Source organism: Flavobacterium sp. PMTSA4 (assembly GCF_032098525.1).
Taxonomy (GTDB): Bacteria; Bacteroidota; Bacteroidia; order Flavobacteriales; family Flavobacteriaceae; genus Flavobacterium; species Flavobacterium capsici.
The window spans coordinates 1,499,459-1,557,129 of the sequence record NZ_CP134890.1 but is presented as its reverse complement, the minus strand read 5'-3'; the positions used below and the strand labels follow the sequence as shown (position 1 = coordinate 1,557,129).

The following is a 57,671-nucleotide window of genomic DNA, read 5'->3' as shown; positions in this document are numbered from 1 at the left end:
GCTGAAATTAATATTGTTTGAGAGTTGCATATAGTGCTTAAAAAAAGGAATAAACACATTGTAAAAATTACTTTTTTGTGTGAAGCTTCTATAACTTGATTGATATTTCTTATTTTCATTAAACTATTAAAAACTGTTAAATTTATGCTAATATTTTGCAAATCTAATATTTGTTTTTAATCAAATGTTAAAATTTTCAAGATTCATTTTTTTTTTCAACAATAGTTTAGAAAATTACTAATAAAACATGGGTTTTTTTAAAATAAAAAAATCTATATTTGTAAATAAAATTTAGCTTTTAACAAATAAAGTAAATAAATTCTTTCTTATTTTTTAAATATATATTGGTATGAAAAGATTTTTTAATATAAATATTGTTTTATTTTTAGTATTATTCTTGATTGGAATTAATAAAAGTAACGGACAAATATTTGTTAGTAACAATAGCTATGTTTTTAACAAGTCATCATTAGTCTACTCAAGAGGAAATTTAGAACTTAATGGAGCAAATAGTAATTTCTATTTAAGAAACGAAGGGCAATTTTTACAAGGAATAACTGGAGTTTCAACTAATGTTGGTTTAGGTAATTTATCAGTTTTTCAAGAAGGAACGTCTAATAATTATGGTTATAATTATTGGTGTTCACCAATTGGTAATGCATCAACATCTTCAGGAAATGAAAGCTTTGGAATTAGTATGTTGAAATTACCTGCCAATTCAACTGCTTTTATCAATCCAATTATTTCAGCTACAACTTATGATGGACTTTCTGGAACAGAATCTTTAACAATAGCTTCCTACTGGATTTATAAATTTTTAGCTTCTGATAATTATTCTCAATGGATTTCAGTTGGTTCTGCTTCAATAATACAACCAGGTGAAGGATTTACAATGAAAGGTACCACTGGATCTGATACAACCAACCCAGGTGAAATACAAGTTAATAATCCAGGAAATGCTCAGCGCTATGATTTTAGAGGTAAGCCAAATGATGGTAATATAAATATTTCTGTCGCTGCACCAACAATTGGAACACAATATCCTAATAGTACTTTAACAGGAAACCCTTATCCTTCTGCTATAAATTTGAATTATTTTTTGCTTGAAAATAGTGGTTATAATGTAAATTACACTACTGGTGCTGTGACAACAGGTGGTCCAGTTAATGTAATTAATGGGAATGCTTATTTTTGGGAACACATCAAACCTGCAACTTCTCATTTTTTATCATCTTATGTAGGTGGTTATGGTATCTATGTTCCAAATAATGTAAATGCAAATAGTCCTGGGACTTACACACCAGCGACTTGGAATACTTTCAATATCGATGGGTCATTGAATGTAACTGGTGGTAGTACAGGTTCTAATTACAAAAGAATGTTTTCTCCAATTGGACAAGGTTTTATGGTTCAAGGTACTGCCAATGGTACTGCTCAAATGAAAAATGTATATCGAACTTTTGTAAAAGAAGGTGTTGCGTCAAATTCTCAATTTGAAAGAAATTCAAGTACTAATGAAACAAATAATTGGGACGAAATTCCAAATGTTGCAGGAGTTGATTATACACAGTTTTCTAAAGATGAAGTTCCGCAAATAAAAATTCACACAATATTAAATAATCAATATACAAGAGAAGCTATATTGGCATTTAATCCGTTTACTACTGATGGTTATGATAATGCAATGGATGCAGCTACACCAGATGATAACTTGCCTAATGATGTTTATTTTTCTCTAGCTAACAGTGATAAACCTTTTGTGATTTCTACAATTCCATTTGATATTAATAAAAGAATTCCTTTCACGATTAAATCAAATCAACAATCAACATTTAAAATTGGAGTAGCAGATATTATTAACTTTACTGATGCTGATAATGTTTATTTATATGATGGTTTAACGGGTGTTTATCATGATATTAAAAACGGTTTTTATGAAGTAACGTTACCACAAGGTATACATGCTAATCGATATGAAGTTACTTTTTTGAACACAGATGCACTTGATGTTAATAATCCAATTAAAGAATCTTTATTTGTTTTTCAAGATAATACAAATAGTTTGTTGACTATTTCAAACCCTAATTTATTGGAAATTAAAAATATTCAATTGTTTGACATTTCTGGGAAACAAATTTTTGATAAACAAAAGTTGGAAGCTAATTCAAACTATGAATTTTCAACGGCTAGTTTAAGCGAAGGTGTTTATTTGGTGAAAATTAACACTATGGAAAATCAAGTTAAAACTCAAAAAATAATTGTTTCCAATAAATAATTTTTAGTTAATCAACAGATTAAAAACTTCTTTTTACTTTTGAAAAAATATTTTTTTGAAAAGTATTAATCAGCTAATTGATTTAAATGATTCTTCAATCTCTCTTTTTATAAAAAGGGAAGACTTACTGCATCCTTATATTTCAGGAAATAAATTCAGAAAGCTAAAATTCAATATTCTGGAAGCTAAAAGAAACAACAAAGACACATTATTGACTTTTGGTGGAGCTTTTTCCAATCATATTTTAGCAGTTGCAGCCGCTGGAAAAGAAAATAATTTCAAGACTATAGGCGTTATTCGTGGAGATGAATTGGCTTCAAAAATAAATCAAAATCCAACTTTGAAAAAGGCTCAAGAATTCGGAATGATTTTTGAGTTTGTTTCAAGAGAAATCTATCGCAATAAAGAAAATGATAGCTTCCATTTTGATTTAAAAAATAAATATGGAGATTTCTATTTAATCCCAGAAGGAGGAACAAATGAATTTGCAGTTAGAGGTTGCGAGGAAATTTTAACTAGTGATGATGATAGTTTTGATTTTATTTGTTGTTCAGTTGGAACTGGTGGGACCATTTCAGGAATTATAAATTGTTCAAAACCCTGTCAAAAAGTTTTAGGTTTTCCTGCTTTAAAAGGCGATTTTTTGCAAGAAGATATTCGTAAATTTGCAAATGGGAATAATTGGGAAATTATTTCAGATTATCATTTTGGAGGGTATGCAAAAGTGAATAATGAATTGGTTGACTTCATAAATGATTTTAATGAAAAGTATAAGGTTCCATTGGATCCAATATATACTGGGAAAATGGTGTATGGAGTTTTGGATTTGATTAAGAATGATTTTTTTCCAAAAAATTCAAAAATTCTATTAATTCATACTGGTGGATTGCAGGGAATAAAAGGAATGAATTTAATTTTAAAAAATAAAAAGTTAACCCAAATCAATTATGAAGTACAATAAAGCATTATTAATTTTTTTAGCAGTTTTTTTGGTTTCATGTTCGTCATCAAAGCCTATTGTTCGAACAACTAAGTCAAATCCTGTTTCAAAAAGACCAGTCGCTACAAATACTTCGAAAACTAAAACAGTAGCAACTAGAGTTAATTCAGCAAATTCTACAAACAATTCAAAAGAGCAAAATACAAGTAACGATAATACTTCTACAGTAGTTTTAGAAGCAACTACTAGTGTAAAAGTTACAACAAAATTGGTTTTGGAATATATTGAATCTTATAAGGAGATTGCTAAAGACAATATGGTGAAAAATGGAATTCCTGCAAGTATAACTTTAGGACAAGCTATTCTAGAATCAGGTGCAGGAACTGGACCATTAAGTGCTCAAGCAAACAATCATTTTGGAATAAAATGTCACAAAGAATGGAATGGTCCAAGTATTAGGTATACCGATGATGAAGAGAACGAATGTTTTAGAAAATATAATGATCCAAGTGAATCATTTAGAGACCATTCTTATTTTTTAACAAGTAGACCGCGTTATTCAGATTTATTCAAATTGAATAAAGATGATTATAAAAGTTGGGCAAAAGGTTTAAAGGCGGCAGGTTATGCAACTGACCCAAAGTATCCAGATAAATTAATTAGTTTGATAGAACGCTATGAATTGCAAAGATTTGATGCAGAAGTTTTAGGGAAAAATTATGTTTCAAATAATAATACACAAGTAGCTTTTCAAGATTCATCAAAATATACTGTTGTAAAAGGAGATACCTTATACTCAATTTCAAAAAGATTCAATATTACAATTGAAGATTTAAAAAAGAAAAATAAGTTAACAGATAATAACTTGTCTTTAGGACAAACATTACAGGTTAATTAAAAAATCCAAAATACAATTTCGATGCTATATCAAAGAAGTAGTCAGTTATTTGCTGAAGCTGAAAAAGTAATTCCTGGCGGTGTAAATTCTCCAGTGCGAGCTTTCAAAGGTGTTGGTGGAACACCAATATTTGCCAAAAGTGCCAAAGGTGCTTATGTTTATGATGAAGATGGAAACAGATATATTGATTATATCAATTCTTGGGGACCAATGATTTTAGGTCATGCTTTTCAACCTGTTGTTGATGCTGTAATTGAAAAAACAAAATTAGGCACATCATTTGGAATGCCTACCGAATTAGAAACAAAAATTGCAGATTTAGCGGTTTCTATGGTTCCGAATATAGATAAAATCAGGTTTGTTAGTTCTGGAACTGAGGCTTGTATGAGTGCAATACGCCTTGCGCGTGGGTTTACAAAAAAAGATAAAATCATAAAATTTGCTGGATGTTATCATGGACATTCAGATTCTTTTTTAATCCAAGCTGGAAGTGGAGCAAGCACTTTTGGAACGCCAAATTCTCCTGGAGTTACTCAAGGAACAGCAAAAGATACTTTATTAGCAAATTATAATAATATTGAAAATGTAAAATCACTTTTCGAATCTAATAAAAATGAAATTGCAGCTATAATAATTGAACCTGTAGCGGGAAATATGGGTTGTATACCTCCGAAGGAAGGCTTTTTAGAAGATTTAAGACAAGTATGCGATATTAACAATGCTTTGCTGATTTTCGATGAAGTTATGACCGGATTTAGGCTCGCAAAAGGCGGAGCACAAGAATTATTTAGCGTTGAAGCTGATATTGTTTGTTTTGGGAAAGTAATTGGCGGTGGTTTACCCGTTGGTGCATTTGCAGCTCGTAATGAAATCATGAATTATCTTTCGCCATTAGGACCAGTTTATCAAGCAGGAACTTTATCTGGTAATCCATTGGCAATGGCTGCTGGTTTTGCGATGTTACAAAGTTTAAATGATGATAAGAATGTTTTTAACAGGTTAGAAAATAAAACAGCCTATTTACATAAAGGAATACAAGATGTTTTATCAAAAAACAGTATTGATTTTACTATAAATAGAGTAGGATCAATGATTTCAGTCCATTTCGATAAAAATCCAGTTTACGATTTTAATACCGCAAAAAATGGTGATAATGATACCTTTAAGAAATTTTTTCACGGTTTGCTGAAAGAAGGAGTCTATATTGCTCCATCGGCTTATGAAACTTGGTTTATTACTGATGCATTAACTTATGAAGATTTAGACTTTACCATACAAGCAATTGATAAAGTTTCTAAACAATTATAAATAAAAAAGCCATTCATTTGAATGGCTTTTTTATTTATAATATTTGATTACTTAGTTGACTAATTTTTTTAACAACTCTTTATTTTTTTCAAGTTTAGCCATCATTTCATCTCCTAAAGTTGCTCTGATTTTTGCTTCGATAACTCTAGCTAACTCAACTTTTCTCTCTGGAGTTAATTCGTTCTGGAGAGTTTGATGTTTCATTAAAAAAAGTCTATAAAAATTATCAGTCATGGTGTCATCTAGGCTAAGGAATTTAGATATTTCAGATGCATCAGATTTTGCAGCATTCTCAGGTTTAATAATTTCTTTTGTTTCTGCTTTTAATGCTTTCATTTCTTGAGCATTAGATGTGAACGATAGTGCTAAAATTAAAGTTAAAGCAATAAATATTTTTTTCATTTTTTATGATTTAAGTTGATTTAATTATCCAAATCTACTTTTTTTTTAAATCAAGTCAAAATTTATTTTAAAAATAATGATTTATTAATTCATTTTTCCTCGTTTGCCTTTTCTTTTAGCCATACGTTCTTTAAGATTTTCTTTTTTTTGCTCTTTAATTTTCTCCCATTTGTTGAATTGTTCAGCAGTCAAAATTTTCTTCATTTCAACTGAAACTTCTTCTTGCTCTTTTTTCATTTCAGCTTTTCTTTTTTCAAAAAGAGCTTTTTTTTCTTCTTTGTCTTTTTCTTTAAGACCTTGCATTTCAGATTTTTTAGCTTCTCTTTTTTCAATTTGTTTTGCTACTAACACTTTCACTTCATTAACTTGTTTTTCATTGAGGGATAAATCATCAGTAAGTTTTTTTACTTGTAAGTCTACTTTTTCTTCAGTACTCAATTTTTGTCTTTCACCTTTTGAATGTTTTTTTTCTTGTGCAAAAGTTGTTATTCCAACAACTAATAAAACTGCAATAAATAGTTTTTTCATTTTTCTTAATTTTAATATTTGTTGATAAGACGTGAGGAGTTTAAAAAGGTTTAAAGCTTAACAAAACTTTATAAAAAAAGGAACTCAATTGAGTTCCTTTTTAGCATTATTATTTTAATATTAGTTAAGTACAACGTTTTTGTTTTCACCATCAACAATAACTTTCGTTAATCCATGTTTTGCTAAACCTTTCATTGCTGCGTCCCATTTTTTTCCACTTAAAGCTGATTTTTCTTTTAGAGTTGAAAGTGCTTGATTGTTTTCTGTTTTTAATAATGAAACAATAAGTTTTTCGTCTTCTGACAAATCCAATTGTTTTTTTTCTGGTTTCATTTGCGGAAAGAACAGCACTTCTTGTATAGATGCATTGTTAGTTAAAAACATCATCAATCTATCCATTCCAATACCAAGTCCAGATGTTGGTGGCATGCCAAATTCTAGAGCACGAAGGAAATCTTCATCAATAATTCCATTGGCTTCATCATCGCCTTTTTCGGCTAATTTCATTTGATTTTCAAAGCGTTCTCTTTGGTCAATTGGGTCATTTAATTCTGAATATGCGTTGGCAATTTCTTTTCCACAAACCATCAATTCAAAACGTTCTGTTAAATCGGGATTATCTCTATGCGATTTACACAATGGTGACATTTCTTTTGGATAATCGGTGATGAATGTTGGTTGTATAAAATTACCTTCGCATTTTGCTCCAAAAATTTCATCAATCAATTTTCCTTTACCCATGGTTTCATCGACTTCAATTCCCATGGATTTAGCAGCTTCAAATAGTTCAGCCTCTGTTTTTCCAGTAATATCAAAACCTGTAAATTGTTTTATAGCATCAGTCATCGTAACTCTTGCATAAGGTGCTTTAAAGTTTACAGTATGTTCTCCGAAAGTGGTTTCGGTTGTTTTGTTTACCTCATAGGCGCAATATTCTAAAAGATTTTCGGTAAACTCCATCATCCAATTGTAGTCTTTGTAAGCTACGTATATTTCCATTGCAGTAAATTCAGGATTGTGGGTTCTATCCATTCCTTCGTTACGGAAATTTTTTGAAAATTCGTAAACACCATCAAAACCGCCAACAATCAATCTTTTTAAATATAATTCGTTAGCAATTCGCATATATAAAGGAATGTCTAAACTATTATGATGTGTGATAAATGGTCTTGCTGCTGCACCACCAGGAATAGCTTGTAATACTGGAGTTTCAACTTCCATGTATCCAGCATTATTGAAAAAAGTTCGCATTGCATTAAACAATTTTGTTCTTTTAATGAAAACTTCCTTCACTTGAGGATTAACAACTAAGTCAACATATCGCATTCTATATCGTAATTCTGGGTCAACAAATGCATCAAAAACATGACCTTCTTCATCTGTTTTTGGTAATGGTAATGGTCGTAATGTTTTACTTAAAAAGGTGAATTTATCAACTCGGATACATTTTGCGCCTACTTTTGTCAAGAAGGTTTCTCCTTCGATGCCAATAAAATCGCCTAAATCTGTTAGTTTTCTAAAAACCTGATTATACATTGTTTTGTCATCCTCAGGACAAATAACGTCTCTATTGAAATACAATTGAATTCTTCCTTCGCTATCTTGTAATTCAGCAAAAGCTGCTTTACCTTGGTCACGAACACTCATTAAACGACCTGCAACTATTACTTTCTTTCCTTCAGAAAAATTTTCCTTAACCTGTTTCGAAGTATGATTCACAGGAAACAAATCTGCTGGATAAGGATTAATATTTAGCTCACGTAAAGCTTGAAGCTTTTCTCTTCTAATGATTTCTTGTTCTGAAAGTTGCATATTCTTGTTTTTAAGCGTGCAAAGATAGTTATTATTTAAAAAAGTGCCAATGTAATAAAGAGAAGAAAATTACATAATTACTAAAAAACATTCTTTTTAGTTTTACCCGAACTGTCCACACATTATAGACGCTTTATGTACGGAGTGTCTACTCTTTATATACTTTGTTGCTCATTCGTTAAAATATCGAGAAATAAAAATTTTTACAAAACTTATTTATAGTTTGTAACTTTGCACACTACTTTTATCACTATGAATAAAAATATCCGCTTATTTGATTTAGAAACTAAAGATTACAAAGAAACTTGGGATTATCAAGAAAAGCTTTTCAAAGAAATAGTCGATTTAAAATTAGAGAAAAGGAATAACCCAGATATTGAAACTCCTAATTATTTTATTTTTGTAGAGCATCCGCATGTTTATACTTTAGGGAAAAGTGGAGATATGTCTAATTTGCTCTTATCTGAAAAACAACTTTTGGAAAAAGGAGCTACTTTTTATAAAATAAATCGTGGAGGCGATATTACTTATCATGGACCAGGGCAAATTGTAGGTTATCCTATTTTGGATTTAGAAAATTTTTTCACCGATATTCATAAGTATTTAAGGTTTTTAGAAGAAGTTATAATTTTAACTTTAGCTGAGTATAATATAATAGGTACACGAAGTGAAGGTGAAACGGGAGTTTGGTTAGATGTAGGAACGCCATTTGCTAGAAAAATATGTGCAATGGGAGTTCGAGCTTCACGTTGGGTAACTATGCACGGATTTGCGTTGAATGTTAATGCTAACTTAGGATATTTTGATAATATAATTCCTTGCGGTATAAAAGGTAAAGCTGTTACTTCACTAAACAATGAATTAGATGTTGAAAAAGTTAATGAAGAAGAAGTTAAAGACAAAATCATCAAACACTTTCAAAATCTTTTTGAAGCCAAAATTTTAGAAAAAGAAATTATTCTCTAATTAAAATTCTAAAGTAAGTTGATCAGGCAATAATCGAAAGCTTTTACGATGATATTTTGTGACACCATATTTTCTAATTGCTTCTCTATGTTCAATTGTTGGATATCCTTTATTTTTTTTCCAGTTATACATTGGAAATTCTTCATGTATTTTGTCCATATATTCATCTCTGAATGTTTTTGCTAATATAGAAGATGCAGCAATACTAGTAAATTTACTATCTCCTTTTATAATGCTTTTATTTGGGATTGATTTTAAAAGTTCAATTTCTTTTTGTGTAAACGTTCTGCCGGCAATTGATTTTAAACCAAGTTTAGCGTTTATATTTCTATTTCCATCCACAATAATAAATTCGGGTGTAGGAAATAGTTTCAAAACACATTCTTGCATGGCTTTCATTGAAGCATTTAAAATATTAATTTCATCTATTTCTTCATTATAAATATGAGTAAATGCAAAAGATGTTGCTGACTCAATAATTAAAGGTTTTAATTTTTCTCTAGTTTTTTCAGATAGCTGTTTTGAATCATTAAGGAATTCTAAATGATAATTTTCTGGAAGTATAATAGCTGCAGCTGTAACAGGACCTGCTAAACAACCACGGCCAGCTTCGTCGGTTCCACATTCTAATTTTTTACCTGAAAAATTATTTGAAAGCATTTTTTTTTTTGATAAAAATAAAAAATTTAACGCAACCTTTTTTGCTAAATTGAATCTGTCTTTTAGTGTTATGATACATTCCACATTCTCATAATTCAAAATTTAACATAAAAAAGAATATTAATTGAATGCTAATATTTGTTTTTTTAAGAAATAATTAAGAAGTTTGCGGGATAACTAACTCAAATAAAATTAATATGAGAACGAAGTTCAAATGGATTTTTACGCTTTTGTTAGCGTTTTCTATGCAGTTTTCTTTTGCACAAGAGAAGACTGTTACAGGAGTTGTGACTGATAAACTTGGTCCATTACCTGGTGCAAATGTTGTGGTTAAAGGCGCAACAAATGGGGTGCAAACAGATTTTGATGGAAAGTATTCTATCAAGGCCAAAGTAGGAGATGTTCTAGAGGTGTCTTTTACTGGGTATGATACAAAATCAGTAACAATTAGTACAGCTAGTACTTATAATGTGGTTTTGTCTGAAGGGGTTGCTTTGCAAGAGGTTGTTGTTGTGGCGTATGGAACTCAAAAGAAAGAAGCTTTAACGGGTTCTGTTGCGGTCATTAAATCTGAAGAGGTTGCTAAAATTACAACTGGAAATGTTACTCAAGGACTCGTAGGAAAAGTAGCTGGTGTTCAAGTTGCAAATGGTAATGGTTTGCCTGGTGAAGGTGCAACGATAAGAATTAGAGGTATTGGTTCGGTATCTGTAGCTACTCCTCCTTTGTATGTAGTTGATGGTGTGCCTTTTTATGGTAATGTTAACTCTATTAATAGTCAAGATATTGAATCGATGACAATATTGAAAGATGCAGCAGCAGCGGCGCTTTATGGAAGTAGAGGTTCAAGTGGAGTTGTGATTATTACTACTAAAAAGGGGAAAAATAAGAAAAGTGCTGTAACTATAGATTCTCGTGCTGGTTATACATCTAGAGCGGTGAAAGATTATGATTTTATTTCTAGTCCTTCAAAATATTATGAAGCGTATTATCAGTCGTTGAAAAATACTTACATGTTTAATCTTGGTCAAGATGCCACTACTGCTTCTCAAAATGCTGCAAATAATTTGATTACAGGTGATCAAGGTTTACAATATAATAATTACAATACTCCTGACAATCAGTTGATAGATCCGGCTACAGGTAAATTTACTGGCGGAACATTAAAGTATGATGAGGATTGGTCTGATTATTTATTTGGAGATGGTTTTTTTACTCAAACTAATTTAGCTGTTTCAGGAGGTAATGAAAATACTTCACATTATTTCTCTTTAGGTTATGAGAAAAATGATGGTTACGTGGTTAACTCTGGTTTTGAAAAAATTACGTCAAGGTTGAAAGTTGACACTAAGATAAGTGATAAATTCAAAATAGGTGCTAATTTTGGTTATGCTCATACTACTCAAGATTATTTGGATGGATATGATGGAGGTACAACCTATAGTAGTCCATTTTATTGGATTAGAGCAGTAGCTCCGATTTATCCAGTAAGAGCTTATGATTTCGCTGGGAATCCAATAATTAATTCTTTAGGACAACATATTTTTGATGATGGTACAGGAGCAGATGGTTTATCTCCTATAAGACCTTTTGGGGCGTTACAAAATCCATATGCAACAGCTATAAATGACTATAAAAGAAGGGTTAGAGATAATCTATTTACAACAGCATATGTAGATTATACTATTTTGGATGGATTAGTATTTACCTATAATATTACAGGTGAGTTGACAAATGGATATAATTGGAGTTCTGACACGTCTTTATATGGAGATGCAGTTGGTGCAGGTGGTAGAGTTACCAACAGCTCTTCTAGACAATTTTCGTTTACTAATCAGCAACTTTTGAAATACAATAAAAGATTTGGTAATCATGGTTTGGATTTATTGCTAGGTCATGAAACATTGGATAGAAAAACTGACTACGTTTCAGCTTCTAGATCTAAATTTCTATTTGACTCTCCTTATGTAGATCAGGCTGCTCTTAATCAAGGTAATGGAGGAGGAGGATTTGGACTTTATGCTTTAGAAGGCTTTTTGTCTAGACTTGCTTATGATTATGATAATAAATATTTTGCTAGTTTTAGCGCAAGAAGAGACGGTTCTTCAAGATTTCATCCTGATGTAAGATGGGGAACTTTCTACGGTGCTTCAGTTGGATGGAGAATTTCGCAAGAGTCATTTTTAAAAGATGTATCTTGGATTAATGAATTAAAATTAAAAGCAGGATTTGGTCAGCAAGGTAATGATAATATAGGTTACGATCAGCCTTACTTGACTCCATTTACAATAAATTATACAACAGATGCAACTTTGCCTGTTGGATGGACAAATGGTGACTATTTAGCTAATCCGGATGTTAAGTGGGAAACATCAACAAATATGAATATAGGTTTAGATGCTAGCTTATTTAACAATAGATTTAACATTGAAGTAGAGTATTTTAAAAAGTCCATATCAGATATGTTATATAATAGACCAATACCTATTTCATTGACTGGTTTTACTACTAGACCTGAAAACAATGGTGACATGTATAATAAAGGTTTTGAAGTAACTATGAGTGGAGATATTGTTAAAACAAACAATTTAACTGTGTCATTGAATTTTAATGCAACTTCTTATAAGAATGAAATTACTAGATTACCTTTTAATGGTTTAGAAAATAATTTTCAACCAAATGGAAATTATATTTTAGAAGAAGGTGGTGGTGTATATGATTTTTATATGAGAGAATTTGCAGGAGTTAATCCGGTGAATGGAGCTGCTTTATTTTGGAAATATATTGATGATAATGACCATTCATTAGGAAGAGAATTAACAGAAAATTATGCTGAAGCAGATTTGATGAAAATTGGTAAATCTGCAATTCCTGATGTTTATGGAGGTTTTGGAGCTAACATTGCTTACAAAGGATTTGATTTCGGTATTGATTTTGCTTATCAATTTGGAGGTTATTCTACAGATGGCGTATGGTTAAGTGGATTGGGATTGTCTCCAGGTGGTGGTTTACATAGTGATTTTTCAAAGACTTGGACGCCTGATAATACAACTGCTTCTTTGCCTAGAGTGGATACTGATGATCCAAAACAATTTTATAGTGGTAGTTCTTTATCATTAATTAAATCTGATTATTTAAGTATACAAAATATTTCAATAGGTTATACTTTTGATAGCAAAGTAGCTAACAAACTTGGATTGAATAGGCTTAGATTTTATGGATTAGCAGATAATGTTCATTTATGGTCAAAACGTCAAGGATTTGATCCAAGACAAAGTGGAGTTACAGGTGCTTCAGGTAATAATTATTCGTTATTACGAACAGTTTCATTTGGTGTTAATTTAGAATTTTAAAAAAAAAAGTTATGATAAACAAAAAAATTTTAGTAATTGCCATTTTTTCTATGCTTTTTACAGCATGTTCGGATGATTTTTTATCAAAAGATTTTCAGAGTGATTTTTCTAATCAACAATTATCTGATTTGGCAAATTCGAATCCAGAGGCAGCATTAATTATTGCATCTGGTATTGAAGGTGGAAATCAATTTTTCCTTAATGATTTTAGTACAGCTGGTCATGGTAACTTCCATGATGAGTTTGGGCAAATGGGTTATAGTTTAGGTTTAGATTTGATGAGTAATGACATGGTTCAAACATTATCTCATTGGTTCGTTAACTATTATAATTATACAGCTAGAAATGAGGCTTCTAATCGTACAGATGCTGTATGGCAATTTTATTATAAAATAATTTATAATATGAATGAAGGATTAAGGTTAGTGCCTTCTTCTGTTGAAGATCCTTCACTTAGACACATAAGAGGTCGTTTGTTAACTATGCGTTCTTTTGCTTATTTTCAATTGATTAGAATATATTCAAATAATGATGGATTAGCTGTTCCTATGACAACTGAAGAGGGAGTTTTAGCAGCTAGACAACCAATAGATGTTGTAAAAGCACGCATTTTAGAAGATTTGGAAGAAGCATATACTCTTTTAGATGGATATTCAAGACCAAATAAAACCTTAGTCAATAAAAATGTGGTTGCAGGATTGTTGGCTAGATATAATTTAGAATACGGAAATTATACGCAAGCAGCTACTTATGCTATTGCAGCAAGAGAAGGTTATTCTCCAATGAGTTCATCTGATTTAATGGATGGTTTTAATAAGATTACTAATGCAGAGTGGATGTGGGGTGCTGATATAGATACAAATACTTCAACTTATTACGCGTCATTTTTCTCACATATCGGTAATTTGAATCCAGGTTATGCAGGATTATTACAATCATATAAATCTGTAGACAGAAGAATTTTTGATAATATTTCTTCAAATGACTATAGAAAAGCATGGTTTGTTGATGCTGGTAATGGTTTTGGGTTGCCAAAGTATGCGAATGTTAAATTTGTAGATGATACCGATTTTGAAGGTGATTATGTGTTTATGCGTGCTGCAGAAATGTATTTAATTGAGGCTGAAGCTAAAGCTTTAGCAGGTGATGATGCTGGTGCAAGACAAGCTTTGTTTAATTTAATTTCAACTAGAGTTAATGGTTATACTCTTTCTACTAACTCTGGTCAAGCTTTATTAGATGAAATTCGTTTTCATAGAAAATTAGAGTTATGGGGAGAAGGATTTGCTTTCTTTGATATGAAAAGATGGAATACAGGTTTGAATAGAACGTATACAGGTTCGAATCATGCTACTTTTGGTTTCTTTGATTATCCTGCTGGATCTGTTAAGTTTAGTTTCCAAATTCCTTTGAGTGAAGTAAATACTAACATAGATTTAGGTCCTCAAAATCCATTTTAATTTTAAAGCTATTTTATTATGAAAAAAATTAATGTTTTTTTACTTACAATTTTTTCGCTTGTTACATTGTTTTCATGTGAAGAGTATGATTCATCTGTTAAAACCCCCGATTTTTTAACTTTCGGAAAAAATGCTGAAAATATTGAGTTTGTAACTGAAAGTCCAGTTTCTTCAATAACAGTTTATGCAAGTAATGTTTCAAATTCAGATAGAACTGTGAATATAGTTGAACTTTCGGGAAATGACTCGGCTAATCAGCCATTTACTACTGCTTTGGATGGAGATTATGTTTTGGAATCAACTTCGGTAATAATTCCTGCTGGCGAAATGTCAGCAACAGTTAACATATCATTTGATCCAAACTTATCTCTTGCTGCAAATAGATATGTTACTTTTGAAGCGCAATCTGCTGATGAAGATTCATTTTTTAATGTTACTACAACTAGAATAAAAGTGAATTTTAAGCGTATGTGTTTTTCTAATACAATAATACATACTTTGGTTTTAGATCGTTATGGATCCGAAACAACTTGGAACATTAAAAATTCTTCAGGTGTAGTTGTACAATCAGGAGGACCATATTCAGATGCGCCTTCTAATGTTCTTCAACCACAAACACCAATGACATTTACATTGCCTGATGGGACTTATACCTATACAATTAATGATGCTTATGGTGATGGATTGTTTACATCTGCAACTGTTTCTGGAACTTATAATGTTTCCAAAGATTGTGGATCTGTTTTAGTTTCAGGAGGTGGTAATTTTGGTGTTATAAAGACTCATACATTTACTTTGCCATAGCTTTTTTAAGCTGTTAATGTATTATTATTAATTAAACCATCTCAAGATTAAATCTTGAGATGGTTTTTTTATTTTAAATTTTTATCTTTTTAGGACTTATTTTTTATTAAGCCTTAAGGTTTAATAAAATTTTTATAAGTTTGTGTAAAAATAAGTACTATGAAAAATAAATACATAATTATTGTGGTTTTTTACACAATTTTTGGATTTTCTCAAACTAAAAATGAAATAGAAATTATTTTAAAAGAATCCAATGTTCAGGAATTAAATAATATTGCTATAAAATCAAATGATGATTTTTTAAAAAAAGAAAAAATCATTGATGATTTTCTTATTAAGAATATCAATTATAAAAAGCAGTTTTATGATAATTTTAGATTATATGAATTGGTTGATGTTATTGATGGTAAACCAGTTTATATAACAACAGATAACTTCACAGAAGCTCAAGCTACAAAGACAAATGCTCTTCATTCTGGTGGAACTTTAGGACTAAATGTAGAAGGACAGAATATGACGCTTGGAGTATGGGATGGAGGATTTGTTTTGAAAGATCATATAGAGTTTTTGGATGATAGCTCATCACCTGTTTCAAGAGTTGTAATACCTCAAAACACAATTCCTAATCCTTCAACTAGTGACCATGCAACTCACGTAATGGGTACGGTTTTAGCAAAAGGAGTTGATAATAATGCAAAAGGCATGGCACCAAAAGCAAATGGATTGTCTTATAATTGGACTAATGATTTAACAACAGTTACTACAGAAATTGCAAATATTGGATTGTTGATATCTAATCATTCTTATGGAGTTCCTGTTCTTAATGATCAAGGTGAAGCTCAGTCTTCATGGTTAATGGGATGTTATGATAATGAAGCTAGGTCTTGGGATCAATTAGCTTTTTCAGCGCCTTATTATTTAATGGTTACATCAGCTGGTAATTCTGGAGCTGATTCATATAGTGGTGGATTAGCAAACGGATATGATAAATTAACTCAAGAAAAAAACGCAAAAAATAATTTGGTGGTGGCTAACAGCAATCCTTTTGTACTAGCAAATGGAACGGTTAATTTATTTCCTATTAATGGTTCTAGCAGTCAAGGACCTTCAGATGATGGAAGAATTAAACCTGATATTACTGGTGATGGGACAAATGTATATTCAACTGTTAATACAACTGTTAATTCTTATGCTACAATGTCTGGAACCTCAATGGCTTCGCCAAACGTTGCAGGTTCTCTTTTGCTATTACAACAATATTACAATCAATTGAATTCTTCTTTTATGAGAGCCTCGACTCTAAAAGGTTTAGTATGTCATACAGCAAGAGATGGAGGAACAGTTGGACCAGACCCAAAATTTGGTTGGGGTTTACTTGATACAAGTAAGGCAGCAGAGGTTATTAGAAAGAATAGTAATGTAACTCGTGAAGCTGTTATTAATGAGTTTGTTCTTAATCAAGGCGAAGTTTATACTTTTCAAGTTGGAGTTACATCACCTGACAAATTAGAGGCTACCATTTCATGGACTGATCCAGCTGGAACTCCAAGAAATGGAATTTTAAATGATCCAAATCCTGTTTTAGTTAACGATTTAGATTTGCGAATTACTAAAGATTCAAGTACTTACTATCCATGGAAATTGCAATTATCAAATGTTGCAGCTGCTGCAATTACTGGAGACAATATTGTTGATAATGTAGAAAAAGTAGAAGTAACTAACCCTAATGGTATATATACGATAACAGTTTCTCATAAAGGAAATTTAAGTTCTGGTCAACAAGCGTTTAGTTTAATAGTTACTGGGACAGGTTTTCAAGACTTGAGTAACATAAATTTCAGCAAGTCTAAAATCTCAATTTATCCAAACCCAACTAAAAATATATTGAATTTTAGTTTGGAGAATAATATTCGATTAAAATCTATTACTATTAATGATATCACAGGAAAATCTATAATGAATTTTAATTCTAATATTGAACAAAAAACTTTAGATGTTTCATCTTTATCATCTGGGGTTTATTTTGTCACTTTTAGTGATGACAATGGTTCATCAATTACTAAAAAATTCATTAAGCAATAATTCTTAATTGATATAATATTTAAAAAACCACCTATTAGGTGGTTTTTTTATGATTTTATTACAATAAGTTTTATGTATTTTTGCCTTGAAATTTTAAGAATGAAAAAATTACTTTTTACTTTTTTTTTACTTGTAAGCTTTAGCATAAACTTTGCTCAAGGCAAAAAGAAGATTTTAGAAAATAAAAGAGAATATTCAAATGAAGAAAAAAAGAGTTCTACAAGCGTTACAAAATCTAATCAAAGTTCATCTGATAAAGCTTCGATTGATAAGTATCGAATAATTTCAATTCAAAAAGACACAACCTACGTAGACACTTCATTAACCATTCAAAAAGACTATAAATGGAATTATCTAAGAAAAGATATTTTTGGATTATTGCCTTTTGCTAATGAAGGGCAAACTTATGCAATCCTTGATTATGGATTAAAAAAGAAAAGTAGTTTCCCCGAAATTGGTTTTTCTGGAAAACATTTTAATTATTTAGGTGTTAATGATATTAATTATTACTCTGTTGCAACTCCAATAACCGAATTGTATTTCAAGACAACTATGCAGCAAGGACAATCTTTGGATGCATTAATTACTGTAAACACATCTGAAAGATTTAATTTTTCTGTTGCATTTAAAGGTCTTCGTTCGTTAGGTCGATATATTAATCAATTGACTAGCGCTGGTAATTTCAGATTTACTTCAAGTTATAATACATTGAATAAAAGATATTACTTGAATTTTCATTTCACGGGTCAAGATTTATTGAATGGAGAAAACGGCGGATTAACAAATGTTATTGATTTTACAAGCGAAAATCCTGACTTTGATAATCGCGAACGTCTTGAAGTATATCTTCGTGATGCTGAATCGTTTTTAAAAGGGAAAAGATATTTTATTGACCATTCTTTTCGTATAAATTCTAAAGATTCAGAAAATAATCTTTATGCGACTCATCAATTCAATTATGAAACTAAATTTTTTGAATATAAACAACCAACAATTGCTTCAACTGTTGGGAATACTTCTGTAAAAAGATTTGGTGATGCTTATGTTACAAGCGGTTTAAAAGACCAAACTCGTTTCAATAGAATGTATAACAAAGTTGGCGCAATATATGAAAATAAAACTTTAGGAAAGTTTCAATTTTTTGCAGAAGACTTCAGATATAATTACTATTATGATAGAGTATTGATTCTAGAAAGCGGAGTAATTCCAAGCAAAATTTCTCAAGAAATTAATACAATTGGAGGTCAATATGAATACCGTAAAAATAAATGGAACGGAGTTTTTACAGTTTCAAATTCAATTTCAAAGCAACCAATGTCAAATATTGATGCAAAATTGAATTATAAACTAAATGACAAAAATGAATTTACTTTTAATTATCAATTAATGAGTAAAATTCCTGATGCTAGTTTTAATTTATATCAAAGCGATTTTATTAATTACAATTGGTCAAATAATTTTGACAATGAAAAGATAAACAGTTTTGGAGCAACTGCAAAAACACAATGGATTACAGCTTCGTTGGAAGTTTCATCTCTAAACGATCATTTGTTTTTCAGTAATGACAGCACTGATGGGCAACAACAATTAATTACTCCAAAACAATACGACAAAACTATTAATTATCTTTCCATAAAGGCAAGTCGCGAGTTCAAATGGTGGAAATTAGCACTTGATAATACAATTTTATACCAACAAGTTGACCAAGAAGATGACGTTTTAAATGTGCCGCAAATTGTAACAAGAAATTCTTTGTACTTCACGGACTATTTTTTCAAAAAAGCACTTTTTCTTCAAACGGGCTTTACCGTTAACTATTTCTCAAAATATTATATAAACGATTACAATCCTGTAATAGCTGAAGCGTTTGTGCAAAACGATTTGAAAGTTGGAAATTTTCCAATGATTGATTTTTTCATCAACGCGAGAATTCGTCAAACTAGAATTTTCTTGAAGGCAGAACATTTTAACTCAAAAATGACAGGAAATAACTTTTTGACAGCGCCAAATTATCCTTATCGCGATTTCACGATTCGTTTCGGGTTAATTTGGAATTTTTTCCAATAGTGTAAGCTAAACATTAGAAACAAAACATTTGGAACTATCTAAATTGGTAATTCCTGCTGTTCGCTTTTGCATGGCAACCGCTTCCATCAGGGTTAAATGATAATCCATTTGAATTTTTGTAAACATCTATATTATCAATACATTTGCACAAATAAAAGTAACCACAACAAAAAGAATGAAATACGCAGAAAATATATTAGGAACTATTGGAAATACGCCTTTAGTAAAACTAAACAAAGTTGTAGAAGGAATTGACGCTTTAGTTCTAGCCAAAGTTGAAACATTCAATCCAGGAAACTCAGTAAAAGACAGAATGGCTTTAAAAATGGTTGAAGACGCTGAAGCTGACGGAAGATTAAAACCTGGAGGAACAATCATAGAAGGAACTTCGGGGAATACAGGAATGGGTTTAGCTTTGGCAGCAATTGTTAAAGGATACAAATGTATATTTGTAATAACTGACAAACAATCCAAAGAAAAAATGGATATTCTTCGGGCTGTTGGTGCAAAGGTTGTTGTTTGTCCAACCGATGTAGAACCAACCGATCCGCGTTCGTATTACTCAGTTTCTAAAAGATTGAGTACCGAAATTCCAAACTCTTGGTATGTTAACCAATATGATAATCCAAGTAATGCAACGGCTCATTATGAACAAACTGGTCCAGAAATTTGGGAACAAACTGACGGGAAAGTGACTCATTTTGTTGTTGGTGTTGGAACTGGCGGAACAATTTCTGGTGTTGCAAAATATTTGAAAGAGAAAAATCCAAATATTAAAATTTGGGGAATTGATACCTATGGTTCTGTTTTCAAAAAATATCACGAAACTGGAATTTTTGACGAAAATGAAATTTACTCATACATTACCGAAGGAATTGGAGAAGATATTCTTCCAAAAAATGTTGACTTTTCATTAATTGATGGTTTCACAAAAGTTACCGATAAAGATGCAGCAGTTTATACTCGCAAAATTGCTTTGGAAGAAGGAATTTTTGTGGGTAATTCTGCTGGTTCGTGCATTAAAGGATTGCATCAGTTAAAAGAACATTTCAAGCCTGAAGATGTAGTTGTGGTTTTATTTCACGATAGCGGAAGTCGTTATGTTGGAAAAATGTTTAACGATGATTGGATGCGTGAAAGAGGATTTTTAGACGAAGAAATTACAAAAGCAGAAGATTTAATAAAAGAACATAAAGACAAACCGTTAGTGATTGTTCGCACAGAGGAATTAGTTTCACACGCCATTGAACGTTTGAAAAAATATAATATTTCTCAAATTCCAGTTATTGATACAAATGGTTTTGTGGGAAGCATTGATGAAACCGATTTGTTTAGAAGTTATGTTGAAAATAAAAACATTGCCGAAAAGCCAATTAGAGAAATTATGGGAAAACCATATCCAATAGTAAAAGCAAATACTCCAATTGAAGAAATTTCAAAACTCATCAATAAAGATAATCAAGCGGTTTTAGTGGAATTAGAAAACGGAAAACATCATATCATAACAAAACACGATGTGATTAGTTCAATAAAATAAAAAAGAAAGCCTCAATTTGAGGCTTTCTTTATTCTCCAATCAAAACTCCTGAAACATTCCAAGCGCTAAAACTATTTCCTTCAGGCAAACCTTGTGGAATTTTAATTTGAATGGAATGATTTCCAGCATCCAAATCTCCTAAATCAATATAAATCGGATTGGTTACAGTTCCTGGACACCAATTAGAACGACTGTAATCTGATGATGAAAGTCCATTTGAAAAATTTCCTGATGCAGGATTTGATAATCTGTATGAACCACAATCTTGTCGCCAAGGTGTGAAACTAAAAGTTTCTTTTTCGTCTAAATAAATCGAATTTTTCTTCGGCACAAATTCATCTCCATTTTCCCAACCACCATGACCGGTTGAAATATATCGAAGTTTACAATTTTTTAAAGCTTTGTCTAAATTGAAATTAACCACCAAGCCTTTTTCCGAATTAAACATTGTTCCATATTCTTGACCAGCCATTTCCATAATGTTATTAGTGCAAAAAAGAGGAACAATTTGTTTTTCTTTTTGGTTGCTATCTTCTTCCTGATGAATGGTAAAGTTTGCAGAAACTTTGTGTCCGCCTTTGTCATAATTTCCAATAAAAACACCAACATATACTTCTTGATTATTCAACAAACTTCTTAAATCGGAAACGTCTTGACGATAAAAAACATTTTCTTGCCATGTTTTGTCTTTCAACTGAATGGTGTTGTATTGTTTCACTCCAAATGGAGTAAAAAATTGCATTAGTTCTACAACTGGATTATAATTTTCAGTAGCAACTACGCCTTGATATTCTTTTCCGTTTCCATTGGTGTAAATTGGTAATAATGATTTTCCATTTTCTAAACCTTCTAAAAATGAATTTTGTTTATTAGTAGGAATAATAAAAAAAGAACCCGTTCTATCATATGCATCGCCATTAGATTGTTCGGTTAAGTCAGCAAAAATTTGACTGCCAACTTTTATTTCAGGAAATTTTATTTTGCGCACTGCAATTGTTCCATTGGCAAACCTGAAAACGCTATCATTTGATTTTGATGCATCCGAAAAATTAATTATTTGTTCTTTAAAGATTTCAACCGTTGTAAATCGACTTTTCCATAACAAATCACGGTAGGATAATAGGTCCAAATTTTTAGATTTATCAAAATTGATTACTGGAAACGATTTTATTTTCTCAATTTTTGTTACTGTGATTGCATAATTTCCATTGCGATTCATTTCTAAAACCAAACCTAGATTTTGCCCTAAAATAGTTGGTGCGCCTTTTACTTTTAAATCCTCAGTATACCAAAGTTCTATTGTATTAGAATTGATTATCGTTTTTGCTTTTTTACAATTGTATCCAAGTATTTTTTTGGTTTCGTTTAAAAATTCAAAATTTTGTTTAGCTAATGATAAACTGTCTTTAGTTTGGATGCTTTTGGATTTGCTTAACGTTGCAATTTGAAAATAATCATTTGAATTTCTTTCAACTATATTTTGTTCAAAAGGGAAATCTGCCTTTTCATTCATCATTTTTTCTGATGAGATTAACGTTTGATTTGAATTAGTTAAAACCCAAATATTATCTTGATTTTCAATAGTTTTTCCGTTTGAACTTTTAGAATAAATCACTTTGTAATTTTGAGAAAATGATTTGACTACAATAAAAAATAGTAGAATTATAATTTTTTTCATAATAATTGTTCAAGTGTAAAAGTAAATTCCTACTTTAGTGTTAAAATTAATTCCGGTGAAAGAAGATTTCCTCCATTATGTGTGGCAATATAAGAAGTTTGATTTTTCTAACCTAAAAACGGTTAATGGAGAATCACTTTCGATTAGTAATGTTGGAAATTATTTTCAGAAATCAGGACCAGATTTTTTTAATGCTCAAATTACTATTGAAAATCAAAAATGGGCAGGAAATATTGAAATTCATATAAAATCTTCCGATTGGTATTTGCATCAACATGAAAAAGATGATAATTATAATAATGTAGTTTTACATGTGGTTTGGGAACATGATACGCCAATTTTTAGAAAAGATAATTCAGAAATTCCAACTTTAGAATTAAAACATTATGTTTCAAAAGAAGTTTTAGAAAATTATCAATCATTGGTTTCTAAAAAATCATGGATTTATTGCGAAAATCAAATTAAACAGGTCGATGATTTTATTTTTCAAAGTTGGAAAGAAAGATTATTTTTTGAAAGATTAGAACGAAAATCAATTCCGATACAAAAACTTTTAGAAGAAACGGATAATGATTGGGAAGCCGTTTTATTCTGTTTGTTGTCCAAAAACTTCGGTTTAAACACTAATGGTGAAACATTTTTGAAAATGGCTCAATCTGTTCCGTTTTCAGTAATCAGAAAAGAAGGATTTGAAGTAGAAAATCTTGAAGCATTGTTTTTGGGTAGAACTGATTTAATTCCACTTGACGCTGAAGACAACTATACAAAAGATTTGAAAAGTAACTATGATTATATTTCACACAAATATCAATTGCAAAAAACAATTTTATCACCCGTTCAATTTTTTAAGCACAGACCTGATAATTTCCCGACAATTCGTTTAGCACAACTAGCAATGTTGTATCATCAAGAAAGTAATTTATTTTCGAGAGTAATTTCAATCAATAAACTAAAGGATTTCTATTCACTTTTTGAGGTTGAAACTTCTAGTTATTGGTTAACGCATTATCAGTTGGATAACGAAAGTGTCAAAAAGAAGAAAAAATTATCAAAATCGTTTATTGATTTGATTGTTATAAATACCATAGTTCCAATTCAGTTTGCTTATGCAAAAAGTTTAGGAAAGGAAAGCTCAGAAACTATTTTAGAATTGATTAGAGAAATTAAGCCAGAGAAAAATGTAATTATCCAAAAGTTTAACCAATTTGGTTTAGATGCAATTAATGCTTTTGACTCACAATCATTATTACAATTAAAGAATGAATATTGTAATTTGAGCAAATGTTTGCAATGCAACGTTGGAATTCAATTATTAAAATCCTAATTTTAACTCATAAAAACAATCGATAATGTCGCCAGTAATAAAATTGAAATATTTTTTTGAAAAACATGGATTTCATGTTTCATCACGTTTGGCCGATAAATTAGGTATGCGAGCATCTAATGTTCGATTATTTTTTATCTACATCACTTTTGTAACCGCTGGACTTTGGTTTGGAGTTTATTTAACATTAGCTTTTTGGATTAAGTTGAAAGATTTAATTAGAGGAAAACGAACTTCTGTTTTCGATTTGTAAAAAATGGAAAATAATACTTCGATAGGAAAGTCTTTTTTAAGTTATACCAAAAGTCAACGGATTGGTATTTTGTTGTTTTTTGCGATAATCATTTCGCTTCAATTGGTTTATTTCTTTTATCATTTTGAAACTCCAGTAATTGATGAAAAGGAAAAAGAAAATTGGTTATCAAATCAAAGTTCTGTAGATAGTTTGAAAGTTGCATATACAAATTACCAACCAAAGATTTATCCCTTTAATCCAAATTTTATAACCGATTTCAAAGGATATAAATTAGGAATGAAAGTTGAAGAAATAGATAGATTGTTAGCTTTTCGAAAAGAAAACAACTATGTTAATTCAGCTGAAGAATTTCAAGCAGTAACGAAAGTTTCGGATTCATTGTTAAATGCCATTTCTCCTTATTTTAAATTTCCTGATTGGGTAAAAAACAAAAAATCAATATATCAACCTTACGAGAAAAAAGATTTTTCTAAGAAAGAAAAGATAGTAGTTTTAGATATAAATACGGCTTCAAAGGAAGATTTAATGAAAATCTACGGAATTGGGGATAAAATATCCGATAGAATATTGAATGAAAAAGAAAAATATGGTGCTTTCTTATCAATGGAGCAAATGCAAGAAATTTGGGGTTTACAACCTGAAGTTATTGAAAAATTAAATGCTTCTTTCGAAATCAAATCAACTACAAATGCGAAAAGAATAAATATTAATACTGCATCAGTCAAAGAGCTTTCGCAATTCCCATTCTTTAGATATCAACTCGCTCATGATATTGTTAAATACCGAAGTATGAATGGAGATATTAAAATTGAAGATTTAACAAAAATTAAAGGATTTCCTGCGGATAAATTAAAAATTATTGCCTTATATTTGGAATTCTAAAAAAAGAACACAAAAATCAGTCTTATATATATGAATTCTACATACTTTACAGAAGAGCACGAATTGTTTAGAGAAAGTTTACGAGATTTTTTGAATAAAGAAGTTGTTCCTCATATTGAAAAATGGGAAAAAACAGGAACTATTGAACGTTTCATTTGGGAAAAATTTGGCGAAATGGGTTTCTTCGGCATTGCATATCCTGAGGCTTATGGTGGAATGAATTTGGATTTATTTTATACGGTTATTTTCTTGGAAGAACTTCAAAAAATAAAATCTGGTGGTTTTGCTGCTGCAATGTGGGCTCATTCTTATTTAGCAATGACTCATTTGAATGCAGAAGGCGATGAACGAATTAAACAAGAATATCTTGCACCAAGTATTTCTGGAAAAAAAATTGGAGCGCTTTGTATTACTGAACCATTCGGTGGAAGCGATGTTGCCGGAATGCGAACAACTGCTGTTAAAAAAGGAAATAAATATATAATAAATGGTTCCAAAACATTTATCACAAATGGAGTTTATGCAGATTATTATGTAGTTGCCGCAAAAACTAATCCCGAACTTGGAAATAAAGGAATTAGCATGTTTGTTTTTGATACAAATCTTAATGGAATTTCAGCAACAAAATTAGATAAATTGGGTTGGCGAGCTTCAGATACAGCCGAAATTGCTTTTGATAATGTTGAAATCCCAGAAGAAAACCTAATGGGTGAAGAAGGAAAAGGTTTTCCTTACATTATGCAACACTTTGCTTTGGAAAGATTAATTATGGCAATTAATGCTCATGCGAGAGCAGAATTTGCTTTGGAATATACGATTGACTATATGTCAAAAAGAGAAGCGTTTGGTAAATCTATTAATAAGTTTCAAGCTTTAAGACATACTGTTGTAAATCATTTTACAGACGTTGAGCATTGTAAATTATTTAATTATGCAGCTGTATCTAGATTAGATAAAGGTGAATATGTTGTAAAAGAAGCTACAATGGCAAAATTAAAATCCACTCAAATAGCTGATGAAACAATTTACAGTTGTTTGCAGATGTTGGGCGGATATGGTTATATGGAGGAATATCCATTAGCACGTTTATTAAGAGATAGTCGTTTAGGACCAATTGGTGGTGGAACTTCTGAAATTCTAAGAGAGATTTTGTCAAAAATGCTGATTGACAAACAAAACTATAAACCAGCGGTTAAATAATTAGCTATTTATTTTTTTAAATAAAAGTTTATTTAATTATTTGTTTTTCAAAATAATTGTTACTTTTGCAGCCTTAACGAGAGGAGGTGATTTATTATGTTAATTATACCAATTAAAGACGGAGAAAATATCGATAGAGCATTAAAGCGCTATAAAAGAAAATTTGACAAAACTGGAACTGTACGTCAATTAAGAGCTAGACAAGCTTTTACTAAACCATCAGTAGCTAGAAGAGCAGAAATCCAAAAAGCGGCTTACATTCAAAACTTGAAAGATAGTCTAGAAAGTTAGTAGTTAAATTTCTCAAAATATATAACCGTAAGTTATCAAAGTTTCCTAACTTTGATAACTTACGGTTTTTTTTATGACTGATTATTTAAAAAAATTTAATGATTACCTTCATTTAGAAAAAAACTATTCTTTGCATACCGTTTTGGCCTATTGTAAAGATGTTGAATTTTTTCAAAATCATATACGAAATGAATTTCTTGATGATAATTTACTAGAAGTTAATTACAGTCAAATACGTTCTTGGATAGTTTCATTATCTGATGATGGTAAATCTAACTCTTCAATAAATAGAAAAATCTCTTCCATTAAAGCATTTTATAAATTTTTATTAAAGTCAAAACAGATTGACAATAGTCCTTTATCCAAACATAAAGCTTTGAAGTCGGCAAAAAAGATTCAAATTCCTTTTTCTGAAAAAGAGTTAAATGAGGTTTTGAATCATCTTATTTTTTCAGATGATTTTGAAGGAGCTAGAGATAAATTGATGATTGATTTGTTTTACACAACTGGAATCAGAAGAGCCGAACTTATTAATTTACAAATTCAAAATATTGATACATTTTCAAATTCGATTAAGGTTGTAGGTAAAAGAAATAAAGAAAGAGTAATTCCCTTGTTGCCTAATATTTCTGATGAAATTTTAAAATATATCGAGAAAAGAGATGAAGTGGTAAATGGTAAAGAAAATAATTTTTTATTTATAAAAATAAATGGAGTTAAATTAAATGATTCACTTGTTTATCGAATAATAAATTATTACTTTAGTAATGTCTCTGAGAAGGTGAAAAAAAGTCCTCATATTTTAAGACACACTTTTGCTACACATCTTTTAAATAACGGAGCAGATATTAACTCAGTAAAAGAATTATTAGGTCATTCTAGTTTAGCATCAACACAAGTATATACTCATAGTAGTCTTTCAGAACTCAAGAAAGTCTATATAAATGCTCATCCCAGAACGATTCAATAATTTAAAAATTGTTTAACAAATTAATACTAATACTATGAAGGTAAATGTTCATGCAGTAAATTTTAACATCGACAGAAAATTGGTCGATTTTATCCAGACAAGATTAACTAAACTTGAAAAATATTATGATAATGTTGTGTCGTCTGATGTTTTTTTAAAGGTTGAAAACATAAGTGAGAAAGAAAACAAAGCTGTAGAATTTAAAATTCATGTTCCTGGAGATGATTTTATTGTAAAAAAACAATGTAAAACATTTGAAGAAGCTGTTGAATTAGCTGCAGAATCATTAGAAAGATTGCTTGTTAAACGCAAAGAAAAAGTAAGAGCTCATATTTAAGAAAAATATTTTTAAAAAATGTTTTGATTAAAAGATAAAATCCATACATTTGCAGTCCGTTAGAAATAGCGGGCTTTTTTTATTGAGTTTGCCGGTGTAGCTCAGCTGGCTAGAGCAGCTGATTTGTAATCAGCAGGTCGTGGGTTCGAGTCCCTCTATCGGCTCAGTTCTTTTATAGATTGAAAATGGTTTGGGGAGATACTCAAGCGGCCAACGAGGGCGGACTGTAAATCCGCTGACTACGTCTTCGCAGGTTCGAATCCTGCTCTCCCCACTAAGAATTTAGAAATAATGAATTTAGAGATTTCTGAATTCTGAATTCTAACTTCTGAACTCACAAAAGCCGGTGTAGCTCAGGGGTAGAGTGCTTCCTTGGTAAGGAAGAGGTCACGGGTTCAATTCCCGTCATTGGCTCAAAATTGTAAAATTTGAACACTAATATATAAACTAAGATTAAAAATTAAGTAAAATGGCAAAAGAAAATTTTAATCGTTCGAAACCACACTTAAATATAGGTACTATCGGACACGTAGATCATGGAAAGACTACATTAACTGCTGCAATCACAAAAGTATTGTCTGATGCAGGTTATTGTCAAGCAAAATCATTTGATCAAATTGATAATGCTCCAGAAGAAAAAGAAAGAGGTATTACTATTAATACATCTCACGTTGAATATGAAACGGCTAATCGTCACTACGCACACGTTGACTGTCCAGGTCACGCGGATTACGTGAAAAACATGGTTACTGGTGCTGCTCAAATGGACGGTGCTATCTTGGTAGTAGCTGCTACTGACGGACCAATGCCACAAACTCGTGAGCACATCCTTTTAGGACGTCAGGTAGGTATTCCAAGAATAGTTGTATTCATGAACAAAGTGGATATGGTTGATGATGCTGAGTTATTGGAATTAGTTGAAATGGAAATCAGAGATTTATTGTCATTCTATGAGTATGATGGAGATAATGGTCCTGTAGTTCAAGGTTCTGCTTTGGGTGGGTTAAATAATGATCCAAACTGGGTACCAAAAATAATTGAATTAATGGAAGCTGTTGATAACTGGATTGAAGAGCCAGTTCGTGACAACGCTAAACCATTCTTGATGCCAGTTGAGGACGTATTTACAATTACAGGTCGTGGAACTGTTGCTACAGGTCGTATCGAAACTGGAGTTGCTAATACTGGAGATCCTGTTGAAATCATTGGTATGGGTGCAGATAAATTAACTTCTACAATTACTGGAGTTGAGATGTTCCGTAAAATCCTTGATAGAGGTGAAGCTGGAGATAATGTTGGATTACTTTTAAGAGGTATCGACAAAGCTGATATCAAAAGAGGTATGGTTATCTGTAAACCAGGTTCAGTAAAACCACATGCTAAATTTAAAGCTGAGGTTTATATCTTGAAAAAAGAAGAAGGTGGTCGTCACACACCATTCCACAATAACTATCGTCCACAGTTTTACGTACGTACAACTGACGTGACTGGTGTTATTTCTTTACCAGCTGGTGTTGAAATGGTAATGCCAGGTGATAACTTAACTATTGAAGTAGCTTTATTAAGTCCAATTGCATTAAACGTAGGTTTACGTTTTGCTATCCGTGAAGGTGGTAGAACAGTTGGTGCTGGTCAGGTTACTGAGATTTTAGACTAATATCAAAATAAATAAATAATCCAGCAGAGAGCCTTTTTTGGTGCTCTGCTGGATTTTATAAACGGGCGTAGTTCAAGGGTAGAATAGCGGTCTCCAAAACCGTTGATGGTGGTTCGAATCCTCCCGCCCGTGCAAAATACATAAAAGACAATGGGAAAAGTTTTAAATTACATAAACGAATCTTTTGAGGAATTAAAATCAAATGTGTCTTGGACTCCATGGTCTGAAGTACAGCGTTATACAATTATTGTTGCTGTATTTTCAGTTGTGTTTGCTCTTGCTACATGGGGTGTTGATGAGATGTTTGCTAAATCTATTGCAACTCTTTTTAATTGGATAAATTCATAAATAAAGATGCCTGAAGTTAATACAAAAAAATGGTACGTAGTTAGAGCTGTTAGTGGTCAAGAGAATAAGGTTAAAGCTTATATCGAGACCGAGATAAACAGACTTGGTATGTCGGACTATGTTTCTCAGGTTCTTGTTCCAACTGAAAAAGTTGTACAAGTAAGAGAAGGAAAGAAAATTTCTAAAGAGAAAGTTTATTTTCCTGGATATGTAATGGTTGAAGCAAATTTGATGGGAGAAATTCCACATATCATAAAATCAATTACAGGTGTAATTGGGTTTTTAGGTGAAGTCAAAGGTGGTAATCCAGTACCTTTAAGAACTTCAGAAGTTAATAGAATGTTAGGTAAGGTTGATGAGTTGTCTATAACTACTGACACACAGAACATACCATTTAATATTGGTGAAACAATAAAGGTCATCGATGGTCCTTTTAATGGTTTTAATGGAACTATCGAAAAAATCAACGAAGAAAAGCGTAAACTTGAGGTTATGGTTAAGATTTTCGGTAGAAAAACTCCACTAGAATTAAGTTTTATGCAAGTAGAAAAAGTATAATTTTTGTTACATATATAATAAACCGCATCAATCGCTTCCAATTGAGAGATGTAAAATTTTTAAGAAATGGCTAAAGAAATTAGTAAAGTAGTTAAACTACAAGTTAAGGGAGGTGCTGCGAACCCGTCGCCACCGGTTGGACCTGCTTTGGGAGCTGCTGGAGTTAATATCATGGAGTTCTGTAAGCAATTTAATGCTAGAACACAAGATCAACCCGGCAAAGTGTTACCAGTACAAATTACTGTGTACAAAGACAAATCTTTCGATTTTGTTGTAAAAACTCCACCTGCTGCTATTCAATTGTTGGATGCTGCTAAATTAAAATCTGGTTCAGGTCAGCCTAATAGAAAAAAAGTTGCTAATGTAACTTGGGATCAAATTAAGGCTATCGCTGAAGACAAGATGGTTGATTTAAATGCATTTACAATAGAATCAGCTATGAGCATGATTGCTGGAACAGCTAGATCTATGGGTATAACTGTAACTGGAGATTCTCCTCTAAAATAAGGTAAGAAATGGCAAAATTGACAAAAAAACAAAAAGAAGCTGCTTCAAAAATTGAAAGAAACAAATTATATTCATTAAAAGATGCTTCATCTTTATTGAAAGTAGTTGCTTCTGCAAAATTTGATGAATCAGTTGACATTGCTGTTCGTTTAGGAGTAGATCCAAGAAAAGCAAATCAAATGGTAAGAGGTGTAGTTACACTTCCACATGGTACTGGAAAAGACACTAAAGTTTTAGCTTTAGTTACTCCAGATAAAGAAGAAGAAGCAAAAGCTGCTGGCGCTGACTATGTAGGATTAGACGATTACCTTCAAAAAATTAAAGATGGTTGGACTGATGTTGATGTAATTATCACTATGCCTGCTATCATGGGTAAATTAGGTCCACTAGGACGTGTTTTAGGTCCTAGAGGTTTAATGCCAAACCCTAAAACTGGAACTGTAACTATGGAAATTGGTAAAGCAGTTGCTGAAGTAAAAGCTGGTAAAATAGATTTTAAAGTGGATAAAACAGGTATTGTTCATGCAGGAATTGGAAGAATTTCTTTTGATGCAGACAAAATTGTTGATAACGCTCATGAAATTATTCAAACATTAATTAAATTAAAACCAACTGCAGCTAAAGGTACTTACATTAAGTCTATTTACTTATCAAGTACTATGAGTCCTGCTATTGCTTTAGATCCTAAAGCAGTCTAATTGGTAGTTAAAAAGTTTTATTATGACTAGAGAAGAAAAATCAATCGCGATAGAAGATTTAACTGCAAAGTTGGCTGAAGCAAATGTTGTTTACATTGCTGATACTTCTGGGTTAAATGCTGAAACTACTTCAAATTTAAGAAGAGCTTGTTTCAAAGCAGGAATTAAATTAGAAGTTGTTAAAAATACTTTACTTGAAAAAGCTATGGAAGCTTCTTCAAATGATTATGGTGATTTACCAACAATTTTAAAAGGAAACTCTTCAATATTAATTGCTGAAATTGCTAATGCACCAGCAAAAGTTATTAAAGATTTCCGTAAAAAATCAGAGAAACCTATTTTAAAAGGTGCTTTCATTAACAATGAAATCTATATTGGTGACAACTTGTTAGACAGTTTAGCATCTCTTAAATCTAAAGAAGAAGTAATTGGAGAAATCATTGGATTACTTCAATCTCCAGCAAAACGAGTGCTTTCTGCCTTGTTGAATAATGCTGAAGGTAAATCTGAAGAATAAATAGAGCAGACTAAAAAATAATAATTAAAGAACATTTTAAACGATAGAAAAAATGGCAGATTTAAAACAATTCGCAGAACAATTAGTTAACTTAACAGTAAAAGAAGTTAATGATTTAGCTACAATATTAAAAGATGAGTATGGTATCGAGCCTGCTGCTGCAGCTGTAGTAGTTGCTGCTGGTGGTGGTGATGCTGGTGCTGGTGCTGAAGAGCAAACAGAATTTACAGTTGTATTAAAAGAAGCTGGTGCTTCTAAATTAGCAGTTGTAAAAGCTGTTAAAGAATTAACAGGTCTTGGCTTAAAAGAAGCTAAAGACATCGTTGATGGTGCTCCAGCAAACATCAAAGAAGGAGTTTCTAAAGCAGAAGCTGAAGGTTTGAAGAAATCTTTAGAAGAAGCTGGAGCTGTTGTTGAGTTGAAATAACAAAACACCAGTTTTAAAGCTAGGTTTAGGTCTTGAGTAAGCACTCAAAGACCTAAACCATTTTTCGTATAATGTAATTATCAAGTTTTAATAATATGATAATTTAAAAAATGAAAATGCTTTTAATCAGTACGAAGAAAAAAATAGACAAATTTCCTGGTTTATTTTTAAAGATGTATTGGTTATAAAAAAAGGAAAGTATAGATTAAACAGTGTTCTTATACACAAAAAATTACTTTTTTTAAATCAAAATTTTGTCCATTGATGATAACAAATCAGACCGAAAGATTGAATTTTGCCTCTACAAAAAATATTCCTCAATATCCAGATTTTCTAGATGTTCAGGTTAAGTCATTTAAAGATTTCTTCCAATTGGAAACGAAATCTGACGAAAGAGGCAACGAAGGTTTATACAACACCTTCATGGAAAACTTCCCAATAACTGATACAAGAAACCAATTCGTTTTAGAATTTCTTGATTATTTTGTAGATCCACCTAGATATACAATTGAAGAATGTATCGATAGAGGTTTAACTTATAGTGTGCCTTTAAAAGCAAGATTGAAACTATATTGTACAGATCCAGAACACGAGGATTTTGAAACTATAGTTCAAGATGTTTATTTAGGAACGATACCTTATATGACTCCAAGTGGAACATTTGTAATAAATGGTGCCGAAAGAGTTGTAGTATCTCAATTACACCGTTCGCCTGGTGTTTTCTTTGGACAGTCGTTCCATGCAAATGGAACAAAATTATATTCTGCCAGAGTAATTCCTTTTAAAGGTTCTTGGATAGAATTTGCTACCGATATTAATAACGTGATGTATGCTTATATCGATAGAAAGAAAAAATTACCAGTAACAACACTTTTCCGTGCTATTGGTTTTGAAAGAGATAAAGATATTCTTGAAATATTTGACCTTGCAGAAGAAATTAAGGTTTCAAAAACAGGTCTTAAAAAATATATCGGTAGAAAATTAGCTGCACGTGTATTGAACACATGGCACGAAGATTTCGTGGATGAAGATACAGGCGAAGTAGTTTCTATTGAGCGTAATGAAATTATATTAGATCGTGATACTATTATCGATAAAGATAATGTTGAAGAAATTATTGATTCTAATGTAAAATCAATTTTATTACACAAAGAAGATAATAATCAAGCAGATTATGCTATTATCCACAATACTTTGCAAAAAGATCCAACAAATTCTGAAAAAGAAGCTGTTGAACATATATACAGACAATTGCGTAATGCTGAACCGCCAGATGAAGAAACAGCACGTGGTATTATTGATAAATTATTCTTCTCGGATCAACGTTATAACTTAGGTGAAGTTGGTCGTTACAGAATGAATAAAAAGTTAAACTTGGATATTCCAATGGAAAAACAAGTTTTAACTAAAGAAGATATCATTACAATTGTAAAATATTTAATCGAATTAATCAACTCTAAAGCTGAGATTGATGATATCGATCACTTATCAAACCGTCGTGTTAGAACAGTTGGAGAACAATTGTCACAACAATTCGGTGTAGGTTTAGCCCGTATGGCTAGAACTATTAGAGAAAGAATGAACGTTAGAGATAACGAGGTGTTTACACCAATCGATTTGATTAATGCTAAAACATTGTCATCGGTTATTAACTCTTTCTTTGGAACAAATCAGCTATCTCAATTTATGGATCAAACCAATCCATTAGCTGAGATTACACACAAACGTCGTTTATCGGCACTTGGACCTGGAGGTTTATCTAGAGAAAGAGCTGGATTCGAGGTACGTGACGTTCACTATACACATTATGGACGTTTATGTCCAATTGAAACTCCTGAAGGACCAAACATTGGACTTATTTCGTCACTTGGTGTTTACGCAAAAGTGAATGGAATGGGATTCATTGAAACTCCTTATAGAGAAGTTAAAAACGGAACAGTTGACTTAACTTCTGAACCAATTTACTTAAGCGCTGAGGAAGAAGAAGGAAAAATGATTGCTCAAGCAAACATTGAAATGGATTCTAAAGGAAAAATTACTGCTGATAAAGTTATTGCTCGTGAAGAAGGTGATTTCCCAGTAGTTGATCCGTCTGAAATCCATTACACTGATGTTGCTCCTAATCAAATTGCTTCTATCTCTGCATCCTTAATTCCTTTCTTAGAACATGATGATGCGAACCGTGCGTTGATGGGATCAAACATGATGCGTCAAGCAGTACCTTTATTGCGTCCAGAAGCTCCAATTGTTGGAACTGGATTAGAAAGACAAGTTGCTTCTGACTCTAGAGTATTAATTAATGCTGAAGGAAATGGTGTTGTTGAGTATGTTGATGCTAACATGATTACTATCAAATACGATAGAACTGAAGAAGAAAGAATGGTAAGTTTTGACACGGATGAAAAAACATATCAGTTAATAAAATTCAGAAAAACTAACCAAAGTACATCTATTAACTTGAAGCCAATTGTTAGAAAAGGTGATAGAGTTACTAAAGGTCAAGTACTTTGTGAAGGATATGCAACTCAAAATGGTGAATTAGCTATTGGTAGAAACTTGAAAGTAGCTTTCATGCCATGGAAAGGTTACAACTTTGAGGATGCGATTGTAATTTCTGAAAAAGTAGTTCGTGATGATATTTTCACTTCTATCCACGTAGATGATTATTCATTAGAAGTTAGAGATACAAAATTAGGTAACGAAGAGTTAACTAATGATATTCCTAATGTTTCTGAAGAAGCTACAAAAGATTTAGATGAAAATGGAATGATTAGAATTGGAGCTGAAGTTAAACCTGGCGATATTCTAATTGGGAAAATTACTCCAAAAGGAGAATCAGATCCAACTCCAGAAGAAAAATTATTACGTGCAATCTTTGGTGACAAAGCTGGTGATGTTAAGGATGCTTCATTGAAAGCTTCTCCATCATTACATGGTGTAGTTTTAGACAAAAAATTATTTGCTAGAGCTGTAAAAGATAAAAAGAAACGCACTAAAGATAAAGACGATTTGTCTGCTTTAGAAATGGAATATGAAACTAAATTTGTTGAATTAAAAGACAAATTAGTTGATAAATTATTCAACATTGTTAATGGAAAAACATCTCAAGGTGTAATGAACGATTTAGGTGAAGAAGTATTACCAAAAGGTAAAAAATTCACTCAAAAAATGTTACATGCTGTCGAAGACTTTGCTCACTTAACAAAAGGGCAATGGGTTTCTGATGATGAAACTAATAGATTAGTAAACGACTTAATTCACAACTATAAAATCAAATTAAATGATTTACAAGGTGCATTAAGAAGAGAGAAATTCACTATTACTGTTGGAGATGAATTACCAGCTGGAATTTTAAAATTAGCTAAAGTTTATATCGCTAAGAAACGTAAATTAAAAGTGGGTGATAAAATGGCAGGGCGCCACGGTAACAAAGGTATTGTTGCTCGTATTGTTCGTCATGAAGATATGCCGTTCTTAGAAGACGGAACTCCAGTTGATATCGTTTTAAATCCACTTGGTGTACCTTCTCGTATGAACATCGGACAGATTTATGAAACTGTTTTAGGTTGGGCAGGTCAAAATTTAGGTAGAAAATTTGCAACACCAATTTTTGATGGCGCAACTTTAGACCAAATTAATGAACTAACTGACGAAGCAGGAATTCCAAGATTTGGACACACTTACCTTTATGATGGTGGTACAGGAGAACGTTTCCACCAACCAGCAACTGTAGGTGTTATCTATATGTTGAAATTAGGACACATGGTTGATGATAAAATGCACGCACGTTCTATTGGTCCATATTCTCTTATTACACAACAACCATTGGGTGGTAAAGCTCAATTTGGAGGTCAGCGTTTTGGAGAAATGGAGGTTTGGGCACTTGAGGCTTATGGAGCATCAAGTACGCTTAGAGAAATTTTGACTGTTAAATCGGATGACGTTATTGGTAGAGCTAAAACTTACGAAGCTATCGTTAAAGGTGAAACTATGCCAGAACCAGGATTACCTGAATCATTCAATGTATTGATGCATGAATTAAAAGGTCTTGGATTAGACATCAGATTAGAAGAATAAAAAATAGTAATCAGGAAACGGTATCCGATTAAAAGTCGGATACTGAATCTGAACACTTAAAAAAAACTTTAAAAGTTTACGACTATGATGAATAGAAATAAAGATAAGAATACTATCAAAAGATTTGACAGAATTTCGATAGGTTTAGCTTCTCCAGAATCAATCTTGGCTGAATCAAGAGGTGAAGTTTTAAAGCCAGAAACAATCAATTATAGAACTCATAAGCCAGAACGTGATGGTCTTTTCTGCGAAAGAATATTTGGTCCAGTTAAAGATTTTGAATGTGCTTGTGGAAAATACAAAAGAATTCGCTACAAAGGTATCGTTTGTGACCGTTGTGGTGTTGAAGTAACCGAAAAGAAAGTGCGTAGAGATAGAGTTGGACACATCAATCTTGTTGTTCCAATTGCTCACATTTGGTACTTCCGTTCGTTACCTAACAAAATTGGTTATATCTTAGGATTACCTTCTAAGAAATTAGATATGATTATTTACTACGAAAGATATGTAGTAATTCAAGCAGGTATTGCAAAAACACCTGAAGGTGAATCATTAGAAAGATTAGACTTTTTGACTGAAGAAGAATATCTAAATATTTTAGATACACTTCCAATGGAAAATCAATATTTAGATGATAATGATCCAAATAAATTCATTGCCAAAATGGGTGCCGAATGTATTATGGATTTATTAGCACGTACAGATTTAGATGCATTGTCATATGAATTACGTCACAGTGCTAACAACGAAACATCTAAACAAAGAAAAACAGAAGCATTAAAAAGATTACAAGTTGTTGAATCTTTCCGTGAAGCAAACTTAAACAGAGAAAACCGTCCAGAATGGATGATTTTAAAAGTAATTCCAGTTATCCCACCAGAATTACGTCCGTTAGTTCCACTAGATGGAGGTCGTTTTGCTACGTCTGACTTAAATGATTTATACCGTCGTGTAATCATCCGTAACAACCGTTTGAAAAGATTGATGGAAATCAAAGCTCCGGAAGTAATCTTGAGAAACGAAAAACGTATGTTACAGGAATCAGTAGATTCATTGTTCGATAACACGCGTAAAGCTTCTGCGGTTAAAACAGAATCAAACAGACCATTGAAATCACTTTCTGATTCCTTAAAAGGTAAACAAGGTCGTTTCCGTCAAAACTTATTAGGAAAACGCGTGGATTATTCTGCTCGTTCAGTAATTGTTGTTGGACCAGAAATGAAATTGTTTGAATGTGGTTTGCCAAAGGATATGGCTGCTGAATTGTACAAACCATTTGTTATTCGTAAGTTAATCGAAAGAGGAATAGTTAAAACAGTTAAGTCGGCTAAGAAAATAATTGATAAAAAAGAGCCAGTAGTTTGGGATATTCTTGAAAATGTAATCAAAGGACATCCAGTATTACTGAACCGTGCTCCTACTTTACACAGACTTGGAATTCAAGCATTCCAGCCTAAGTTGATTGAAGGAAAAGCAATTCAATTGCACCCATTAGTATGTACTGCATTCAACGCGGATTTTGATGGTGACCAGATGGCAGTTCACTTACCACTTGGACCAGAAGCTATTCTTGAAGCTCAATTGTTAATGTTGGCTTCTCATAATATCTTGAATCCAGCAAATGGTGCGCCAATTACAGTTCCTTCTCAGGACATGGTTCTTGGTTTATATTATATGACAAAAGAGAGATTGTCAACTCCTGAGCATAAAATTTTAGGTGAAGGATTAACTTTCTATTCTGCTGAAGAAGTAAATATTGCTTTAAATGAAGGTAAATTAGAATTGAATGCTCGTGTTAAAATTAGAGCAAAAGATTTTAATGAAAATGGTGAACTAGTTTATAAATTAATCCAAACAACTGCAGGTAGAGTATTGTTTAATGAAGTTGTACCTGAAGCTGCTGGATATATTAATGAGGTTTTAACTAAAAAATCACTTCGTGATATTATTGGAAAAATTTTGTCGGTAACTGATGTGCCCACAACTGCAGCTTTCCTTGATAACATGAAAGATATGGGATATAAATTTGCCTTCAAAGGTGGATTATCATTCTCATTAGGTGATATCATTATTCCTCAAAGAAAAGATGAATTGATTGCTGATGCACGTGAGCAAGTTGATGGAATTACCATGAACTATAACATGGGATTAATTACCAACAATGAGCGTTACAATCAGGTTATTGATGTTTGGACATCTACCAATGCAATGCTGACTGAATTAGCAATGAAAAATATTAGAGAAGATCAACAAGGATTTAACTCTGTATACATGATGCTTGATTCTGGAGCTCGTGGATCAAAAGAGCAAATTCGTCAGTTAACCGGTATGCGTGGTTTGATGGCTAAACCTAAAAAATCAACTGCTGGTGGTGGTGAAATTATTGAAAACCCAATTCTTTCTAACTTTAAAGAAGGTCTTTCGATTTTAGAATACTTTATTTCAACTCACGGTGCACGTAAAGGACTTGCAGATACTGCGTTAAAAACAGCTGATGCTGGATACTTAACAAGAAGATTACATGATGTTTCTCAAGATGTTATTGTAAACTCAGTTGATTGTGGTACATTAAGAGGAATTGAAGTTTCTGCATTAAAGAAAAACGAAGAAATCGTTGAAACTTTAGGAGAAAGAATTCTTGGACGTGTAGCATTACAAGATGTTATTAATCCATTAAATAATGAAGTTTTAGTTCATGCAGGTGTACAAATTACAGAAGCTATTGTTAAGGCTATCGAAGAATCACCACTTGAAAAAGTTGATGTTCGTTCACCTTTAACATGTGAAGCTAAAAAAGGTATTTGTGCTAAATGTTACGGTAGAAACTTAGCAACTGGAAAAATGACACAAAAAGGTGAAGCAGTTGGTGTTATTGCTGCTCAATCTATTGGTGAACCAGGAACACAGTTAACGCTTCGTACATTCCACGTTGGAGGTACAGCAGGTAATATCTCTGAAGAATCAAGTATTGTAACTCGTTTTGCAGGTAGACTTGAAATTGAAGATTTAAAAACTGTAAAAGGTGAAGATAGTGAAGGAAATTCTGTTGATATTGTAATTTCACGTTCAACAGAATTGAAATTAGTTGATACAAAAACTGGAATCGTTCTAAACACTCATAATATTCCTTATGGTTCTAGCATCTTCGTTAAAGATGGTGATATTGTTGAAAAAGGAACAACTATTTGTAAATGGGATCCATATAATGGTGTAATTATTTCTGAATTTACAGGAAAAATTGGTTACGAAGATTTAGAACAAGGTCAATCTTATATTGTTGAAATTGATGAGCAAACTGGTTTCCAAGAAAAAGTAATTTCTGAAGGTAGAAATAAAAAATTAATACCAACTTTACATATTTATGGTAAAGATGGAGAATTAATGAGAACTTACAATTTACCAGTTGGAGCACACTTAATGGTTGAAGATGGAGAGAAAATTAAAGCAGGAAAAATTCTTGTGAAAATTCCTCGTCGTTCTTCAAAAGCAGGTGATATTACTGGAGGTTTACCAAGAATTACAGAGTTGTTAGAAGCTCGTAATCCTTCAAATCCAGCTGTTGTTACTGAAATTGATGGTGTTGTTTCTTTTGGAAAAATTAAGAGAGGAAATCGTGAGATTATAATTGAATCTAAATTTGGAGAAGTTAAGAAATACTTAGTAAAATTATCTAACCAAATTTTAGTTCAGGAAAACGACTTTATAAAAGCTGGTATGCCATTGTCTGATGGTGCGATAACTCCAGAAGATATTTTAAGAATTCAAGGACCAAGTGCTGTTCAACAATACTTAGTAAATGAAATTCAAGAAGTATATCGTTTACAAGGTGTAAAAATCAACGATAAACACTTTGAAGTCGTTATTCGTCAGATGATGCGTAAAGTAAGAGTTGAAGATCCAGGAGATACTTTATTCTTAGAAGAGCAACTAATCCACACAAGTGATTTCATTTTAGAAAATGATAAACTTTACGGAATGAAAGTTGTTGAAGATGCTGGTGATTCTGAAGTCTTAAAAGCAGGACAAATTGTTTCTCCACGTGAGTTGAGAGATGAAAATTCACTTTTAAAACGTAACGATAAAAACTTGGTTGTTGCACGTGATGTTATTACAGCTACAGCAACTCCAGTTCTTCAAGGTATTACAAGAGCTTCTCTTCAAACTAAGTCATTTATTTCTGCGGCATCGTTCCAGGAAACTACTAAAGTATTGAATGAAGCTGCGGTTGCTGGAAAAGTAGATACGTTAGAAGGATTGAAAGAAAATGTAATTGTAGGTCATAGAATTCCTGCTGGAACAGGTATGAGAGAATACGACCATACAATTGTAGGTTCTAAAGAAGACTTTAACGAAATTATGTCTAGAAAAGAAGAATATATATACTAATAGCATGGCAGAAGAAAATCAACAACAAGGACAAATTAATATTGAGCTTGATGAAGCTACAGCAGATGGAATTTATTCTAATCTTGCAATAATCAATCATTCTCCATCTGAATTTGTTATGGATTTTGTAAAAGTCATGCCAGGTATGCCAAAAGCAAAAGTAAAATCAAGAATAATTTTAACTCCACAACATGCTAAAAGGTTATTGAAAGCATTAGGAGAAAATATTCATAGGTTTGAAATGGCTAATGGAGAAATTAAAGATTCTGAGCAACCAAACATTCCTCTGAATTTTGGTCCTGCAGGACAAGCTTAAATAAAATAGTATTTAAAAAAGTAAAGCCTCTTCAGTAATGGAGAGGTTTTTTTATGTTATTATCGATTATGTTATATAATCATTAAGATTATTGTAATTCAACGATTTTACAAGTGTAATTACAGATTTAATCTAGGAATTTTAATTTACCTTCTTATATTTGTAAATTATAGCGATACGCTTTTTCTTAATGAATAAAAAATCAAAAGATTGTTAAATTATTATATATGAAAAGATTACTACTAAGTTTATTTATAAAAAAGAATTTTTTTTTAATATTACTGTTTTCATTATTTTTTGGATTAAATTTTGTTAATGCACAAAAAACAGCTTCTACAGGAAATTGGAATACTCCCGCGACTTGGAGTCCAAGTGGTGTACCAGTTGCTGGTGATAATATTATAATACCAAATGGAATTACAGTTACTCTTAATACAAGTTTTAATTCATCAAATTTAATTACCATAGTAGGTACAGGAAAAATTAAATTTACAAGAGGTAATACTCTAACAATTGATGGAACAATCGATTTTCAAGGAACTTCTGCAAATCAAATTGAATGGGCAGGAAATGAGAATACAGGAAATCAATCGACGGTAAATGTAAATGGAACCTTAAAGACCGCTAATTCAAGTGGTATTACTAGTGTAGCAAATTCCTCAATTCAAACAAATGGTAACAATCAAAATATAAACTTAAACACAACTGCCAATTATGAATTCAATGGTGTAAGCCAAACAATGACAGGATTACCAACATCAGTTAATAATTTAATACTTTCGGGTTCAGGAACAAAAACATTTCCATCAACTTTAACGGTATCTAATAACTTATCAATAAGTAATGGAGTGATTGCTAATCTTGGTACTTTTACACATTCAGCAGGAACTTTAACTTTAAATGGAGCAGGAACACCTTCTGGATCACACGGAAGTACAAGTTCAACGGCTACCTACAAAAACAATACTTTTTTTGCTGCAACATCGGGTTTAATAAATGTTACTACATGTTCTGCCAATAATATAGCTGGTGCTGCGTCATCAACACCAACACTTTGTATTAATACAGCATTAACTCCAATTACACATACAACAACTTGGGCCACAGGTATTGGCAGTGCACTAAATTTACCAACCGGAGTTACTGCTTCATGGTCAAATAATACAATTACAATAAGTGGAACTCCTACTTCTTCAGGACCATTTAGTTACAGCATTCCATTAACGGGTGGTTGTGGGAGTGCTGTTAATGCTACTGGATCAATAAATGTAACTCCAGATAATACAGTAGGTACTGCATCATCAACGCCTACTCTTTGTATAAATACAGCTTTAACTCCAATTACTCGAACTACAACTGGAGCTACAGGAATTGGAACTCCAACTGGTTTGCCTTCAGGAGTTACAGCTTCTTGGGCATCAAATACAATAACAATAAGTGGAACTCCAACAGCATCAGGAACATTTAATTATAGTATTCCATTAACTGGAGGTTGTGGCAACACAAGTGCTACAGGAACAATTATTGTTACACCAAATAATACAGCAGGAACACCATCATCAACACCTACTCTTTGTATCAATACAGCTTTAACTCCAATTACTCGAACTACAACTGGAGCTACAGGAATTGGAACTCCAACTAATTTACCATCAGGAGTTACTGCATCATGGGCATCAAATACAATAACAATAAGTGGAACTCCAACAAATTCGGGCACATTTAATTATTCTATTCCATTAACTGGTGGTTGTGGTAGTGTTAATGCTACAGGAACAATTACCGTTACACCAAACAAAACAGTAAGCGCACCATCATCAACGCCTACTTTATGTATAAATACTGCATTGACAGCTATAACTCATACAACAACTGGCGCAACAGGATATGGGCTTCCATCAGGATTGCCGCTAGGAGTAACTGTCTCTTTTGCATCAAATACATTAACAATAAGCGGAACACCAACAGCTTCAGGAACATTCAATTATAGTATTCCTATAACTGGAGGTTGTGGTAGTGGTATTAATGCTACAGGAATAATAACTGTATCTCCGAATAATACAGTTGGTGCACCATCATCAACACCTACTTTATGTATAAATACTTCTTTGACAGCTATAACTCATTCAACAACTGGCGCAACAGGAATTGGCAGTCCAACAGGGTTGCCATCAGGAGTAACTGCTTCATGGGCATCAAATACAATTACAATAAGCGGAACACCTACGGCATCAGGAACATTTAATTATACTATTCCATTAACGGGTGGTTGTGGTAGTGTTAATGCAACTGGAACTATAACTGTATCTTCGAATAATACTGTTAGCGCACCATCATCAACACCAACTGTAACTATAAATACAGCTTTAACTCCAATTACGCATACTACTACAGGTGCAACAGGAATTGGAAGTGCAACAGGGTTGCCATCAGGAGTAACTGCTTCATGGGCATCAAATACAATTACAATAAGTGGAACACCAACTGCTTCAGGAACATTTAACTATAATATTCCTTTAACTGGAGGTTGTGGTAGTGTAAATGCAACAGGAACAATTACTGTAATGGCATCAGGAGGTTCAGTTACATGGATTGGAGCTGTTGATACAGATTGGTTGAATGCTGCTAACTGGTCAGGCGGAGTTCCTAATTCTGCTTCCAATGTTATTATTGGAACAGCTAGTTTTTATCCTCAGATTTCTTCGGATGTTACAATTAATACATTAACAATTGATGCTAGTTCATCTTTATTAGTTAATTCACTTTATAATTTAACGGTAACAGATGCTATTGTTAATAATGGAACTTTAACTATTGAAAATAATGCTAACTTAATTCAAGTGAATAATGTTGCTAATACAGGTTCTGGTTCTACAGTTGTAAAAAGAGAGTCTAACCCACTTATACGTTTAGATTATACAGCTTGGTCATCACCGGTTAGTGGACAAGGATTATTAGATTTTTCTCCTTTGACTGCGATTAGTCCTAGCGTACGTTTTTATACATACAATACTTCAACTAATTTATATTCTTCAATTTCGTCTGGAGCAATTTCAACTGAGCAGTTTTCAATTGGAAAAGGATATTTGATTAGAGTACCGTTTAATCATCCAACTGCACCAGCTATTTGGAATGGTGCTTTCACAGGAAACCCACATAATGGAGATTATAATGTTGCTGTTTCAGATGCTGGTACTCCTGCAAATCCTCCAACTTTCCCAGTTGATAGATATGGTTACAACTTAATAGGGAATCCATATCCTTCACCAATAAGTATTTCTCAATTTGCATCTGATAATAGTGCAAATATTGAAACTACATTTTATTTCTGGAGAAAAACAAACAATGCTTCAAGTCCTTCCTATTGTACCTGGAATTCAGCTTCGAATACTTTTGGTGATAATGGTGAATTGTATACTGAAACACCTAACAATGTAATTCAAACAGGACAAGGATTTATTATCCAAGCAAAAACAGGTGTAACTTCTGTTCAATTTAATAATGGCCAAAGAGTAGCCAATAATGCTAACCAATTTTTCAGGAATTCTAATGATTCAGCTTTATCAACACCATCGACAATTGAATCTAATAGAATTTGGTTGAATTTAACTGGTGATTCAGGAACATACTCTCAAACTGTAGTTGGTTATTTTACAAATGCAACCGATGGGGTAGATGATTTTGATAGTAAGTATTTTAATGATGGACCAGTTGCTTTGACTACAGTAATTAATAATCAGGATTATGTAATTCAAGGAAGATCTTTGCCATTTTCAGTTGCAGATGTTGTTCCTCTAAAATATAAAGTGACAAATTCAGGGAATTATACTATTTCAATTGATCATGTTGATGGAATGTTTGATAACAATCAAATAGTATATTTAAGAGATAATACCAACAATATTATTCACAATTTGAGTTCAGGGAATTATGTTTTTGCATCTGAGGCAGGAACTTTTGTTAACCGTTTTGATTTGGTTTACCAAACACAGCTTTCAACAGATACGAATACTTTCACCGAAAATCAGATTTTGATTCTTAATGATAATTCTAATTTAATTATTCAGTCAAATGGTGATTTTATTAATGATATTTCAGTGTTTGATTTAAGAGGAAGACTAATTACTTCAAAAAATAGAATTAATAATTCTATCAGTACAATTCCTTTAAATGTCAAAAACCAAGTAGTTTTGGTTAAAGTTACATCTATAAACGGAGTTATTGTTAATAAAAAAGTTATGAGATAATAGATTTATATACTAATAATAAAAAAGCCGTTAATTAATATTAACGGCTTTTTTATTACTTTGAAGATGTCTATGATATTGACTTTCTGTATTTTTTTATAGTAATTATTCCAAAAATTAATCCTATGATGGCTAATAATATTAGCTTAGAATTTATTGGCGCAGGTTGAGGATCACCTCCTTCTAAACCTCCATCACCATCGCCTTCATCTCCTGGACCTTGAGCATAAATAATAAAATCAGAAATTAATAAAAAAGCTAGTAAGTAAAATTTGTTTATTTTTTTCATAATTATTCTTTTGTGTTGTAAATATAACAATCATTTTTGTTTAATCAAATTCTGATGTAAAGAATAGTTTCACACTTGGAAATTTTGACTGAGTCATTTGTATTGTGAAATCTGAATCAGCTAAAAAAACGAGTTGATTGTATTTATCGTGCGCTAAGAATTTCTGTTTTATTCTCTTAAATTCTTTGAACTCTTCACTTTTTGGATCTTCAGGTTTAACCCAACATGCTTTGTGTACAGGAAAGTTTTCATACGTACATTTTGCTCCATATTCGTGTTCTAATCGATATTGAATAACTTCATATTGTAAAGCACCAACTGTACCAATTACTTTTCGGTTATTCATTTCTAATGTAAATAACTGTGCAACACCTTCATCCATTAATTGGTCAATTCCTTTGTCAAGTTGTTTTGCTTTTAGCGGATCAGCATTATTAATGTATCTAAAATGTTCTGGCGAAAAACTTGGAATTCCCTTGAAACTCATCATTTCACCTTCCGTTAATGTGTCACCAATTTTAAAATTTCCTGTATCGTGAAGTCCAACAATATCACCAGGATAAGATATATCAACTATTTCTTTTTTCTCTGCAAAAAAAGCATTTGGGCTAGAAAATTTTAGATTTTTGTTTAATCTAACATGAGTATAAGGCTTATTTCGTTCAAAAGTTCCCGAAACAATTTTTATAAAGGCTAATCTGTCACGGTGTTTTGGATCCATATTGGCATGGATTTTAAACACAAAACCAGCCATTTTTTCTTCTTCAGGTTTAACGAGTCTAGTTTCTGATTCTTTAGGTCTTGGACTTGGAGCTATTTCAATAAAACAATCTAACAATTCTCTAACACCAAAATTGTTTAAAGCCGAACCAAAAAACACGGGTTGTAAAGTTCCTTCTAAATAAGCTTCTCTGTCAAAAGCTGGATAAACTTCAGCAATTAATTCAAGTTCTTCTCTAAGTTTTGTTGCAGGTTTTTCTCCGATTATCTTTTCTAATTCTGGACTATTGATATCTGAAAAAGAGATGGTTTCTTCAATATTTTTTCTGCTATCACCACTGAAAAGATTGATGTTTTGTTCCCAAATGTTATAAATGCCTTGAAAATCATAACCCATTCCAATAGGAAAACTCAAAGGTGTTACCGATAATTTTAATTTTTGTTCCACTTCATCCATCAAATCAAAAGCATCTTTTCCTTCTCGGTCTAATTTATTGATGAAAACGATTATTGGGATTTTTCGCATTCTGCAAACTTCTACCAGTTTTTCAGTTTGTTCCTCAACACCTTTTGCAACGTCTATTACAACAATTACACTATCAACAGCTGTTAATGTTCTAAAAGTATCTTCTGCAAAATCCTTGTGACCTGGTGTGTCAAGAATATTGATTTTTTTGTCTTTATAATTAAAAGCCAAAACCGATGTTGCTACCGAAATTCCACGTTGGCGTTCAATTTCCATGAAATCGGAAGTGGCACCTTTTTTAATTTTATTGTTTTTTACTGCTCCAGCTTCCTGAATTGCACCACCAAAAAGCAGTAATTTTTCAGTCAAAGTGGTTTTTCCAGCATCTGGATGCGATATAATTCCAAATGTTCTTCGACGTTGTATTTCTTTTAAAAAGCTCATGTTTTTTTCTAAATTGGTTGCAAAAATACTATTTATTTTTTCAATGACTAAATATCATTGCAATCCTAAGAAATTTAGGGAAAGAAGTGTTAATAAAATTTTGTTAATACTATTATTGATAGTTGTATAATCTGATTGAATTGTTACTTTTGTTGATTGGTATTGCATCAAAAATATTTTTGAAGTAATTACCAAGAAAATAAATAGAAACAGTTTCATTTTTTATAAAAAATTTAAAAGAGTAATGAATTTAAAAAAGTTGTTTTTCAGTTTTGCAATTTTTGTAACTTTTGCTGCAAATGCTCAAACAAAATCTAAAGATATTTTATTTACTATAGACGACAAACCTTATTACACAGATGAGTTTTCAAGAGTTTACAAAAAGAATTTAGATCTTGTAAAAGATGAATCTCAAAAGGATTTAAACCAATATTTAGAATTATTTATTGGTTATAAGTTAAAAGTCAACAAAGCTTATAAACTTGGGTTGCAAAATGGGCAAGCGTATCAAAATGAATTAAAATCATACAGAACACAACTTGCTAAAAACTATTTTAACGATACTAAAATTACTCAAGAGTTAATTGAAGAAGGTTACAATAGACTACAAAAAGAAGTTAGAGCTTCGCATATTTTGATTTTAGTTGACGAAAATGCAGCGCCAGCAGACACTTTGGTTGCTTACAACAAATTAAAAGACATCAGAAATCGTATTTTGAAAGGTGAAAAGTTTGAAGATTTAGCTTCTCAGCTTTCTGAAGATCCATCTGCTAAAGATAACAAAGGTGATTTAGGTTATTTTACAGCGTTTAGAATGGTGTATCCTTTCGAATGTGCTGCGTTTACTACTCCTAAAGGTGAAGTTTCAAAAATTATCAGAACTCGTTTTGGATATCACATTTTAAAAGTAAATGATATTAGGCCAAATAGAGGCGAAGTTACAGTTGCTCATATCATGATTTTAAATCCAAAACCTGAAGATGAAGATCAAAATAAAGCCGAAAATACTATCAATGATATTTATAAAAAAATAAATCAAGGTGAGAAATTTGAAGAATTAGCAAAACAATTCTCAGAAGACAAATCATCTTCTACAAAAGGTGGCGTTTTAAACAAGTTCAGTTCAGGACAATTAAGTTCTGAAGAATTTGAAACTGTTGCATTTTCATTAAAAACACCTAACGAAATTTCAAAACCATTCAAGTCGCAGTTCGGATGGCATATTATCAAGTTGATTGAAAAACATCCTGTAAAAACACTTGATGAAATGAAATTTGAACTTGAAAATAAAATCGGAAAAGACGAGCGTTCAAAAAAAATTGTTGAGTCTTTGAATGAAAAATTAAGAAAGAAATACAAATTCAAAAAAGAAACAAAACAAGTTGCAGCAGTTGCTAAATTAGTAACTAACGATGTTTACGAAGGAAAATGGCAAATTCCAACAACTGGAATTGACGAAAATGCAACAATATTAACGATTGAAAATAAAAAAGTTGATACTAAAAAGTTTCTTGAGTTTGTAGAAAAACAACAAAAAGCTACTGCGCCAATCAAACCTGTTGCTAAATTGGTAGATGCGTTATTTGAGAAATTTACAGACGAACAATTAAACGCTTATTATGATGAAAATTTAGAGACTGAGTTTCCTGAGTTTTCATATGTAATGGAAGAATATCGTGATGGTTTGTTGTTGTTCGATTTGATGGAGAAAGAAATCTGGAATCGTTCAAAAACTGATACTCTTGGTTTAGAAAAATTTTATGAAGCCAATAAAAACAGTCACATGTGGAAAAAGAGAATTGAAGCAACAATCTTTTCTTCAACTAAAAAAGATATGATTGAAAAAGCATTGGCATTGTTGAAAAAAGGTTCGTCTCCACAAGAAATCAAAGACAAACTAAACACCAAAGAAGTGGTGAATATTATGATTAACGCTAATATTTTTGAAGAAGGAAACGAAACAATTCCAAAAGGAACTAAGTTTGAAAAAGGAGTTTCTCCTATCATCAAAGAAGGCGAGTATTATTTTGCAACCAAAGTTGATAAAGTATTACCAGAAGGTGTAAAAACACTTGAAGAATGCAAAGGAAAATTAACTAACGAATATCAGCAGTACTTAGAGCAACATTGGGTTGATGAGTTAAAAGGTGAGTTTACAGTTAAAGTAAATCAAGATGTTTTTAATAAAGTAAAAGCAGATTTAAAACTATAATGAATAAAGCGGTTTTAATACTATTTTTTTCATCATTGCTTTGTTCTTGTAATTGGTTTAAGGAAGAGCAAAAACCAGATTCAATTGCAAGAGTTGGAAAAAATTATTTATACAAAACCGACATTCAAAACATTGTTCCAAAAGGAACATCAAAAGAAGATAGTATAATTATTATCACAAGTTTCATTGACCGTTGGGCAACTCAAAAATTATTGATTGAAGCCGCAGAAAGAAACTTAGATGACAAAAAGAAAAAAGAATATTCATCGTTAATTAATCAATATAAAATTGATTTATATACAAAGGCATACATCGAAGAAATTGTAAAAAGATCAGTGGATACTTTGGTTACAAATGAGGAATTAAAAAAATATTTTTCAGAGAATAAAGAAAACTTTAAAACCAATGGAAATTTAGTAAGATTGCGTTACATTAATCTTTCAAAAGACAACCCAAAACTGCAAACAATTAAAGACAAGTTTTTTAATTTCAGTAAAAAGGACGCTAAGTTTTGGGATACAAATTCATTGCAATTTAAAAGTTTTGCCTTCAATGATAGTATTTGGGTTGATATGGGGCAAGTTTATGATAAGTTGCCTATTGTTAATCCGGATAATAGAGATGAATTGATTCAGCCAGGAAAAAAATTGCAAATTCTTGATAAAGATGATTTGTATTTGGTAAAAATAAATAACGTGATTGCTAAAAATCAGCTGTCACCTTTTGAGTATATAAAACCTACTTTAAAAGAAATTATAGTAAATAAAAGAAAGCTTGAGTTAATCAAGAAATTTGAAAAAGAAATAACGGAAGATGCCATTAAAAACAAAAATTATGAAATTTATAAATAACCGATTTATTCTAATATTCATCCTAGCGATTTTTTCCTTTACAAGCATAAATGCTCAGGAAATAATTAAGGATTCGGTGAAGCCAAAAAAGATGTCAATTTTACCAAAGAAGATAAAAATTGATGGAATTATAGCGACAGTTGGTGATTATAACATCTTAGATTCTGACATTGATAAAGCTTATCTTGAGCTATCAAGTCAAGGATATTCTGTAAAAGACATTACTCGTTGTCAAATGCTTTCCAATCTTTTAGATGATAAATTGTATGCGCATCAAGCTATTCAAGATAGTATAGTAGTAAGAGATGAAGAAGTAAAAGAAAAAATGGGAGAGCAAATTGCTTATATGGTAGAGCAATTAGGCTCAATGGACAAAGTTTTGCAATACTTCAAAAAAGAAACCGAAGACGAATTTAGAGCAGAGTTGTTTGATATTATCAAAACAAACAAACTTACAGCAGAAATGAAGCGTAAAATTGTTGATGATGTTGAAATTACTCCAGAAGAAGTGAGAACATTTTTTAAAGCAATCCCAACTAATGAATTGCCTACTTTTGGTGCAGAAATGGAAGTTGCCCAAATTGTGGTTGCTCCAAAAGTATCCGATGAAGAAAAACAAAGAGTCATAAAACGATTAAAGGAAATTAAACAAGAAGTGCTTGACGGTTCCAGTTTTAAAACCCGAGCCGTTATTTATTCTGACGATAGAGCTTCAGCGCCATCGGGTGGTTTCTATAAAATAAACCGAAAAACTCAGTTTGTAAAAGAGTTTAAAGATGTTGCATTTAGTTTAGGTGAAGGCGAAATTTCAGAACCTTTCGAAACAGAATATGGATACCACATCATTATGGTAGAAAAAATCAAAGGACAAGAAGTTGAGCTAAGACACATCTTAATGATGCCAAAAGTTTCAAATGATGCACTTAACGAAGCAAAAGAAAAAATTACGCTTATTAAAAAAAGAATCGAAGACGGTGAATTAACATTTGCAGAAGCCGCAAGAACACTTTCTGACGAAAAAGAAACGCGTGCTAATGGTGGAGTTTTAATCAACCCAAGAACTCAAGACACACATTTTGAGTTAACCAAAATGGATCCAGCGTTATACAGCGAAGTTTCAAATCTAAAAGACGGTGCAATAACTCAACCAATTTTAGATGACGACCCAAGAGCTGGAAAAAAATATAAAATCATTACAGTAACCAATAGAATTAACGAGCACACTGCCGATTATGCTAGAGATTACACCAAGATTAAAGAACTAGCTTTAAAAGAAAAGCAAATCAAGGCCATTACTAAATGGACACAAGAAAAAATTAAAGAAACATACATAAAAATAAATGCAGATTATAAAGATTGCAATTTTACTGCCAATTGGGTAAAATAAAAAGCCATCTGTTTAATAAATCTTATATTTAATCAAAATAATTCCGAATGTCTGACGTAGCTGCAATACAAAACTTAGTTCAAAAAAGAGTAGAGCTTAAAAAAGAAATAAGCAAAATCATCATTGGTCAGGAAGTAGTGGTCGACCAAATTCTGTTAAGTATTTTCTCCGGCGGACATTCACTTTTAGTTGGTGTACCAGGATTGGCAAAAACCTTAATGGTAAACACCATTGCACAAGCACTCGGACTTGATTTTAAACGCATTCAGTTCACACCCGATTTGATGCCATCAGATATTTTAGGAAGCGAAATATTAGACGAAAACCGCCAGTTCAAGTTCATCAAAGGACCAATTTTCTCTAACATCATCCTTGCCGACGAGATTAACAGAACGCCACCAAAAACACAAGCAGCTTTACTAGAAGCCATGCAAGAACGTGCCGTTACCATCGCTGGGCAACATTACAAACTATCATTACCCTATTTCGTTTTAGCAACCCAAAACCCAATTGAGCAAGAAGGAACCTATCCGTTACCTGAAGCACAATTAGACCGTTTTATGTTTGCCATCAAGTTAGATTATCCATCCTTTGCCGAAGAAGTACAAGTAGTAAAAAGCACCACTTCCGACGAAAAACAAACCATAAACCCATTATTCACCGCTCAGGAAATCATCGATTTCCAACACCTCATTCGTCGTGTTCCAGTCGCTGATAATGTTATCGAATATGCCGTTACATTAGTAGGTAAAACACGTCCCGATAGCGAACTTTCAAATGATTTTGTCAAAAATTATCTCGATTGGGGTGCAGGACCAAGAGCATCACAAAACCTCATTTTGGCTGCCAAAGCACATGCAGCCTTCAACGGAAAGTTCTCCCCAGACATCGAAGACGTAAAAGCAGTAGCAACCGGAATCCTGCGCCATCGTATCATCAAAAACTACAAAGCCGACGCCGAAGGAATCACCGAAGAAATGATTATCGACAAATTATTATAAGTATTCTTTAAAAATTTTTAAAAAAGCACTCCTTAAAGAGTGCTTTTTTTAATTTTTTGTATTCCTTTTTTCAATCCTTTAGCAAAACAATTCAAAAAAACTGAAAACAAAATACAATCACTAAAAACTAAATTCACTACTTTTAACAAAACCATAAAGCCATAATGTCAAAACCAACAACCAATAGAATCTTCGGCCTCGACCTCATGCGAGCATTAGCCATTCTAATGGTGTTATTTGGCCATTGCCTTTGGATATACCCCGAAAGACAAGACATTCTCTACCAATCATTACAACTTTTCGGCTTCTTCGGAGTCGAGTTATTCTTTGTATTAAGCGGTTTCCTCATCGGAAACATACTGTTCAAACTATTCATCAAAGAAGAATTCACCCCAAAAACAGCACTCTATTTCCTAAAAAGACGTTGGTTCAGAACCTTACCCAATTATTATCTAGTATTACTAATAAATGTTTTGGTAGCATTTCTGGTTGGCTATAACATTCCACAACTCTGGCGCTATTTCTTTTTCCTGCAAAATATCAAAGCACCAATGCTGCCTTTCTTCCCAGAATCATGGAGTCTTTCCGTCGAAGAATTTGCATACATACTTTTACCACTAGCATTAATCATCCTCGGAACAGTCATAAAAAAAGGAAAATCAAGAGTATATCTTTTAGCAGTAATTACACTAATAGCTCTATCCTTTTTAGCCAAAATAGACTATACTTATGCAACAACAAACACCACATTAAATCAATGGAACGTAGCGCTAAAATCAGTAGTAATTTATAGATTAGATTCCATATATATCGGAGTTTTTGCCAGTTGGATATTCAACAATTACCAACAAGTTTGGGAAAAAGCAAAACAAATTTCAGCACTACTCGGAATGCTGTTATTCCTATTTCTCTTCTTCGGTTTGGCTTATTTTGGTCTGCTAATAGAAACCAATCCTAATTTCTGGAACCTACTTTATCTTCCATTAACCTCCGTTTGCGTAGCATTATTTCTACCATTACTTTCCCTTTGGAAAACAGAAGCAACCTTTATTCAAAAACCAATAGAGTTCATCAGTAAGATTTCCTATTCCATTTATTTACTCCATTACAGCCTTATTTTGTATCTAATGAAATACTTTGTTGATACAATTTCCTTTTCAAAAACAGAACGATTGCTTTTTACAGCCATATATTTAATAATTGTATTCATTTTAAGCACATTATTATACCGTTTTTACGAAAAGCCAATGATGGATTTAAGAGATAAAAATTAGGAATTCTTAATTTTAGGCCTTTATAATTAGATATTAACAAAAATCTATAGTCTAAATTGGTATTTTCATAATTCAGCACGTTTTCCCAAGATATTCAATTTATTTTTTTTTTATTGGTATAACGTTTTCGTAAATTTGCAACTCGAACAAATAAACCAATTTATATTATGGCTTTTGATATTGAAATGATTGAAAAAGTGTATGCTAACTTAGCCGCTAAAGTTGACAAAGCTCGCGAATTAGTTGGTCGTCCACTTACCTTATCTGAAAAGATTTTATATTCACACCTTTGGGAAGGAATGCCTTCTCAAGCCTTCACAAGAGGAAAAGATTACGTAGATTTTGCTCCAGATAGAGTAGCATGTCAAGATGCTACCGCACAAATGGCGTTATTGCAGTTCATGCACGCAGGTAAAAAAACAGTAGCAGTACCAACAACAGTACATTGCGACCACTTAATTCAAGCAAAAGTAGGTGCTACCACCGATTTAGCAGTAGCTAATTCACAATCAAAAGAAGTATTCGATTTCCTTTCTTCAGTATCAAATAAATATGGAATCGGGTTTTGGAAACCAGGTTCTGGAATCATCCACCAAATTGTTTTAGAAAATTATGCATTCCCAGGAGGAATGATGATTGGTACCGATTCTCACACAGTAAATGCAGGTGGTTTAGGAATGTTAGCAATCGGTGTTGGAGGTGCAGATGCAGTTGATGTAATGTCTGGAATGTCATGGGAATTAAAATTTCCAAAACTAATCGGAGTAAAATTGACAGGAAAACTTAACGGTTGGACGGCTCCAAAAGATGTTATCCTTAAAGTTGCCGATATTCTAACCGTAAAAGGTGGAACAGGTGCAATCGTTGAATATTTTGGAGAAGGAGCAACATCAATGTCTTGTACTGGTAAAGGAACTATTTGTAACATGGGAGCAGAAATTGGCGCAACAACTTCAACATTCGGTTACGATGATTCAATGAGAAGATATTTAGCAGCTACAGGTCGTCAAGACGTAGTAAATGCTGCCGATAAAGTTGCCGATTATTTAACTGCAGATACTGAGGTTTATGTAAATCCAGAACAATATTTCGACCAAGTAATTGAAATCAATTTATCAGAATTAGAACCACATATCAACGGACCATTCACTCCAGACAGAGGAACACCAGTTTCTAAAATGAAAGAAGAAGCATTAGCTAATGGATGGCCATTAAAAGTAGAATGGGGATTAATTGGTTCTTGTACCAATTCTTCTTATGAAGATATGTCAAGAGCAGCTTCAATCGTAAGACAAGCTGTTGCTCATGGAATTACTCCTAAAGCAGAGTTTGGCATCAATCCAGGTTCAGAGCAAATTCGTTATACTATTGAAAGAGATGGAATCATTGCTGATTTCGAAAAAATGGGTACCAAAGTATTCACAAATGCTTGTGGACCATGTATCGGTCAATGGGATAGAGCAGGAGCTGACAAGCAAGAGAAAAACACCATCGTACATTCGTTTAACAGAAACTTCTCTAAACGTGCCGATGGAAATCCAAATACACATGCTTTTGTAACATCACCAGAAATGGTAGCAGCTTTAGCAATTTCAGGAGATTTATCTTTTAATCCAATTACAGATACATTGTTAAATGATAATGGAGAAGAAGTGAAACTAAATCCTCCTTTTGGTGATGAATTACCAAGCAAAGGTTTTGATGTAGAAGATGCAGGTTTTCAAGCTCCAGCAGCTGATGGAAGTAATGTTCAAGTAGCTGTTTCTCCAACTTCAGATAGACTACAATTATTAGCGCCATTCGAAGCATGGGATGGAAAAAATATAACAGGAGCAAAATTATTAATCAAAGCATTTGGTAAATGTACAACTGACCACATTTCTATGGCTGGACCATGGTTACGTTTCCGAGGACATTTAGATAATATTTCAAACAATATGTTGATAGGTGCCGAAAACGCATACAATGGAAAAGCAAATTCAGTTAAAAACCAATTGACAGGTGAGTATGCTGAAGTGCCTAAAGTTCAAAGAGCTTACAAAGCAGCGGGTGTTCCAAGTATTGTAGTTGGGGATCATAATTACGGAGAAGGTTCTTCTCGTGAACACGCGGCTATGGAGCCACGTTTCTTGGGTGTAAAAGCGGTTTTAGTAAAATCGTTTGCACGTATTCACGAGACAAATTTGAAAAAACAAGGTATGTTAGCATTAACATTTGCTAACGAAGCGGATTATGATAAAATTCAAGAAGATGATACCATCAACTTCTTAGACTTAACAGAATTTGCTCCTGGAAAACCATTAACTTTAGAATTCGTTCATGCGGATGGTTCAAAAGATATTATTCTTGCAAATCATACTTATAACGAAAGCCAAATTGGATGGTTTGTTGCTGGTTCAGCACTTAATTTAATTGCAGCTGGTAAAGCATAAGTTATAATTATATTGATAAAAAAAAGCCTCGCAATTTGCGAGGCTTTTTTTTAACTTACATGGTTAGAATAAACTTCGGTTAGTCCATTTTCCCATTCAACTATTTCATAATAAAAATCAACAGCGATAAGATTATCTTTTTTTCTTATTACACATTTACCTGTAACATTAGCATGATTTCCAGCAATGATGATTTTAGTGTTATTTACTAATTTATTTTCAGCATACAAATCATAAACTTTTCTAGCAATTTCTTCGCGGATATTCATTTTAGCATTGTGAGTGCTGATGATTACCATTTCTTTCTTAGATTTTGCAATCAGTTCCATTCCACTTTGACCATAATGATAGGTTTCAATTCTATTTTTTTGTTGTGAAAAAACAATATTAGTCAATAAAAGAAATGTGAAGATTACTTTATTCATTAGTTTGTTGTTAACTGTTTTAAGACGTGCAAAATATAAAATATTTTAATATGAAAATTGATTTATAAAAATATAAACTTACTTTTAACTAAAAAGTATGCTATTTATCGATTATTTGGTGTGTTTAATCCATTTTTGTAGGATTAAGAGTTAGGGTAAAAAAAATCCGCCTCAATAATTTATTGAGACAGATTTTTTCAATTTGAACTAATAATTTGTTCTATTAATAATAAGTATAACGTCTTACTTTGGCAATATATTTTGCTAAACGAATTACTTGATGACTGTATCCATATTCATTATCATACCAAACATAAAGCACTAAACTTTTTCCATCTGGAGAAACAATTGTAGCATTACTATCGTAAATTGATGGTTGTGCAGAACCAACTATATCTGAAG

At 32.0% G+C, this 57,671-nt stretch carries 45 protein-coding genes and 4 tRNA genes (2 of these 49 running past the window's edge); 39 read left to right on the top strand and 10 right to left on the bottom strand.

Annotation, left to right across the window (positions count from 1 at the left end):
- A protein-coding gene (locus RN605_RS07160) for a fibronectin type III domain-containing protein (RefSeq protein ID WP_313323626.1) crosses the window boundary here: on the bottom strand, window positions 1-119 show its 5' end (the start). The gene continues 5,074 nt to the left of window position 1, outside the view; 119 of the gene's 5,193 nt are visible here — the first part of the coding sequence; its start codon is at window positions 117-119; its stop codon lies beyond the left edge, outside the window.
- Between the two features lie 230 nt (window positions 120-349).
- On the opposite strand from RN605_RS07160, the gene RN605_RS07155 reads away from it, so the two are divergent.
- From RN605_RS07155 to hemL, 4 genes are all read left to right on the top strand, one after another.
- Window positions 350-2,275, top strand: coding sequence for a T9SS sorting signal type C domain-containing protein (locus tag RN605_RS07155; RefSeq protein WP_313323624.1), 1,926 nt, complete (start codon window positions 350-352; stop codon window positions 2,273-2,275).
- A 64-nt stretch (window positions 2,276-2,339) separates the two neighbouring features.
- Window positions 2,340-3,236 carry a 1-aminocyclopropane-1-carboxylate deaminase/D-cysteine desulfhydrase gene (locus RN605_RS07150; protein WP_394853509.1) on the top strand — a complete coding sequence of 299 codons (897 nt, stop codon included), beginning with the start codon at window positions 2,340-2,342 and terminating at the stop codon, window positions 3,234-3,236.
- Window positions 3,223-4,113: a glucosaminidase domain-containing protein gene (locus tag RN605_RS07145; RefSeq protein WP_313323621.1), complete on the top strand. Its 891-nt coding sequence runs from the start codon at window positions 3,223-3,225 to the stop codon at window positions 4,111-4,113. Before RN605_RS07150 ends, RN605_RS07145 begins: the two co-directional genes overlap by 14 nt.
- Before the next feature lie 21 nt (window positions 4,114-4,134).
- Entirely contained in the window at window positions 4,135-5,421 is a 1,287-nt protein-coding gene (hemL, locus tag RN605_RS07140; RefSeq protein WP_313323619.1) for a glutamate-1-semialdehyde 2,1-aminomutase, read from the top strand.
- Window positions 5,422-5,472: 51 nt separating this feature from the next.
- On the opposite strand, the gene RN605_RS07135 is transcribed toward hemL, so the two are convergent.
- The 3 genes from RN605_RS07135 to lysS form a co-directional block, all read right to left on the bottom strand.
- Window positions 5,473-5,823, bottom strand: coding sequence for a hypothetical protein (locus RN605_RS07135; RefSeq protein WP_313323618.1), 351 nt, complete (start codon window positions 5,821-5,823; stop codon window positions 5,473-5,475).
- 84 nt (window positions 5,824-5,907) lie between these two features.
- The gene (locus tag RN605_RS07130; RefSeq protein ID WP_313356327.1) at window positions 5,908-6,261 is read right to left on the bottom strand and encodes a hypothetical protein; all 354 of its coding nucleotides are present in this window, start codon (window positions 6,259-6,261) and stop codon (window positions 5,908-5,910) included.
- 210 nt (window positions 6,262-6,471) lie between these two features.
- The gene (lysS, locus tag RN605_RS07125; protein WP_313323614.1) at window positions 6,472-8,163 is read right to left on the bottom strand and encodes a lysine--tRNA ligase; all 1,692 of its coding nucleotides are present in this window, start codon (window positions 8,161-8,163) and stop codon (window positions 6,472-6,474) included.
- 252 nt (window positions 8,164-8,415) lie between these two features.
- On the opposite strand from lysS, the gene lipB reads away from it, so the two are divergent.
- The gene (gene lipB, locus RN605_RS07120; RefSeq protein WP_313323612.1) at window positions 8,416-9,129 is read left to right on the top strand and encodes a lipoyl(octanoyl) transferase LipB; all 714 of its coding nucleotides are present in this window, start codon (window positions 8,416-8,418) and stop codon (window positions 9,127-9,129) included.
- On the opposite strand, the gene RN605_RS07115 is transcribed toward lipB, so the two are convergent.
- On the bottom strand, window positions 9,130-9,789 hold the full coding sequence (locus RN605_RS07115) for a ribonuclease HII (RefSeq protein ID WP_313323610.1): 660 nt from the start codon (window positions 9,787-9,789) through the stop codon (window positions 9,130-9,132).
- 197 nt (window positions 9,790-9,986) lie between these two features.
- Between RN605_RS07115 and RN605_RS07110 the strand changes: the two genes are divergently transcribed.
- The 6 genes from RN605_RS07110 to RN605_RS07085 all read left to right on the top strand — a co-directional run bounded on the left by RN605_RS07110 (window position 9,987) and on the right by RN605_RS07085 (window position 21,092).
- Complete coding sequence (locus RN605_RS07110) at window positions 9,987-13,142, top strand: SusC/RagA family TonB-linked outer membrane protein (protein WP_313323608.1); 3,156 nt, start codon at window positions 9,987-9,989, stop codon at window positions 13,140-13,142.
- An 11-nt stretch (window positions 13,143-13,153) separates the two neighbouring features.
- Window positions 13,154-14,602, top strand: coding sequence for a RagB/SusD family nutrient uptake outer membrane protein (locus RN605_RS07105; RefSeq protein WP_313323607.1), 1,449 nt, complete (start codon window positions 13,154-13,156; stop codon window positions 14,600-14,602).
- A gap of 18 nt (window positions 14,603-14,620) precedes the next feature.
- Complete coding sequence (locus tag RN605_RS07100) at window positions 14,621-15,406, top strand: DUF1735 domain-containing protein (protein ID WP_313323605.1); 786 nt, start codon at window positions 14,621-14,623, stop codon at window positions 15,404-15,406.
- Between the two features lie 159 nt (window positions 15,407-15,565).
- Window positions 15,566-17,488, top strand: a complete 1,923-nt coding sequence (locus tag RN605_RS07095; protein ID WP_313323603.1) for a S8 family serine peptidase — start codon at window positions 15,566-15,568, stop codon at window positions 17,486-17,488.
- 99 nt (window positions 17,489-17,587) lie between these two features.
- Window positions 17,588-19,555, top strand: coding sequence for a putative porin (locus RN605_RS07090; protein WP_313323602.1), 1,968 nt, complete (start codon window positions 17,588-17,590; stop codon window positions 19,553-19,555).
- Between the two features lie 175 nt (window positions 19,556-19,730).
- On the top strand, window positions 19,731-21,092 hold the full coding sequence (locus RN605_RS07085) for a pyridoxal-phosphate dependent enzyme (RefSeq protein ID WP_313323601.1): 1,362 nt from the start codon (window positions 19,731-19,733) through the stop codon (window positions 21,090-21,092).
- Window positions 21,093-21,120: 28 nt separating this feature from the next.
- On the opposite strand, the gene RN605_RS07080 is transcribed toward RN605_RS07085, so the two are convergent.
- On the bottom strand, window positions 21,121-22,770 hold the full coding sequence (locus RN605_RS07080; protein WP_313323599.1) for a GLPGLI family protein: 1,650 nt from the start codon (window positions 22,768-22,770) through the stop codon (window positions 21,121-21,123).
- Between the two features lie 55 nt (window positions 22,771-22,825).
- Here RN605_RS07080 and RN605_RS07075 point away from each other — a divergent pair, with 55 nt between their 5' ends.
- The 22 genes from RN605_RS07075 (at window position 22,826) to RN605_RS06970 (ending at window position 45,768) form a co-directional block, all read left to right on the top strand.
- A complete protein-coding gene (locus RN605_RS07075) occupies window positions 22,826-24,094 on the top strand; it encodes a DUF2851 family protein (RefSeq protein ID WP_313325803.1) in 1,269 nt (422 codons plus the stop codon).
- Window positions 24,095-24,119: 25 nt separating this feature from the next.
- Window positions 24,120-24,347: a PspC domain-containing protein gene (locus tag RN605_RS07070; protein ID WP_313323597.1), complete on the top strand. Its 228-nt coding sequence runs from the start codon at window positions 24,120-24,122 to the stop codon at window positions 24,345-24,347.
- A gap of 3 nt (window positions 24,348-24,350) precedes the next feature.
- Window positions 24,351-25,232: a ComEA family DNA-binding protein gene (locus RN605_RS07065; protein WP_313323595.1), complete on the top strand. Its 882-nt coding sequence runs from the start codon at window positions 24,351-24,353 to the stop codon at window positions 25,230-25,232.
- 30 nt (window positions 25,233-25,262) lie between these two features.
- Window positions 25,263-26,432 (top strand): acyl-CoA dehydrogenase family protein, encoded by a 1,170-nt coding sequence (locus tag RN605_RS07060; protein ID WP_313323593.1) that lies wholly within the window; start codon window positions 25,263-25,265, stop codon window positions 26,430-26,432.
- Between the two features lie 96 nt (window positions 26,433-26,528).
- Window positions 26,529-26,723: a 30S ribosomal protein S21 gene (rpsU, locus tag RN605_RS07055; RefSeq protein ID WP_313323591.1), complete on the top strand. Its 195-nt coding sequence runs from the start codon at window positions 26,529-26,531 to the stop codon at window positions 26,721-26,723.
- A 73-nt stretch (window positions 26,724-26,796) separates the two neighbouring features.
- A complete protein-coding gene (locus RN605_RS07050) occupies window positions 26,797-27,693 on the top strand; it encodes a tyrosine-type recombinase/integrase (protein ID WP_313323589.1) in 897 nt (298 codons plus the stop codon).
- A 34-nt stretch (window positions 27,694-27,727) separates the two neighbouring features.
- Window positions 27,728-28,030, top strand: a complete 303-nt coding sequence (gene hpf, locus RN605_RS07045) for a ribosome hibernation-promoting factor, HPF/YfiA family (RefSeq protein ID WP_313323587.1) — start codon at window positions 27,728-27,730, stop codon at window positions 28,028-28,030.
- A gap of 90 nt (window positions 28,031-28,120) precedes the next feature.
- Window positions 28,121-28,194: transfer RNA gene (locus RN605_RS07040), tRNA-Thr, on the top strand.
- Between the two features lie 28 nt (window positions 28,195-28,222).
- Window positions 28,223-28,304, top strand: a tRNA-Tyr gene (locus tag RN605_RS07035).
- A 68-nt stretch (window positions 28,305-28,372) separates the two neighbouring features.
- Window positions 28,373-28,444: transfer RNA gene (locus RN605_RS07030), tRNA-Thr, on the top strand.
- Between the two features lie 55 nt (window positions 28,445-28,499).
- Window positions 28,500-29,687, top strand: a complete 1,188-nt coding sequence (gene tuf / locus RN605_RS07025; RefSeq protein ID WP_313323585.1) for an elongation factor Tu — start codon at window positions 28,500-28,502, stop codon at window positions 29,685-29,687.
- Window positions 29,688-29,748: 61 nt separating this feature from the next.
- Window positions 29,749-29,819, top strand: a tRNA-Trp gene (locus tag RN605_RS07020).
- Window positions 29,820-29,837: 18 nt separating this feature from the next.
- Window positions 29,838-30,035 carry a preprotein translocase subunit SecE gene (gene secE / locus RN605_RS07015; RefSeq protein ID WP_313323584.1) on the top strand — a complete coding sequence of 66 codons (198 nt, stop codon included), beginning with the start codon at window positions 29,838-29,840 and terminating at the stop codon, window positions 30,033-30,035.
- 6 nt (window positions 30,036-30,041) lie between these two features.
- Window positions 30,042-30,593: a transcription termination/antitermination protein NusG gene (gene nusG, locus RN605_RS07010; protein ID WP_313323582.1), complete on the top strand. Its 552-nt coding sequence runs from the start codon at window positions 30,042-30,044 to the stop codon at window positions 30,591-30,593.
- A gap of 66 nt (window positions 30,594-30,659) precedes the next feature.
- The gene (gene rplK / locus RN605_RS07005) at window positions 30,660-31,100 is read left to right on the top strand and encodes a 50S ribosomal protein L11 (RefSeq protein ID WP_313323580.1); all 441 of its coding nucleotides are present in this window, start codon (window positions 30,660-30,662) and stop codon (window positions 31,098-31,100) included.
- Window positions 31,101-31,108: 8 nt separating this feature from the next.
- Window positions 31,109-31,798, top strand: a complete 690-nt coding sequence (rplA, locus tag RN605_RS07000) for a 50S ribosomal protein L1 (protein WP_313323578.1) — start codon at window positions 31,109-31,111, stop codon at window positions 31,796-31,798.
- Window positions 31,799-31,820: 22 nt separating this feature from the next.
- Window positions 31,821-32,315 (top strand): 50S ribosomal protein L10, encoded by a 495-nt coding sequence (rplJ, locus tag RN605_RS06995; protein WP_313323576.1) that lies wholly within the window; start codon window positions 31,821-31,823, stop codon window positions 32,313-32,315.
- Between the two features lie 52 nt (window positions 32,316-32,367).
- On the top strand, window positions 32,368-32,742 hold the full coding sequence (gene rplL / locus RN605_RS06990; protein WP_313323574.1) for a 50S ribosomal protein L7/L12: 375 nt from the start codon (window positions 32,368-32,370) through the stop codon (window positions 32,740-32,742).
- Between the two features lie 264 nt (window positions 32,743-33,006).
- Window positions 33,007-36,819: a DNA-directed RNA polymerase subunit beta gene (gene rpoB / locus RN605_RS06985; protein WP_313323572.1), complete on the top strand. Its 3,813-nt coding sequence runs from the start codon at window positions 33,007-33,009 to the stop codon at window positions 36,817-36,819.
- Window positions 36,820-36,903: 84 nt separating this feature from the next.
- The gene (gene rpoC / locus RN605_RS06980; protein ID WP_313323570.1) at window positions 36,904-41,205 is read left to right on the top strand and encodes a DNA-directed RNA polymerase subunit beta'; all 4,302 of its coding nucleotides are present in this window, start codon (window positions 36,904-36,906) and stop codon (window positions 41,203-41,205) included.
- A gap of 4 nt (window positions 41,206-41,209) precedes the next feature.
- The gene (locus RN605_RS06975; protein WP_313323569.1) at window positions 41,210-41,521 is read left to right on the top strand and encodes a DUF3467 domain-containing protein; all 312 of its coding nucleotides are present in this window, start codon (window positions 41,210-41,212) and stop codon (window positions 41,519-41,521) included.
- Between the two features lie 227 nt (window positions 41,522-41,748).
- Entirely contained in the window at window positions 41,749-45,768 is a 4,020-nt protein-coding gene (locus RN605_RS06970; RefSeq protein WP_313323567.1) for a beta strand repeat-containing protein, read from the top strand.
- A 70-nt stretch (window positions 45,769-45,838) separates the two neighbouring features.
- On the opposite strand, the gene RN605_RS06965 is transcribed toward RN605_RS06970, so the two are convergent.
- The gene (locus RN605_RS06965) at window positions 45,839-46,057 is read right to left on the bottom strand and encodes a hypothetical protein (RefSeq protein ID WP_313323565.1); all 219 of its coding nucleotides are present in this window, start codon (window positions 46,055-46,057) and stop codon (window positions 45,839-45,841) included.
- Between the two features lie 40 nt (window positions 46,058-46,097).
- Window positions 46,098-47,687, bottom strand: coding sequence for a peptide chain release factor 3 (locus RN605_RS06960; protein WP_313323563.1), 1,590 nt, complete (start codon window positions 47,685-47,687; stop codon window positions 46,098-46,100).
- A gap of 244 nt (window positions 47,688-47,931) precedes the next feature.
- On the opposite strand from RN605_RS06960, the gene RN605_RS06955 reads away from it, so the two are divergent.
- The 6 genes from RN605_RS06955 to RN605_RS06930 all read left to right on the top strand — a co-directional run bounded on the left by RN605_RS06955 (window position 47,932) and on the right by RN605_RS06930 (window position 56,844).
- Window positions 47,932-49,899, top strand: coding sequence for a peptidylprolyl isomerase (locus RN605_RS06955; RefSeq protein WP_313323561.1), 1,968 nt, complete (start codon window positions 47,932-47,934; stop codon window positions 49,897-49,899).
- Window positions 49,899-50,750, top strand: coding sequence for a hypothetical protein (locus tag RN605_RS06950; RefSeq protein ID WP_313323559.1), 852 nt, complete (start codon window positions 49,899-49,901; stop codon window positions 50,748-50,750). The genes RN605_RS06955 and RN605_RS06950 overlap by 1 nt, the downstream gene beginning before the upstream one ends.
- Window positions 50,713-52,137, top strand: coding sequence for a peptidylprolyl isomerase (locus RN605_RS06945; protein WP_313323557.1), 1,425 nt, complete (start codon window positions 50,713-50,715; stop codon window positions 52,135-52,137). The genes RN605_RS06950 and RN605_RS06945 overlap by 38 nt, the downstream gene beginning before the upstream one ends.
- A 47-nt stretch (window positions 52,138-52,184) precedes the next feature.
- Complete coding sequence (locus RN605_RS06940; protein WP_313323555.1) at window positions 52,185-53,138, top strand: AAA family ATPase; 954 nt, start codon at window positions 52,185-52,187, stop codon at window positions 53,136-53,138.
- Window positions 53,139-53,302: 164 nt separating this feature from the next.
- On the top strand, window positions 53,303-54,412 hold the full coding sequence (locus RN605_RS06935; RefSeq protein WP_313323553.1) for an acyltransferase family protein: 1,110 nt from the start codon (window positions 53,303-53,305) through the stop codon (window positions 54,410-54,412).
- Between the two features lie 167 nt (window positions 54,413-54,579).
- A complete protein-coding gene (locus tag RN605_RS06930; RefSeq protein WP_313323552.1) occupies window positions 54,580-56,844 on the top strand; it encodes an aconitate hydratase in 2,265 nt (754 codons plus the stop codon).
- Between the two features lie 50 nt (window positions 56,845-56,894).
- Here the strand turns inward: RN605_RS06930 and RN605_RS06925 are convergent, their stop codons facing one another.
- On the bottom strand, window positions 56,895-57,269 hold the full coding sequence (locus RN605_RS06925) for a hypothetical protein (RefSeq protein WP_313323550.1): 375 nt from the start codon (window positions 57,267-57,269) through the stop codon (window positions 56,895-56,897).
- Window positions 57,270-57,492: 223 nt separating this feature from the next.
- Window positions 57,493-57,671, bottom strand: the 3' portion of a protein-coding gene (locus RN605_RS06920) for a glyceraldehyde-3-phosphate dehydrogenase (RefSeq protein WP_313323548.1). 1,270 nt of this gene lie beyond the right edge of the window; 179 of the gene's 1,449 nt are visible here — the last part of the coding sequence; its start codon lies beyond the right edge, outside the window; the stop codon is at window positions 57,493-57,495.

Coding starts and splice junctions, on each gene's coding strand:
- RN605_RS07155 (WP_313323624.1), top strand. CDS start 350: ATGAAAAGATTTTTTAATATAAATATTGTTTTATTTTTAGTATTATTC.
- RN605_RS07145 (WP_313323621.1), top strand. CDS start 3,223: ATGAAGTACAATAAAGCATTATTAATTTTTTTAGCAGTTTTTTTGGTT.
- hemL (WP_313323619.1), top strand. CDS start 4,135: ATGCTATATCAAAGAAGTAGTCAGTTATTTGCTGAAGCTGAAAAAGTA.
- RN605_RS07135 (WP_313323618.1), bottom strand. CDS start 5,823: ATGAAAAAAATATTTATTGCTTTAACTTTAATTTTAGCACTATCGTTC.
- lysS (WP_313323614.1), bottom strand. CDS start 8,163: ATGCAACTTTCAGAACAAGAAATCATTAGAAGAGAAAAGCTTCAAGCT.
- lipB (WP_313323612.1), top strand. CDS start 8,416: ATGAATAAAAATATCCGCTTATTTGATTTAGAAACTAAAGATTACAAA.
- RN605_RS07115 (WP_313323610.1), bottom strand. CDS start 9,789: ATGCTTTCAAATAATTTTTCAGGTAAAAAATTAGAATGTGGAACCGAC.
- RN605_RS07110 (WP_313323608.1), top strand. CDS start 9,987: ATGAGAACGAAGTTCAAATGGATTTTTACGCTTTTGTTAGCGTTTTCT.
- RN605_RS07105 (WP_313323607.1), top strand. CDS start 13,154: ATGATAAACAAAAAAATTTTAGTAATTGCCATTTTTTCTATGCTTTTT.
- RN605_RS07100 (WP_313323605.1), top strand. CDS start 14,621: ATGAAAAAAATTAATGTTTTTTTACTTACAATTTTTTCGCTTGTTACA.
- RN605_RS07095 (WP_313323603.1), top strand. CDS start 15,566: ATGAAAAATAAATACATAATTATTGTGGTTTTTTACACAATTTTTGGA.
- RN605_RS07090 (WP_313323602.1), top strand. CDS start 17,588: ATGAAAAAATTACTTTTTACTTTTTTTTTACTTGTAAGCTTTAGCATA.
- RN605_RS07085 (WP_313323601.1), top strand. CDS start 19,731: ATGAAATACGCAGAAAATATATTAGGAACTATTGGAAATACGCCTTTA.
- RN605_RS07080 (WP_313323599.1), bottom strand. CDS start 22,770: ATGAAAAAAATTATAATTCTACTATTTTTTATTGTAGTCAAATCATTT.
- RN605_RS07070 (WP_313323597.1), top strand. CDS start 24,120: ATGTCGCCAGTAATAAAATTGAAATATTTTTTTGAAAAACATGGATTT.
- RN605_RS07065 (WP_313323595.1), top strand. CDS start 24,351: ATGGAAAATAATACTTCGATAGGAAAGTCTTTTTTAAGTTATACCAAA.
- RN605_RS07060 (WP_313323593.1), top strand. CDS start 25,263: ATGAATTCTACATACTTTACAGAAGAGCACGAATTGTTTAGAGAAAGT.
- rpsU (WP_313323591.1), top strand. CDS start 26,529: ATGTTAATTATACCAATTAAAGACGGAGAAAATATCGATAGAGCATTA.
- RN605_RS07050 (WP_313323589.1), top strand. CDS start 26,797: ATGACTGATTATTTAAAAAAATTTAATGATTACCTTCATTTAGAAAAA.
- hpf (WP_313323587.1), top strand. CDS start 27,728: ATGAAGGTAAATGTTCATGCAGTAAATTTTAACATCGACAGAAAATTG.
- tuf (WP_313323585.1), top strand. CDS start 28,500: ATGGCAAAAGAAAATTTTAATCGTTCGAAACCACACTTAAATATAGGT.
- secE (WP_313323584.1), top strand. CDS start 29,838: ATGGGAAAAGTTTTAAATTACATAAACGAATCTTTTGAGGAATTAAAA.
- nusG (WP_313323582.1), top strand. CDS start 30,042: ATGCCTGAAGTTAATACAAAAAAATGGTACGTAGTTAGAGCTGTTAGT.
- rplK (WP_313323580.1), top strand. CDS start 30,660: ATGGCTAAAGAAATTAGTAAAGTAGTTAAACTACAAGTTAAGGGAGGT.
- rplA (WP_313323578.1), top strand. CDS start 31,109: ATGGCAAAATTGACAAAAAAACAAAAAGAAGCTGCTTCAAAAATTGAA.
- rplJ (WP_313323576.1), top strand. CDS start 31,821: ATGACTAGAGAAGAAAAATCAATCGCGATAGAAGATTTAACTGCAAAG.
- rplL (WP_313323574.1), top strand. CDS start 32,368: ATGGCAGATTTAAAACAATTCGCAGAACAATTAGTTAACTTAACAGTA.
- rpoB (WP_313323572.1), top strand. CDS start 33,007: ATGATAACAAATCAGACCGAAAGATTGAATTTTGCCTCTACAAAAAAT.
- rpoC (WP_313323570.1), top strand. CDS start 36,904: ATGATGAATAGAAATAAAGATAAGAATACTATCAAAAGATTTGACAGA.
- RN605_RS06975 (WP_313323569.1), top strand. CDS start 41,210: ATGGCAGAAGAAAATCAACAACAAGGACAAATTAATATTGAGCTTGAT.
- RN605_RS06970 (WP_313323567.1), top strand. CDS start 41,749: ATGAAAAGATTACTACTAAGTTTATTTATAAAAAAGAATTTTTTTTTA.
- RN605_RS06965 (WP_313323565.1), bottom strand. CDS start 46,057: ATGAAAAAAATAAACAAATTTTACTTACTAGCTTTTTTATTAATTTCT.
- RN605_RS06960 (WP_313323563.1), bottom strand. CDS start 47,687: ATGAGCTTTTTAAAAGAAATACAACGTCGAAGAACATTTGGAATTATA.
- RN605_RS06955 (WP_313323561.1), top strand. CDS start 47,932: ATGAATTTAAAAAAGTTGTTTTTCAGTTTTGCAATTTTTGTAACTTTT.
- RN605_RS06950 (WP_313323559.1), top strand. CDS start 49,899: ATGAATAAAGCGGTTTTAATACTATTTTTTTCATCATTGCTTTGTTCT.
- RN605_RS06945 (WP_313323557.1), top strand. CDS start 50,713: ATGCCATTAAAAACAAAAATTATGAAATTTATAAATAACCGATTTATT.
- RN605_RS06940 (WP_313323555.1), top strand. CDS start 52,185: ATGTCTGACGTAGCTGCAATACAAAACTTAGTTCAAAAAAGAGTAGAG.
- RN605_RS06935 (WP_313323553.1), top strand. CDS start 53,303: ATGTCAAAACCAACAACCAATAGAATCTTCGGCCTCGACCTCATGCGA.
- RN605_RS06930 (WP_313323552.1), top strand. CDS start 54,580: ATGGCTTTTGATATTGAAATGATTGAAAAAGTGTATGCTAACTTAGCC.
- RN605_RS06925 (WP_313323550.1), bottom strand. CDS start 57,269: ATGAATAAAGTAATCTTCACATTTCTTTTATTGACTAATATTGTTTTT.